Below are 56,009 nucleotides of genomic sequence, written 5' to 3'. Positions count from 1 at the left end.
TGCTCAAGGAGCTGGCCGGCGTTTCAATCGCCTGACCCACCCTCAGCCTCCCGTCGACGTCAACCGTCGTCGGGGGCGAGCGGGACTGCCGGGGTGTTGTAGAATGCTGTCCTGCTTCCTTCACCGATGGCCCACTTCATGTTTCTCCCCCGTCGCCGACAGTTCATCACCGCAATCCTCAGTGCTGCCGTTCTCTCCGCCTGCGGCGGTGGTGGCAGCTCCGCTCCGGCCCCGACGATCAAGTCGGTCACTGCCGGTGACACACAAATCGTCATCGACTGGGTCCAGGAACCCGGCGTCGAGTACTGGCTGTGGTTCAAAGCGGGCGATACCGTCAGCGCGGGCGAGAAGACCGCCAGCTACCGGCTCGCCATCACGGCCCCCTACATCCTGACCGGACTGACCAACGACACCAAGTACGCCATCACGATCAATGGCCGGACCAACGGCGGCCCCGGCGGCCCCGGATCGGTGGTTCAAACTGCCACGCCCCGTGCAGCCGGTTCGGTCTGGCTGGCCGGCGGTGCGCTCGGCAGCGGCAACGCACTCCGTGGTGTGGCCCAGGGCTTGAGCTCCAGCAGCGCCACCACGTACTCCTATGTTGCCGTCGGCGACAACGGCGTGATCTACAACAGCCCGGCCTATGTATCGACCGCTGCGCTGAGCTGGACCCAGGTACGTGCCGCGACCGGCACCGCGCTGAACGCCGTCCTGTACGCGCTGGCCAAGTACATCGCGGTTGGCGATGCCGGCGGCGTGCTCACCAGCACCGACACCACGACCTGGACAGCCGCCACCTCGGGCACCACCGCCAAGCTCAATGCGCTGGCCACCAATTCTTCGATCGTCGTCGCGGTGGGCGCCAACGGCACCATCCTGCATTCCGGTGACGGCACGACCTGGACCGCTGCCACCACCGTCCCAACCACCAGCGACCTCTATGGCGTGACCTACTCGGCCCTGGGCCTGTGGGTGGCGGTAGGCGCCAACGGCACGCTACTGACCAGTTCCGACGCGGTCACCTGGACTGCTGTCAGCTCTGGTACGACGGCCACGCTGAAGGCCGCCGCCAGCATGACCACCGTGAACTCGACCACTAGCGTCACCACATATGGCATCGTGGCAGTAGGTGCCGGCGGCGTGATCCTCAGCAGCAGCACCGGCACCGCCTGGAGCGTCCAGACGCAGGGCAACGCCGATCTCAATGCGGTCGCCTCCTCGTCCCGCTTCGTCGCCCTCGGCGACAACGGCAGCATCTACTCGAGCACGGACGGCACGACCTGGACTGCTGCCACCAGCCCCAGCAGCAACGCGATGTATGGCGTCATCCATGCCAACAACATCTTCACCGCCGTCGGTGCGGCCGGAAGCAGCATTTACTCGTACTGAGCCGTATCAAGGGTCCGCGCCTGCGACAGGTGGCGGACCCGGCCAAACAAGTGGAGCCGTCACTCGATGACCGCTCCACTTTGCACTTCTGAAGCAACAGTAGAGAGAAACCACAACAACCATGTCGTCCAGCGCCTCCAACGCCAGCCTGTTGTCCCGTTCCCTGTGCGCCGTCTGGCACCCCTGTACCCAGATGAAACACCACGAGCAACTGCCGCTGGTGCCCATCAAGCGCGGCGAGGGCGCCTGGCTGTACGACATGGACGGCAAGCGCTACCTGGACGGCATCAGCTCCTGGTGGGTCAATCTGTTCGGTCATGCGAATCCTCGCATTGGCGCCGCCCTCAAGGCCCAGCTCGACACCCTCGAGCACGTGCTGCTGGCCGGCTTCACCCATGAGCCGGTGGTTGAGCTGTCCGAACGCCTGGCTGCCCTCACAGGCAATCAACTCGGGCATGCCTTCTACGCGTCAGACGGCGCCTCGGCGACCGAGATTGCCCTCAAGATGAGCGTGCATTACTGGCGCAACACCGGTCGCCCCGGCAAGAACCGTTTCGTCAGCCTAGCCGGCAGCTACCACGGCGAGACCGTCGGCGCGCTGGCCGTCACCGACGTGGCGATTTTCCGCGATGCCTACGCCCCGCTGGTGCGTGGCGGCACCTGCGTGCCGACGCCCGATGCCCGCCTCGCCGAAACCGGCGAAACGGCCGCCGACGTGGCCCGTCGCGCCGCCGCCGCGCTGGAAGCCCACCTGGCCGCCCACGCCGACGAAACCGCCGCGCTGATCGTCGAGCCGCTGGTTCAGGGCGCCTCCGGCATGGTCATGTACGACCCGGAATACCTACGCTTGGCCCGCGCCCTGTGCGACCGCTACCAGGTGCATCTGGTGGCCGACGAGATCGCCGTCGGCTGTGGCCGCAGCGGCAGCTTCTTCGCGTGCGAGCAGGCCGGCATCTGGCCGGATTTCCTGCTGCTGTCGAAGGGCATCTCCGGCGGCTACCTGCCCCTGTCCATCGTCCTCACCACCGACACCGTCTTCGACGCCTTCTACGACGACGATACCGCCCGCGGCTTCCTGCACTCGCACTCCTACACCGGCAACCCGCTGGCCTGCCGGGCTGCGCTGGCAACCCTCGACATCTTCACGCAGGACAACGTGATCGCCGCCAACCGCGCCAAGGCCCAGCGCATCGGCGAGGCATTCCGCAAAGCCGTCGGTAGCCATCCGGCGGTCCGTCATCTGCGCCAACAGGGCATGATCCTGGCGTTCGACGTGGCCGACGCCCCGGCAGGCTTCTCCCGCCGCTTCTTCACCGAAGCCCTGCAGCGGGAACTTCTGCTGCGCCCAATCGGTAATACCGTTTACACCATGCCCCCCTACATCCTCGGCGACGACGAGATCGACCTCCTCGCCAGCCGCTGCGCTGCCGCGCTGGAGGCCAGCCTTGCCTGAGTATCCCGATCCACTCCAAGAACTGGACGCCGGCCTCGCCGAACTCGACGCCGCGGGCCTGCGCCGCCGCCGGCGTATCGTCACCACGCCGTGCCGGCCGGACACCCGCCTGGCCGACCGCGAGGACGCGGTCACCGCGTTCTGCTCCAACGACTACCTGGGCCTAGCCGCCGAGCCTGCACTGGCCGCAGCAGCACACAGCGGCATTGACCGCTGGGGCATCGGATCCGGTGCATCCCATCTGGTCAGCGGCCACTATGCCGCCCACGAAGCCCTGGAAGCCCGCCTCGCCGCCTTCGTCGGCATGGAGGACGCGCTGTATTTTTCCACCGGCTACATGGCTAACATCGGAGTCATGCCGGCACTGGTCGGCCGCGGCGATGCGATCTTCGCCGACAAGGTGAACCACGCTTCGCTGGTGGATGGCGCATTGCTGTCCCGCGCCGAGCTGATCCGCTATCCCCATTGCGATGTTCAGACCCTGGCGGCCCGCCTGCAGGCCTCCACCGCACCACGCAAGCTGATCGTGACCGATGGCGTGTTCAGCATGGACGGTGATATCGCCCCGCTGCGCGAACTGCTCGCGCTGGCGGAGACCCACAAGGCCTGGCTGCTGGTGGACGACGCACACGGCTTCGGCGTACTGGGCCCCCAGGGGCGCGGCTGCCTCGCGCACTTCGATCTGAGCTCACCGCGCCTGATTTACATGGGCACCCTCGGCAAGGCGGCCGGCGTGTCCGGTGCCTTCGTCGCCGGGCAACGGAACATCATCGACTGGCTGCTCAACAAGACGCGCAGCTACATCTTCACGACCGGCGCCCCGCCACTGCTCGCCGACGCGCTGCTGACCGCCGTCGACCTGATCGAACACGGCGACGCCCGCCGCGCCCACTTGCAAGCCCTGATCGCCCGCTTCAAGGCGTGTCTGGCGCTGAAGCGCTGGCAACTGCTGCCGTCGGACACCCCGATCCAGCCAGTCGTGATTGGCGACAACCACGAAACGCTGGCCGTTTCCCGCGCCCTCGATGCCGAAGGCCTGTGGGTGCCGGCAATCCGCCCGCCGACGGTGCCAAAAGGCGCCGCGCGCCTGCGCATCGTGCTGTCGGCCGCGCACAGCGAAGAACAAGTAGATCGTCTCGTTACCACCCTCCTCCGCCTGGAAGGAGTCCTCGCATGAGCCGCGACCTCGTCCTGCTGCACGGCTGGGGACTTTCATCATCGGTCTGGAAGCCGCTGGCCGCAGCGCTCTCCGGCACCTTCACGCTACACACCCCCAATCTGCCCGGCCACGGCACCGCGGCCCCAGCCAGGCCCAGCCTGAACGAATGGGCGGACGCCCTGCTCTCGCGCATACCAGAAGACGCAGTTCTCGTCGGCTGGTCCCTTGGCGCCCAGCTCGCGCTTCATCTCGCCCGGCAGAACCCGGAACGTGTGGCCAGGCTGGTACTGATCGGTGCCTCGCCGCGCTTCGTCCAGGCCGACGACTGGCCGGCCGCGCTGCCGGGCGCAACGCTGAGTGCCTTCCGCCAGGATTTCGACACCACGCCGGACGCAACGCAGCGCCGTTTCGTGGCGCTGCAGAGCTTCGGCGACAGTGCTCGCAAGGCAGTTGCCGCAACGCTAACTGACAGCCTCACGAGCGCCGACGAGCACCACAAGGCCGCCCTCGCCGACGGCCTGCGCCTGCTCGCCGAAGCCGACCTGCGCGCGCTCATCCCTGATGTCCGCCAGCCCGTGCGCCTGCTGCACGGTAGCGAAGACAAGCTGATGCCGGTAGCCGCCGCGGAATGGCTGGCCGATACGCTACCCGATGCGCGCCTGACGGTGTTCGGACAATGCGGCCACGCGCCATTCCTGTCGCGCCCCGAGGAGTGTGCGACGCTGATCGAGGGTTTCGTCCTTGACTGACGCCCCTGCCCCCAAGCGCGCAGTCCGCGCCGCCTTCGACAAGGCCGCCGACGCCTACGACGCCGTTGCCGCGGTGCAGCGCAGTGCGTGCGACCGCCTGTTCGCCTTGGCCTCCGCTCAGCCTCTGCAGCCCGGCCGCATCGTCGATGCGGGCTGTGGCACCGGCTATGCGCTTCCCGGCCTCAAGCAGCGTTTCCCGGCGGCCCAGCTGATTGCGCTCGATTTCGCCACCTCGATGTTGCGCCGTCATCCCGCCGGCCTGGCTGATCGGCTGTGTGCGGACATGGAGCGCCTCCCGCTGGCCGACGCCAGCGTGGACCTCCTGTGGTCCAGCTACGCGCTGCAGTGGTGCCATCCACGCAAGGTCTTCCCGGAGCTGGCGCGCAGCCTGCGCCCCGGCGGTCAGCTGTGGATTGCCACCCTCGGCCCCGGCACCCTCGGCGAACTGCGCGACGCCTTCCGTCACGTGGATCAGCACGAGCACGTGCTGCGCTTCCAGCCGCCGGAAGTCATCGACGACGCGGTGGAGGACGCGGGCATGCGGATCGTCGACAGCGAGCGCGACACCCTCTACGCATGGGCCCCGGACCTGCGCCGCCTGCTGCGCGACATCAAGACCCTCGGCGCCCACCAGACCGGCGCACCACGCCGCCAGGCGCCCCTTGGCAAAGCCGCCTGGGGTCGCCTCAGCGCCGCCTACGAGGCCTACCGGACCCCCGCCGGCCTGCCGGCGTCCTACGATACCTACTGGTTGATAGCGGAAAAGAAATGAGCGCCTATTTCATTGCCGGCACCGATACCGAAATCGGCAAGACCTTCTCCACCTGCGCCCTGCTCCACGCAGCCCGTGCCCGCGGCCTGCGTGCCGTCGGCATGAAGCCGATCGCCGCGGGTGCCGAAATGGTCAATGGTGAATTCCTCAACGAGGATGCCGCCCGCCTGCGCGCTGCGGGCAGTTTCGATCCGGGGCTGGCGCTGCTCAACCCCTACTGTCTGGCCAGCCCGATTGCACCGCACATCGCAGCGGCCGAGGAAGGCGTGAGCATCGACCCAGCCAAAATCGACACGGCTTTCCAGGAACTCCGTGCCCAGGCCGAGCTGGTGCTGGTGGAAGGCGTCGGCGGTTTTCGCGTGCCGCTGGGCGATGACTTCGACACCGCCGACTGGGCCCAGCATCTGGGCCTGCCAGTGATTTTGGTAGTGGGCATGAAACTCGGCTGCATCAGCCACGCCCTGCTCACCGCTGAGGCCATCCAGGCCCGCGGCCTGCGACTGGCCGGCTGGATCGCCAACCAGGTGGATCCCGCCATGCTGCGTTTCGAACAGAACCTGGAAGCCCTGACCCGCCGCCTGCCAGCGCCCCTGCTGGGCGTACTGCCCTTCCGCGCCGACCACGACGCAGCGGCCGCGGCCAGCGCCGCCGGTCTCAAGCTACCCGACTGAGTCTCTGACTGAACGCCGCTGGCGGAGCTGCTCGAACAGGCACACGCCGGCCGCCACCCCCACGTTGAGGGACTCCATGCCGCCGGGCATCGGGATCAGCACACGGCGGGTGGCCAGCGCAGCAACTTCGGCGGACAGCCCCTGCCCCTCCGAACCGAACAGCCACGCCACTTGACCGCGCAGGTCCAGATCGTAGAGCTCGGTGGCATCCCGCAGATCCGCCGCCAGGATTGCACCGGGAAAAGCCTCCAAGGCCGCAGCCGCATCGACACCTTCACGGATCTTCAATCCAAAGTGCGCCCCCATCGCCGCACGCAGCACGCGGGGCGACCAGGCTTGGGCGCAGCCAGGCGTGAGGAGCACGTCCTGCACCGCAACCGCCGCCGCGGTGCGCAGGATGGTGCCAAGATTGCCGGGGTCCTGAACCCCGTCGAGCAGCACGCAGCTATCGACGATCGGGCGCTCTTCGTCCGCAGCCGGAACAGCGACCACCGCGATCACACCGCTGGGCGTATCCACTGGGCTGATGTGGGCGAAAAGGCGATCCGGCACCTCGATCTGCCGCTCGGACGGGCAGCGCTCCAACAGCGCTTCGATCTCCGCCTGCCGGCGCCCGCTCTCGCTGACGACGATCTGCAGCACGTCGACACCCTTATCCAGCGCAACCCCGAGCAGATGCGCGCCATCGAGCAGCGTCCGCCCTTCCTTGCGCCGATCCCGCGCCGACGTCGCCAGCGCATGCAAGTGCTTGATGGTCGGGTTGTCCCGCGAGCTGATCTGCTTCACGGCTCAGAAGGCCAGGCCGACCGTGGCGAGGACGACGGTCAGCGCACCCAGCACGAGGTTGACGGTAACCCGCTGACGGATCGCATTGAGCGCCTGCGCCCCCTGGGCCCAGCTTTCCACCGCCACAGCGGCCTTCAGCGCCTGCCAGGGGCCGAACCAGATGCTGACGAAGATTGCCATCATCACCAGTCCAAAGCCGGCCATCAGATGCCACGAACGTGGCGCCTGGGCGAAGCCCACCTCCACCAGGATCGCGAAGCCGGACAGGCCGATGGCCGCCAGCGCAGCCCAGACGATCGGGAAAAAGCGTCCGAACACGCCATGCCACAGGGTCAGACGCTGGGCCGGCGGCAACTGCAGCGCCGACGGACGCAGGCAGAAATGGGCGAAGGCCATGCCCCCTACCCAAACAATCACGCCGACCAGATGCACGAGCAGCAGGAAGTGATGGTGTTTCATCGCAGGTCATCCTCGGTCCAAAGGGGCGGATTGGAGATCACGTCACGCACCGGCGCAAAGCTCTTCCGGTAGATCTCGCAGGCGCCATGGGCACGCAGCGCCGCCAGGTGGGCCGCCGTTGGATAGCCCTTGTGGCCGGCCAGTCCGTATTGGGGATACTGCTTGTCCAGCTTCAACAGAAGTTCGTCGCGCACAGTCTTGGCAAGAATGGACGCCGCGGAAATCTCGGCTACCAGCGCATCGCCCTTGACGATGGCTTCGCAGGGCAGATCCAGCTGCGGGCAGCGGTTGCCATCGACAAGTACCTTGTCCGGCCGCTGCGACAAACCTGCCACGGCACGCTGCATCGCCAGCATGCTGGCGTGCAGGATGTTGATCCGGTCGATCTCGGCGACGCTGGCTTCAGCCACGCACCAGGCCAGCGCCTTCTCGCGGATCTCGATGGCCAGCCGCTGACGACGCTTCTCGCTGAGTTTCTTGGAGTCGGCCAAGCCCTCGATGGGCTTCGCTGGATCAAGGATCACCGCGGCTGCCACCACTGGCCCGCACAAGGGGCCGCGCCCGGCCTCGTCGACGCCGCACAGGATCATCTTCAACGTCCTTTCAGGTAGGGCAGGATGGCCGCCGCGGCCTTGTCCGCCGTGTCCTGACGCAACTGCAAATGCATGTCCGTAAAGGTCCGCTCGAGCTCGGCCACGCGCGCCTTGTCCGACAACCAGGCGTCGAGGGCGTCGGCGAGCGCCTGAGGCGTGGCGGCGTCCTGCAGCACTTCCGGCACCACTTCGCGTCCGGCCAACACGTTGGGCAACCCGACCCACGGCAGATAGGCCATCCGCTTCATGAGGCGGAAAGACCATTTGCCGATCTTGTAGGTGATCACCATCGGGCGCTTGAGCAGCGCCGCCTCCAGCGTCGCCGTACCACTCGCCACCAGCACGACGTCGGCCGCGATCATTGCCTCGACCGAATGGCCGAACAGGATGCGGATCGGCAGATCCATATGGGCATGGCGCCGCAAGGCGTCTTCAAACAGCACGCGAGTCTCGCGGGTTGCCAGCGGCACCAGGAAACGGGCGTCCGGATGGCGGCTGTGAAGCAGCGCCGCGGTGGCGATATAGGTATCCGCGAGGTTGCGCACTTCCGACTGGCGACTGCCCGGCAGAAACGCGAAGACCGGCCCACCGGGCGCGATCTGCAGCATCTCCCGGGTACCCTCACGATCGGGCACCAGCGGGAAGACGTCGGCCAGCGGGTGGCCGACGTAAGTCACCGGCACCCCGGCGGTCCGGTAGATCTCGGGTTCGAAAGGGAACAGGCACAGCATATGGCTGACCGCCCGCGCGATGCCCTTCAGTCGCCCACGCCGCCAGGCCCAGATGGACGGACTGACAAAATGAATCGCCGGGATGCCCTTATCTTTAAGGCGCTGCTCAAGCCACAGGCTGAAGTCGGGCGCATCCACACCGATGAAGGCCGCCGGCGGATTCTTCACCAGCATGTCCCGCAGCTGGCGGCGGATGCCCGACAGTTCTCGGTAATTCTTGAGGGCGTCCACATAGCCGTGGACCGACAGCTTCTCGGCGGGCCACAAGGCCTGAAAACCCACCGCCTGCATTTTTGGACCGCCGATGCCGAAGAACTCGGCATCGGGAAGATGGCGCTTGAGCGCCTTGATCAGGTGACTGGCCAGGAGGTCGCTGGAGGCCTCGCCCGCCACCATGGCAATCCGCACAGCCATGGATCAGCGAACGATGCCACGCCCGGACTCGGCGATGAAGTCGGAAAACTCCTGCAATTCAGGCGCCAGCGCGGCAGCCTCGGCGATCTGCCGACGTGCTTCGTCAAGGGTCAGGCCGTTGCGATAAAGGGTCTTGTAAGCCCGCTTGATCGCCATGATGCCTTCGCTAGAGTAGCCCCGGCGCTTGAGGCCTTCACTGTTGATGCCGTGCGGTGCCGCCGGATTGCCGGAAACCGTAACGAAGGGTGGCAGGTCTTGCAGCAGCACGGTACCGACACCGCAGAAGCTGTGGGCACCGACGCGCACGAACTGGTGCACGCCTGTGAAGCCACCCAGAATGGCCCAATCGCCGACGGTCACATGACCAGCCAGCGTCGCGTTGTTGGCAAAGATCGTGTTGTTGCCGACCATGCAGTCGTGGGCCACATGCACGTAGGCCATGATCCAGTTGTCGTTGCCAACGCGGGTCAGGCCGCCGTCCTGCACAGTGCCAGTACTGAAGCTGCAGAACTCACGGATCGTGTTGCGATCGCCGATCTCCAGTCGGGTCGGCTCGTTGGCGTACTTCTTGTCCTGCGGCTCGGAGCCGATCGAACAGAACTGGAAGATCCGGTTGTCGCGACCGATCCGGGTGTGCCCCTCAATCACCACGTGGGGGCCAATACTGGTCCCCTCGCCGATCTCGACGTGCTCGCCGATGATCGAGTACGGTCCGACTTGCACACCTTCGGCGAGGCGCGCGCCCGGATGAACGATGGCTGTCGGATGGATCGTCATCGCTTGATCGCGCACATGAATTCGGCTTCGGTGGCCAGCTCGCCGGCCACCTTGGCAGTACCCTTGAACTTCCAGATGTTGCGCATCACGCGCACGATCTCGGCTTCCAGCACCAGCTGGTCGCCCGGCACCACCGGACGCTTGAAGCGCACATTGTCCACCGATGCGAAATACACCATCGCGTTCTCATCCGGTACCGTGCCGTCGGTCTTGAAGGCCAGCACCGCTGCGGCCTGCGCCAGCGCTTCGATGATCAGCACGCCCGGCATCACCGGGCTGTGCGGAAAATGCCCCGGAAAGAAAGGCTCGTTGACGGTCACGTTCTTCAGGCCGACAACACGCTTGCCCACTTCCAGCTCAGTGATGCGATCCACCAGCAGGAAGGGATAGCGGTGCGGGATGTAACGCTTGATTTCGTTGATGTCGATGATTTCGCTCATGATTTCTTTTCCATTTCGGCGAGCTTCTTTTCCAGCTCGCGCACCCGCTCCGCCATCGCATCGAGGCGACGCAGGTGGGCAAAATTCCGAACCCAGTCCGCATGCGGCTGCAGCGGGATCATGGCCGTGTAGACGCCGGCCTTGTCGAGGGTCTTGGTTACGTTGGTGTCGGCGGAGATAACAACATCGTCAGCTACTTCCAGGTGTCCGGAGAAACCCGCCTTGCCACCGACCATCACCCGCTTGCCGACTCGCGTACTGCCCGCCAGGCCTGCCATTGCGGCCATGATGGTGTCGTCCCCCACATGGCAGTTATGGGCCACGTGGATAAGGTTGTCCAGCTTCACACCATTGCCAACGACTGTATCGTCCAGCGCGCCACGATCGATCGTGGTGTTCGCACCAATCTCCACGTCGTCACCCAGCACAACCCGGCCGATCTGCGGAATCTTGACCCAGTGCTTGTCGGCGTCCCGCGCAAAGCCGAGGCCGTCAGCACCGATCACCGCACCGGAATGCAGGATGGCCCGCGCTCCAATCACGCAGTTGTCGTAGATCTTGACGCCAGGATGCAGCAGGGAACCCGCGCCGATGTGCACGCCGTCGGCAAGCAAGCAGCCCGCGCCGATCACACAGTCTTCGCCGATCACACAGTTCTCGCCGATCACCGCATTGGGACCAACGGATACCGAGGCCGGGAGTGCAGACGCAACAACCGCGCTGGAATGCACGCCGGCAGGAGCCTGCTTGGGCTGATTGAACAGCTGCGCGACGCGTGCGAAGTACAGATACGGGTCGCCGGTCAGGATGCGCGGGCGCTCTGTCAGCCCGGCCGCCTTCGGCGAAAGGATGAAGGCTGACGCTTTGCTTGTTGCCAGCGATGCGCCCAGCTTGGGATTGGACAGGAAGGCCAGCTCGCCTTCCTGAGCCGCTTCGATCGAAGCGATCTGACGAACGACGACGGCCGGATCGCCGACGAGTTCGCCACCGAGCCGGCCGACCAGCTCGCCAAGGGAGAATTCCATTGGCGGCCTGCTTACTTGGCTTCGCTCAGCGCCTTGATCACCTTGTCGGTGATGTCGATGCGCGGGCTGGCGTATACCGCCTCCTGGAAGATGATGTCGTACTTTTCGGCTTCGGCGATCTGCTTGATCGTCTTGTTCGCCCGATCCAGCACACCCGCCAGCTCTTCGTTACGGCGCTGGTTCAGGTCTTCGCGGAACTCGCGCTGCTTGCGCTGGAAGTCCCGGTTGAGCTCGTTGAATTCGCGCTCCTTGTTGCGACGATCACCTTCAGCCATCGTCACGCCATTCTTCTCAAGGCCTTCCTGCATACCCTGAAGCTGCTTGGCCATGCGCTGCAGATCCTGATCCCGCTTCTCGAATTCTTTTTCCAGCTTCTGCTGAGCCTTCTTGGCCGGCGTCGCTTCCTTCATGACGCGATCGGAATTGACGAAACCGACCCTCACTTCGGCCGCAGCCGTCTGCGCGAAAGCAGCGAGCAAGACTGCCGCCAGTGCGGACAAACCAATACCTTTCACTCAAACCTCCATGTGCTTGCCACGCGGCGACAATCAGAACACCGTACCCAGCTGGAACTGGAATTTCTGCGTCTTGTCGCCTTCTTTTTTCTTTAGCGCGTTACCCAGACTGAACTTCAGCGGCCCCACCGGAGAACTCCAGGAGAACGCCAGACCTGCACTGTAACGCAAATCCGAAGCCTGCACCTTTTCGTCGGCGCCCCACACATTACCCACGTCGGCGAACAAGGACAGGCGCATCGACTTGTCCTTTCCGGAGCCCGGCATCGGGAAGTAATACTCGGCATTGCCGATCACGCGGCGATTACCACCCAGCGCACGGACGTAACCCGACGAGTCGGTATAGTGCGGGCCCAGTGTGCTCTGCTGATAGCCGCGCACAGACCCGATACCGCCGGCGTAGAAGTTCTTGTAGAACGGCAGTTCCTTGCCATCATAGCCATGGGCGTAGCCGACATCGCCGTTGAGCATCAAGGCATACCCGCCACCGAACGGAATCCAGTACTGGTGCTGGTAGTTGGCTCGGATGTAACGCATGTCGAAGGCCGGCGTCGCGATCTCCACCGAGGCCCGCTGATAAACGCCAGAGGTCGGATACACGAAGCTATCACGCCGGTCGCGGGACCAGCCAATCGTTGCCAGCAGGCTCTTCGCCGTATCGCCAAAGGTGTTCACGAAGCCCACGTACGGCGATGGGCTGGAGTCGTAGACCTTGATCGAGGTCTGATCGACGGCCAGACCGAAGTTAATCCGGTCATCTTCGGCGATCGGATAACCGAAGCGGACACCGGCACCGATGGACGAGCTCTTGTAGGTTGCCACCGACAGGGAGGTCGGATCCACATTGCGCTGATAGAGATCCCAGCCGATGCTGACACCGTCGATCGTCCAGTAGGGATTGGTGAAGGACAGCGCGATGGTCTTGTTGATACGGCCGGTATTCACCTGCAGCGTCATCGCGTTACCCGTACCAAACAGGTTCTGCTGGGAGATGGACGCGGATAGGATGACCTTTTCCGAACTGGAGAAGCCTGCACCAAGCATCAGGTTACCGGTAGCGCGCTCCTTGACCGTGAAATTCGCATCCACCTGGTCAGTCGAGCCCGGTACAGCCGGCGTTTCGATGGTCACTTCATCGAAATAACCGAGACGATCCAGGCGCACCTTGGAGCGATTGAGGGCTTCGCCGTCGTACCACGCACCTTCCATCTGGCGCATCTCACGGCGGATCACCTCGTCACGGGTGCGGGCATTTCCGGCAAAATTGATCTTGCGCACATAAACGCGCCGCCCCGGATCAACGAAAACGGTGAATGCGACCGTGCGCTTGGCCTTATCCACCTCAGGCGCCGCATTCACGTTGGCAAAGGCATAGCCGGCATTACCGAGCCGGTCGGTAATCGCCTTGGTCGTCGCCGTTACGTTGTCGCGTACAAAGGTGTCACCGGCCTTGAGCTTGACGAGCTTCTGCAGCTCCTCTTCCGGCACCACCATGTTGCCCGCCAGCTTGACGTCGGAAACGGTGTACTTCTCCCCTTCGGTAATACTCAGGGTGATGTAGATGTCCTTCTTGTCCGGCGTGATCGACACCTGGGTCGAATCGACGGTGAAGTCCAGGTAGCCGCGGTTCAGATAGTAGGAACGCAGCGTCTCGATGTCGGCGGACAGCTTCTGCTTGGAGTACTGATCGCTCTTCGAATACCAGGTCATCCAGCCCGGCGTCGTCAGGGAGAACAGCTCCAACAGCTCCTTCTCCTTGAACACCTGGTTGCCGATGACGCTGATCTGACGAATCTTGGCGGCATCGCCCTCGACTACGTTGAAATTCACGCCGACGCGGTTGCGTTCAAGCGGGGTGACGGTAGTCGTGATCTGTACGCCGTACAAACCCTTCGAAAGATATTGACGCTTGAGCTCCTGCTCAGCGCGCTCGAGCACGGCACGATCGAAAATACGCGATTCGGCGAGGCCGACTTCCTTGAGGCCCTTCTTCAGCGCGTCCTTGTCGAACTCCTTGATGCCGACGAAATCGACCTGAGCGATAGCCGGACGTTCGTCGAGCACGACAACGATCACATCTTTGTCGACCTCGATGCGGACATCCTTGAAGAAGCCCGTGGCGAACAACGCCTTGATGGCCTGGGAGGCCTTTTCGTCGGAGAAGCGCTCCCCGACCTTGACGGGCAGGTAACTGAACACAGTCCCCGCCTCGGTCCGTTGGATCCCTTCAACACGAATATCTTTGACAACGAATGGCTCGAAGGCCAAGGCGGGCGACGCCACGAAAAGTGCGGCGATCAGCCCGGGAAGAAGCTTGGAATTCATCCGATTTCAGCTAGCAACAAGGCGGTTGATGTCGTTGTAGAAGGCAAAAGCCATTAGCGCCGCCAGCAGAGCCATTCCAATCTGCTGACCGATTTCCATAACCCGCTCGGAAACCGGGCCGCCCTTGATGATCTCGATCACATAATACAACAAGTGCCCACCATCGAGCACCGGGACGGGCAGCAGGTTCAAGACACCAAGGCTGATGCTGATCAGGGCAAGGAACTTGACATACTGAGCCCATCCCATCTTCGCCGACTGGCCCGCAAAATCAGCAATCGTTACTGGCCCACTGAGGTTCTTGACGGAAACTTCGCCAACGATCATGCGCCCCAGCACCGACAGACTCAGCGCCGCGGTATCCCAGGTCTGCTCCACGCCCTTGACCAACGCATCGACGAAATCGTATTGCACGGTGGTGAACATCATATCCCGACGGATCTCCGCATCCGCCACCGCAACACCGATCCTCCCGATCGTTCGCCCCCGCTCCTTGACAGGCGTCGGCACGACCCGGAACACCGCTGGAACATCGTTCCGCAGGACCTCGACCTCAAGTTCAACGCCGGGTGCATCCCGCACGATCTCGACGAGATCCGCCCAGCCCGTGATCTGCTTTTCCCCGATGCGCAGCACCCGGTCGCCGCTTTTCAGACCAGCCCGCTCGGCGGCACCACCAGCATTCAACGCCCCAAGCACCGCTGGCACATTGGGACGATACAGACGAAGACCAAGTTGGGCGCTGATATCCTGCTCGCCCTGATCCACGTGGACACCCGCCAGATCAAGGGAACGGAACGCAATCTCGTCGCGGGCGTTGATCGTCTCCACCGTGACGATGCGCCGCTCGAAGGCGTGCTGCAGCAACTGCCAGCGAAATTCCTGCCAGGTCGCCACAGGATGTCCGTCCACCGACCGCACCAGCTCGCCATCGATGAAACCTGAACGCTCCGCGGCACTGGCGGCGACGGGCACGCCGAGGCGCGCCCGCAACTCCTCGACGCCACCGGAATACAGCCCCCAGTACAAGGCAATCGCCAGCACGAAATTGGCCAGCGGGCCGGCCGCAACGATGGCGATGCGACGCCAGACCGTCTGCCGGTTGAAGGCCCGGTGAAGCTCGTCGCCAGGGACGGGCGCCTCGCGCTCGTCCAGCATCTTCACATAACCACCAAGCGGAAAGGCCGACAACGCCCACTCGGTACCATCCCCTCCGCTGCGCCAGACCAGCAGCGGTTTGCCGAAACCAAGGGAGAAACGCAGCACCTTGACACCACACAGGCGGGCAACGATGTAGTGCCCGAACTCATGTACAACGATCAGGATGCCCAGCGCCAGCGCGAAAGGGATGAGGTAATCCAGCAGACTCATGGCGGATCAGCGCGACGCCCGCTCCACAAATCCCGAGGCGCATTCTCGGGCACGACGGTCCGCATCCAGAACGACGTCCAGGGAGTCCGCCTCCCTGCGCTCGATTGCATCGAGAGTCGCAGAAATGATGTCGGAAATACGATCGAAGCCAAGCCGGCCATCCAAGAAACTCGCCACCGCTACCTCGTTGGCGGCGTTCAGCACAGCCGGGGCGATGCCTCCCTCGCGGAGAACACGATAGGCATGCCCCAAACAGGGAAATCGCTCGAAATCCGGCCGCTGGAAATCCAGGCGCCCGATCTCGAACAGATCCAGCGGCTTGACGCCCGAGTCGATCCGCTCCGGATATGCCATCGCATGAGCAATCGGGGTGCGCATGTCCGGATTGCCCAGCTGGGCCAACACCGAGCCATCGGCATAGGCGACCAGCGAGTGGATCACGCTCTGAGGGTGGATCACGACCTCGATCTGCTCAGCCGGAGCGCCGAACAGCCAGTAGGCCTCTATGACCTCCAGCCCTTTGTTCATCATCGTCGCGGAATCGACGGAGATCTTCCGTCCCATGACCCAGTTCGGATGGGCGCAGGCCATCTCCGGGGTTACCGCAGCCAGCTCGTCTATGGGTTTGTTAAGGAAGGGGCCACCGGAAGCGGTTAGCAGAATGCGGGTCACACCGCTGCCACCCAAGCCGCGCTCAAACCCTGCCGGCAAGCCCTGGAAGATTGCGTTGTGCTCGCTGTCGATGGGCAGCAGGCTTGCCCCCCCTGCGACGACCTCTTGCATGAAGAGTGCCCCGGACATCACCAGGGCCTCCTTGTTGGCCAACAGAATCCGTTTCCCACTGCGCGCAGCTGCAAGCGCCGGCGGCAAGCCGGCCGCACCGACAATGGCCGCCATGACCATGTCGACCTCTGGCGCAGATGCGACATCCACAAGCGCCTGACTGCCCGACAAGACTTCAGTGCAGCACCCTGCCCGCTCCAGCATTGCCTGCAGCCGTGCAGCATCGTCTGCGCTCGCCACCACCGCATAGGCCGGGTGATGAGCGAGACACTGGGTGAACAGCTTGTCGACCTGGCGATGAGCCGTCAGCGCAAAGACCGCATAACGATCGGGATGCCGTGCGACCACGTCCAGCGTGCTGACGCCAATGGAGCCCGTCGCCCCCAACACCGTAATGAGCTTTTTCCCTTGAATCATGATTATCGTGCCATCCACAGGGCAATCAGCGCCACAACCGGCAGAGTGGACGTGAGGCTGTCGATCCGGTCGAGAACACCGCCGTGACCAGGCAGCAAGGTCCCACTGTCCTTCACGCCAGCCTGGCGCTTGACCAGGGATTCGAACAGGTCACCAATGATGCTGAGCCCAGTAAAACCTAGCAACAGCAGGGCCACGGGCAACAGAGCAAACCCCTTGAGTGACCCCCAATAGGAAATGCAGGCGAGTCCATACAGCGTGACTGCGAGCATCGCGCCACAAGCCCCCTCCCAGCTTTTTGCCGGACTGATCGACGGCGCCAGCTTGCGACGGCCGAAAGCACGCCCAACAAAGTAAGCGGCAATATCGGCGAGCCACACCGCCCCCATGACACCTAGGAGCAGCCACGGACTCAGCAAACGGAGATGCGCAATGGCCAGACTGGGCGGAAGAAGCAGCACCAAGCCAATCAACGGCGCCGCAGCACTCTCCGGCAAACGCCATTTGGCCCGCAGCCAGAACGGCACGCACAACAACCAAAAGATGGCACTAACTGCATAGACCGGCCCCACGGCAAATGGAGCGATCATCGCGTCTTTGTGAAGACCGGCCACCAGCCCCATTGCAAGGCACAACCCACCCAGCAGCAGCGCGTACAAACGCCGCATTACAGCCGAGAAACCCAGCATAGAAGCCCACTCGGTCGCAGCGAGCGCACAGATCAGGGAGGAAAAAACAAGCCAGCCGACGGCTGGCAGCAGAAAGAGAGCCGACAGCAAGCCTGCAAGCAGGACCAGCGCGGTGATGACCCGCGCTTTAAGCATGGCCAGAGGCGGAAGAGTCCGGCTCACCGGACACAAGCTGCTCGCTGGTACGCCCAAAACGGCGCTCTCGCTGCTGGTAGGACAGGATTGCCTCGTCAAGCGCGGCCTCTCCGAATTCGGGCCAGAGCTTGTCGGTGAAATAGAGCTCGGAGTACGCCAACTGCCAAAGCATGAAGTTGCTGATGCGCTGCTCGCCTCCGGTGCGGATGAACAGATCCGGCTCCGGACAGAAGCTCAGCGCCAAATGCGGCGCTAGGTCTTCCTCGGCGAACCCGCCCGTCACACCGGGTGAAGCGGCCAGCATCTTTTCGACAGCCTGCATGACATCCCAGCGCCCACCGTAGTTTGCGCAGATGGTCAAGTGCATGCCGGTATTGCCTGCCGTCAGCGCCTCAGACTCACGGATCAAGTCGATCAGGGCTTGATCGAAACGCGCCAAGTCACCTACGACATGCAGACGCATGTTGTTCCGGTGAATACGCTCGATCTCCAGCCTGAGCGACTTCACGAACAACTGCATCAAAAAGGAAACCTCGTCCTTCGGACGACGCCAGTTCTCGGAACTGAACGCAAAAACAGTGAGGTATTCGACGCCACGATCCAGGCAGGTGCGGATCACCTCCCTGAGGGCATCGACGCCCTTGGCGTGGCCGGCCACCCGCGGCATCAGGCGCTTGCGCGCCCAACGCCCGTTACCGTCCATGATGATGGCGATATGCCGCGGAATCTTCGCAGCCTCGGGTACGCCCCGCGTGGAGCTGAGAAAGGGCAATCGCACCATGATCTGTCCGTCTGAAGGAGAGCGGAAAAATCCGACCTCAAGGGTCAGATCTGCATCAGTTCTTGTTCTTTCTGGGCAAGCAACTTGTCGATCTCGACAATCGCCTTATCGGTCAGCTTCTGAACATCGTCCTGAGCACGACGCTCGTCGTCCTCGGAAATGGTCTTTGCCTTGACCGCATCCTTCAGCGAAGCGTTGGCATCACGACGCAGGTTGCGCACCGCAACCTTGGCACCTTCGCCCTCGTGCTTGATGACCTTGATCAGTTCCTTGCGGCGCTCTTCGGTCAGCGGCGGCATCGGCACGCGGATGATCTCACCCTGGGACGCCGGATTGAGACCGAGGTCGGAGTCACGAATTGCCTTCTCCACCTTGGCAACCATCGGCTTCTCCCACGGCTGCACACCGATCGTGCGGGCATCAATCAGCGTGACATTGGCAACCTGATTGACAGGCACGGGGTTGCCATAATATTCAACCATCACATGATCCAGAATACCCACGTGAGCCCGGCCGGTCCGCACCTTGGCGAGATCCTGCTTGAGCGCATCGATGGACTTCTGCATCTTGAGCTCGGTAGTTTTCTTCAGCTCCGGAACCATCACATCTTCCTCAGCAATAAACCAGCGTACCTTCGTCTTCACCAAGCACAACGCGCTTCAGCGCACCGCTCTTAAAAAGACTGAAGACATTGATCGGCAAGCGCTGGTCACGGCACAGCGCGAACGCCGTTGCATCCATCACCGCGAGATTACGCGTAATCGCTTCATCGAACGAAATCTTGTGGAAGCGGGTCGCGGAAGGATCCTTCTTGGGATCTGCCGTGTAGATTCCATCAACCTTGGTGGCCTTGAGGACGATATCCGCACCGATCTCGGAGCCACGCAATGCGGCAGCCGTGTCGGTGGTAAAGAACGGATTGCCCGTGCCAGCACCAAAGATGACCACCCGCCCCTCTTCGAGGTAGCGGATTGCCTTTCCGCGGATATACGGCTCGACCACCTGGTCGATACGCAGCGCGGATTGAACCCGGGCATTGACCCCGGCGGCGCGGAAAGCGTCACCGAGGGCCATTGCGTTCATGACGGTAGCCAGCATCCCCATGTAGTCGGCGGTCGCGCGATCCATGCCGGTCGCGGCGCCCGCCATTCCACGGAAGATGTTCCCGCCGCCAATCACAATTCCGACCTCCACACCGATGCGCGTAACCTCTACGACATCGCTGACTATCCGGGTCACCACCTCCTGGTTGATGCCATAAGCATCATCACCCATCAGGGCTTCACCGGAAAGCTTGAGGAGAATGCGCTTGTAAGCGGGCTGGCTCATCGTCTAGTCACCTTTCTTACTTCTGGGCAGCAGCGGCAGCCTGGGCAGCCACTTCAGCAGCGAAGTCGGTAACCTTCTTCTCGATGCCTTCACCAACGATGTACAGGGTGAAGCCGGCGACAGAAGCGCCCTTCGCCTTCAGCAGCTGAGCGATGGTCTGCTTGCCGTCCTCAGCCTTCACGAAGACCTGATCCAGCAGCGTGACGTCCTTCAGGAACTTCTGGACGGTGCCTTCGGCAATCTTCTCGAGCATTGCTTCCGGCTTGCCAGCTTCACGGGCCTTCTCGATGGCGATGCGACGCTCGACGTCCAGCAGCTCGGCGGGCACGCCGGATGCGTCCAGGGACTTCGGCTTGGAAGCAGCGATGTGCATGGCGATATCCTTCGCCAGGGCCTCATCACCACCAACCAGATCGATCAGCACGCCGATCTTCGAACCACCGTGGATGTAGCTGGCCACAGCGCCCTTGGCGTCGATGCGGGAGAAACGACGAATCGTCATGTTCTCGCCGATCTTACCGACCAATGCCTTGCGAGTTTCCTCGACGCTCAGACCATTGATCTCGAGCGCGGAGAGAGCTTCCACATCGGCCGGATTCTTGGTGGCAACCAGTTCGGCGAGGTTCTTGGTCAGAGCCAGGAAATCGTCATTCTTGGCGACGAAGTCGGTCTCACAGTTAACTTCGACGATGGCACCCAGCTTGGCGTCGCCAGAGATGTACACACCGACGATGCCCTCAGCGGTCACGCGGGCGGCAGCCTTGGAGGCCTTATTACCCAGCTTGACGCGCAGGATCTCTTCGGCCTTGTCCATGTCGCCAGCAGCTTCGGCGAGGGCCTTCTTGCACTCCATCATCGGCGCGTCGGTCTTCTCGCGCAGTTCCTTGACCATGCTTGCGGTGATTTCCGCCATGCTTGCTCCTAATAACTATTTGATCGGATTCGACGAAAATCAGGCCTGCTCTTCAGCGCCGTCTTCCACTTCAACGAAGTCGTCGGAGCCGGCAGCCACGATTTCCTGAATGACCTGGTTCTTGCCTTCGAGGACCGCATCGGCAACGCCACGGGCGTACAGACGGATCGCACGGGAGGAGTCGTCGTTACCCGGGATCACGAAATCAACGCCTTCGGGCGTGTGGTTGGTATCAACCACGGCCACAACCGGAATGCCCAGCTTGTTGGCTTCGGTGATGGCGATCTTGTGGTAGCCGACGTCGATGACGAACAGCGCGTCCGGCAGGCCGCCCAGATCCTTGATGCCGCCCAGGCTCTTCTGGAGCTTCTCGAGCTCGCGGGAGGCCAGCAGGGCTTCCTTCTTGGACAGACGCTCGACGGAGCCGTCTTCAACCATCGCTTCCATGTCCTTCAGGCGCTTGATGGAAACCTTGACCGTCTTGAAGTTGGTCAGCATGCCACCAAGCCAACGCTCATCCACGTAAGGCATGCCGGCGCGACGAGCCTCTTCGGCAACGATTTCACGAGCCTGACGCTTGGTGCCGACAAACAGGATGTTGCCGCGGTTGGCAGCCAGCTTGCGCACGAAATCCATCGCCTCGTTGTACTTGACGAGGGTCTTCTCGAGGTTGACGATGTGGATCTTGTTGCGCTGACCGAAGATGAACGGGGCCATCTTCGGGTTCCAGAAACGGGTTTGGTGACCAAAGTGGACGCCCGCTTCGAGCATTTGACGCATAGTGACAGACATTTCTTACTCCAATACTGAGGTTTAACCGCCGCCCGACCTGCCGTGCAGCCTCTCTGCAAAACGGCTCCGCTTCGAATCCAATGCAGGACTCACAAACCCCAAAGGGTCAGGCGTGTGAATTTTGCCTGACGTCCAGCCAGACAAGCCTCCGAGTATATCAGCATTTAGGGACCCCTCTCAAGGCGGAGCGTTCGCCTTCCCCGCGTTGCCCGCGGGGTCGCCTTGAGCTAGCCTAGTAGGCCTGAATCCCAACAAACCTTGCCTCCATGAGCGTCTCCATAAAAACGCCTGAAGAAATCGAAAAGATGCGCATCGCGGGCCGCCTGGGCTCGGAAGTCCTTGATTACATCACCCCCTTCGTCAAGCCGGGCATCACCACCGCCGAACTCGACAAGCTGTGCCATGACTACATGGTAGATGTCCAAGGTTGCATTCCTGCGCCGCTCAATTACTGCCCGCCCGGTTACAAGCCCTACCCCAAGTCGATCTGCACCTCAATCAACCACCAGGTCTGCCACGGGGTGCCAAGTGACAAGGCCCTAAAGAAGGGGGACATCGTCAATCTGGACATCACCGTCATCAAGGACGGTTACCACGGCGACACCAGCCGCATGTTCATCGTCGGCGACGCAGGCATCCTGGCCCGCCGGCTCTGCAATATTACATATGAATGCCTATGGCTGGGCATTGCACAAGTAAAACCTGGCGCCCATCTTGGGGATATTGGTCACGCTATCCAGACCCACGCGGAAAAGAACGGCTTCTCCGTCGTGCGAGAGTTCTGCGGACATGGCATCGGCCTCAACTTTCACGAAGACCCGCAGGTTTTGCATTACGGCAAGCCCAGCACCGGACTGGAACTGAAACCCGGCATGATCTTCACCATCGAGCCGATGATCAATGCGGGCAAAGCCGCAATCTCCGAACTCCCCGACGGCTGGACCATCGTCACCCGCGACCGCAGCCTGTCGGCCCAGTGGGAACACATGGTGCTTGTCACCGAGACCGGGGTCGAGGTTCTGACCCTGTCCGCAGGCTCCCCACCCAAGCCGGACGTCGTAGCCCACCTCCTGCCCTGAGCCATCGAGAACATGTCCGAGACCGCGCCCATCATTCCCCACGAAGTCGCTCGGGAACTCATCAGCCGCTACAAGGGCCGCCTCAAAACCGGCGGAGAAGCCCTGCGAGCCGCCTACGAGGCCAGGCCGCTGACCGACCCGATCCTCAAAGGCCGCTCCCATCTGGTGGATGGCGTGCTGCTGGATCTCTGGAAGGACTTCGGCCTGCCGCCCACAGCGAGCCTGGTCGCAGTTGGTGGTTATGGGCGCGGGGAACTCTTCCCCTGCTCGGACGTGGACCTTCTATTCCTGCTCGAAGATCAGCCCGACGAAGATCTGCAAAACCGCTTGACCCAGATGATCGGCCTGCTGTGGGACGTGGGCCTGGACATCGGCCACAGCGTACGAACCGTGGAGGAATGCCTGGAAGAGGCTGCGCTCGACGTGACGGTCATGACCAATCTGCTGGAAGCGCGCCTGCTGTGCGGCAACCCGTCCCTTTTCCGGAGCTTCGAGCAGCGCCTGCGGGAACACCTCAACCCCGGCCAGTTCTTCAAGGCCAAGCGGCTGGAGCAGGAGCAACGCTACACCCGCCACAACGAAACCCCCTACTCTCTGGAACCCAACTGCAAGGAGAGCCCCGGCGGCCTGCGCGACCTCCAGCTGATCGGCTGGGTGAGCCGTGCGGCGGGTTTTGGAACCCACTGGCGCGATCTCGCCAAACACGGCCTGATCACCGACGAAGAAGCCACTGAGCTGCGCGAGGTTGAGCGCTTCCTGCAGCACACGCGGATCCGCCTGCATCACATCACCGGGCGCCGGGAAGACCGTCTGCTGTTCGACCACCAGGACAAGCTCGCCCGCCAGTTCGGCTACGAATCCAATGACGTGCGCCGGGCCTCGGAAGTATTCATGCAGGAGTATTACCGGACAGCCAAGAAGATCACCCAGCTCAACACCATCCTGCTGCTGAACTTCGGCGTCGAGTTCTTCCCCAACCGCTACCCGGCGGCAATCAACATCAACGAGCGATTCCAGTGCGTTCGTGAACTCCTGGACGTGCGCGACGAAGGGGTCTTCGACCGCCACCCTAGCGCACTGCTCGAGTGCTTCCTGCTGCTCGAACAGCGCTCGGAACTGAAGGGCATGACCGCCCGCACTCTGCGCGCCCTGTGGCGCGGACGCAAGCTGATCAACGCCGAATTCCGCCAGAATCCGGCCAACAAGGCGCTGTTCCTGCGCCTGCTGCAACAGAAACGCGGCGTCGTGCACGAACTGCGGCGGATGAACCAGTACGGCATCCTGAGCTTCTACCTGCCAGCCTGGCGGCGCATTGTCGGCCAGATGCAGCATGACCTCTTCCACGTCTACACCGTGGATCAACACATCCTGCAGGTGCTACGCAACGTGCGCCGCTTCGTGGTCGCCGAACACGCCCACGAATACCCATTACTGACGCGCCTATGCACCAGCTTCGAAAAGCCGTGGCTGATCTACATTGCAGCGCTGTTCCATGACATCGCGAAGGGGCGTGGCGGCGACCACTCCAAGCTGGGCATGAAGGACGCCCGCGATTTCTGCGAATCCCACGGCCTGGAAGCGGCAGACACCGACCTGGTGGAATGGCTGGTCGAGCATCACCTGTCCATGTCCAACGTCGCACAGAAGCAGGACCTGTCCGACCTGGACGTCATTCGCCGCTTCGCCGCGCTGGTCAAGAACGAACGCAATCTCACCGCGCTATACATCCTGACCCACGCTGACATCCGTGGCACCAGCCCCAAGGTCTGGAACGGCTGGAAGGGCAAACTGCTGGAAGACCTGTTCTTCACAACCCAGCGCCTGCTGCGCGGCGCAACACCGCAACAAGCACTCGGTACGCCGATCCGCCAGGAGGACGCCCGCAACCTGCTACGCTACTACGGCCTGCGTCCGGGCACAGAGGACGCACTGTGGGATCAACTCGACACGGTCTACTTCCTGCGCCACGACCCGGAAGAAATCGCCTGGCACGCCCGCATGCTGTACTACCGGGTGGAAGCCGGCGAGCCGGTCGTCAAGGCCCGCCTCAGCCATGTGGGTGAAGGCCTTCAGGTGATGGTGTACATGCAGGACCAGCGCGATCTCTTCGTACGCCTGTGCGGCTTCTTCGCCCGCCTCGGCTTCACCATCGCCGACGCCAAGATCCACACCACCCGCCACGGCTACGCGCTGGACAGCTTCGTCCTACTCGATCCAGGTCAGGATGACGTGCACTACCGCGACCTGATCAATTTGCTGGAGCATGACCTCACCGAACGCCTGCACACCAATGCTCCGGTGGACCAGCCCGCCAACGGCCGCCTTTCACGAGAGGTCAAGCACTTCCCGATCACCCCGGAGGTAAGCATCCGGCCGGATGAACGCGGCCAGCACTTCATCATGTCCGTAACCGCGGCCGACCGCCCCGGCCTACTATTCGGCGTCGCCGAAACACTGGCCCAATACGGCATCAACCTGCACACGGCCAAGATCGCCACGCTGGGCGAACGTGTCGAAGACACATTCCTGATCAGCGGCCCCGGCCTGACCCAGGACGCCCAGGTGCTGAAGATAGAGTCGGATCTGCTGGAAAAGCTGGCCGTCTAACAGATCGACCGGCAAACCAAGCGCGGCCGGCGCTCAGTCGTCGGCCGCAACCGAACCGTCCGGAAACAGCACGTCGGTAAAGCCGAAGCGGGAAAAGTCGCGCACCCGCATCGGGTACAGGACGCCATCCAGATGGTCGCATTCGTGTTGCACGACGCGGGCATGAAAACCGCTCGCCAGTCGGTCGATCGGCATCCCGTGCTCGTCGAACCCGGTATAACGCAGCTGCGTCCAGCGCGGCACCCAACCCCGCAGGCCGGGAACGGACAAGCAACCTTCCCAGCCACCCTCCTCGTCCTCACCCAGCGGGGTCAAGACCGGGTTGATCAGCACCGTATCCGGCACGGCCGATGCGTCCGGATAACGGGGACTCGGCCCGCCGCCGAAAATCACCACCCGCAGGTCGACACCGATCTGCGGCGCGGCGATTCCCGCGCCACTCAAGTGACGCATCGTGTCGCGCATGTCGGCGATCAGGACCTCCAATTCCGGAGCTCCAAAAGCCTCGACTGGCCTGGAGACCCTCAGCAGGCGCGGATCGCCCATGCGGAGAACCTCCCGGATCATGCTTCGCAGATGTGGTCGAGAACCCGCCGCACGCGCCCCATCGCCTCCCGCAGCACCACATCGATGCTGTCAAAGCAGATGCCGTTAGCGCTGCTGGCACGGCCGGCAGCAAAATTAGCCACCACGTTGATCGCCGCATAGGGGATACCCAGCTCGCGGGCCAGGGCAGCCTCGGGCATACCGGTCATCCCGACCAGATCGGCGCCATCACGCTCCAGACGGTTGATCTCGGCCGCAGTCTCGAGGCGCGGCCCCTGGGTTGCCGCATAGACAGCACCATCGACGAGGGTTTCCCCCGCCGCGGCCCCCGCAGCAAGAATGCGCCGGCGCAGCGCGGCATCGTACGGTTCGGTGAAATCAATATGCACCACGGGCTCCTCGGAGCTGTCGTGGAAAGTACTCTTGCGTCCCCAGGTGTAGTCGATGATCTGGTCAGGGACGATCAGCGTGCCAGGGCACAGATCCGCCCGGATGCCGCCCACCGAGGCCACCGAAATGATCGCATCCACCTTGGCTTGATGCAGTGCCCACAGGTTGGCCTGGTAGTTCACCCGATGGGGCGGAATGGTGTGGCCGTAGCCATGGCGAGCCAGGAACACCACCGGACGATTGCACAGACGCCCGAAGGTCAGCGCCCCGGAAGGCTCGCCGTAAGGGGTGCGAACCACCTCCCTGCGGATCAGGTCCAGGCTCGCCAGTTGGGTCAATCCGCTACCACCAATAATCGCCAGCATGCCGGCTGCTCCTCAAAAAACCGTGTTGACCGCGCATCTTAGCACGCGCCCGGACCGGGCCTATCGATGCTGCGTCGCGCAAGACATGCTAAAATACCGGTTTATTCAAGCACTTCCGGTGTCCAACCCCATGTCCCGTTCCATCCGCAACATCGCAATCATTGCCCACGTTGACCACGGCAAGACCACCCTCGTCGACCAACTCCTGCGCCAGTCCGGCACGTTCCGTGACAACCAGCAAGTCAACGAACGAGTGATGGACAGCAACGACATCGAAAAGGAACGGGGCATCACCATCCTGTCGAAGAACTGTGCGATCCAATACGGCGACACGCACATCAACATCGTCGACACCCCGGGACACGCCGACTTCGGCGGAGAAGTGGAACGCGTACTGTCCATGGTCGACAGCGTGCTGCTGCTGGTCGACTCTGTCGAAGGCCCGATGCCTCAGACCCGCTTCGTGACCCGCAAGGCACTGGCCCTGGGCCTCAAGCCGATCGTCGTGATCAACAAGATCGACCGCCCGGGCGCCCGCCCCGACTGGGTCATCAACCACACCTTCGACCTATTCGACAAGCTCGGAGCCACCGACGAGCAGCTCGACTTCCCGATCATCTACGCCTCTGGCCTCAACGGCTTCGCGATGGAAAACCTCGAAGACGAGCGCAAGGACATGCGCCCGCTGTTCGAAGCCATCCTCAAGCACGTGCCCGCCCCCGAAGTGGATGCTGATGGTCCGCTGCAGATGCAGATCTGCTCCCTCGACTACTCCACCTACATGGGCCAGATCGGCATCGGCCGCATCAAGCGTGGCCGCATCAAGCCCAACCAGGAACTCGTCGTGATGTACGGCGATGAAAACCGCGGCAAGGGCAAGGTTTCCCAGATCCTGACTTTCAAGGGCCTGGAGCGCTCCCCCGCCGAGGTGGCCGAAGCCGGCGACATCGTGCTGGTGGCGGGCATCCAGCAGGTCAACATCGGCGTGACCCTGTGCGACCCGGACTGTCTGGAAGGCATGACCCCGATCGCCGTGGACGAGCCCACCCTAACCATGAACTTCATGGTCAACAGCTCCCCGCTGGCTGGCCGTGAAGGCAAGTTCGTCACCAGCCGCCAGATCCGCGAGCGCCTCGAGAAGGAACTCCTCAAGAACGTCGCGCTGCGCGTGAACTTCACCAACGACTCCGACACCTTTGAAGTGTCCGGCCGCGGCGAACTGCACCTCACCATCCTCCTCGAAAACATGCGCCGTGAAGGCTACGAAATGGCCGTCGGCCGTCCGCGCGTGGTGTTCAAGGAGATCGACGGCGTCAAGTGCGAGCCGTACGAAATGCTCACCGTCGACGTGGAAGAAGAACACCAGGGCGGCGTGATGGAAGAACTCGGCCGCCGCCGCGGCGAGCTGCAGGACATGGCGCCGGACGGCAAGGGTCGCGTGCGTCTCGAGTACCGTATTCCGGCCCGCGGCCTGATCGGCTTCCAGGGCGAATTCCTGACCATGACCCGTGGTACCGGTCTGGCCAGCCACGTGTTCGACGACTACAGCCCGATGGCCGGCGCCATGGCCGAGCGGCGCAACGGCGTGCTGATTTCCCAGAACGACGGTGAAGCCGTAGCCTACGCCCTGTGGAACCTGCAGGATCGCGGCCGCATGTTCGTGAGCCCGGGCGACGCCCTGTACGAAGGCATGATCATCGGCATCCATACCCGCGACAACGACTTGGTGGTGAACCCGATCAAGGGCAAGCAGCTCACCAACGTCCGTGCTTCCGGCACCGACGAAGCGGTCCGTCTGATCAACCCGATCCAGCTGACCCTCGAATCCGCCATCGAATTCATCGCCGATGACGAGATCGTGGAAATCACACCGAAGTCCATCCGCCTGCGCAAGCGCTTCCTGAAGGAACACGAGCGCAAGCGCGCTGCTCGCGACGACGCGTAAGCACCGCTCCGTACCGCCGGCCTTCACCGCCGGCGGCACAATAAAAAACGCGGCTCATCGAGCCGCGTTTTTTATTGTGAACTGAAAACCGATCAGAGGTTTTCGAGGCGCAGACGGGTCACTTGACCGGCCACGGAGTCGAGGCTCTCGATCTTGGCAATCGCGGTGTCCACGTTCTTCTCGATGGTCAGGTGGGTCAGGATGATGATGTCGGTCTGGGACTCACCCTCTTCCGGCTCACGCTGCAACATGGCGTCGATAGAGATGCCTTGGTCGGCCAGGATGCGGGTGATGTCGGCCAGCACGCCCGGCTTGTCGAGGACACGCAGGCGCAGATAGTAGCTGGTCTCGACTTCGTCGATCGGCAGCACCGGCACGTCGGTGATCTGGTCCGGCTGGAAAGCCAGGTGCGGCACGCGGTGCTCCGGATCGGCGGTGTGCAGGCGGGTCACGTCGACGAGGTCGGCGATCACTGCGCTGGCGGTCGGTTCCGCACCGGCCCCCTTGCCGTAGTACAGCGTGGCGCCGACGGCGTCGCCCTGCACCAGCACAGCGTTCATCGCGCCTTCCACGTTGGCGATCAGGCGCTTCTCGGGGATCAGCGTCGGGTGCACGCGCAGTTCGATGCCTTGCGGACGGCGGCGGGCGATGCCCAGCAGCTTGATGCGGTAGCCGAGTTGCTCGGCGTACTTGATGTCGGCAGCCTCGAGCTTGGTGATGCCTTCCACGTAGGCCTTGTCAAACTGGACCGGCACACCGAAGGCGATGGAGGCCATCAGGGTCGCCTTGTGGGCAGCGTCCACGCCTTCGATGTCGAAGGTGGGGTCGGCTTCGGCGTAGCCGAGGCGCTGGGCTTCCTTGAGCACGTCGGCGAAGGGCAGGCCCTTGTCGCGCATCTCGGACAGGATGAAATTGGTGGTGCCGTTGATGATACCGGCCAGCCACTGGATGCGGTTGGCAGAGAGGCCTTCACGCAGTGCCTTGATGATGGGGATACCGCCGGCAACAGCGGCTTCAAACGCAACCATCACACCCTTCTTTTGGGCGGCTGCGAAGATTTCGTTGCCATGCACGGCCAGCAGCGCCTTGTTGGCGGTGACCACGTGCTTGCCATTCTCGATGGCCTTCAGCACCAGCTCCTTGGCGACGCCGTAACCGCCGATCAGCTCGACAACGATATCGATCTCGGGGTCGGTGACCACCGAGAAGGCATCGTCGGTGATGCGCACGTCGGCGCCCGCCACGCTCTTCGCCAGTTCCAGGTTCTTGTCGGCCACCGCGGTAATGCGGATCGGCCGGCCGGCACGGCGGGTAATTTCTTCTTCGTTGCGCTTGAGAACGGTAAAGGTGCCACCGCCTACGGTGCCGATGCCCAGGAGGCCAACATTGATGGGTTTCATGTGTCTGGTGAAGGTAAGGGTCTAGGGTTGAGAGTCTGGAAAAAGGAAAGGTTGGGAGCGCATGTTTGGCAGCTCCCCCCTTCCCTCCCCCGGCATCAGGTGCCGTGCCGCTTGCGGTAGCTTTCGAGGAAGCGTGCGATGCGGGCAATGGCGAGTTTGAGGTCTTCCTCGTGGGGCAGGAAGACCAGACGGAAGTGATCCGGGCTCGGCCAGTTGAAGCCGGTGCCCTGGACCAGCAGCACACGCTCGGCCTCGAGCAGTTCGGCGATGAACTGCTGATCGTCCTCGATCGGGTAGATCTTGGGGTCAAGGCGCGGGAACATGTACAGCGTGGCCTTCGGCTTGACGCAGCTGACGCCCGGGATGGCGGTGATCAGTTCGTGGGCCAGGTCGCGCTGACGACGCATGCGGCCACCAGGGGAAACCAGGTCTTCAATGCTCTGATAGCCGCCGAGGGCGGTCTGGATGGCATGCTGGCCGGGCACGTTGGCGCACAGGCGCATCGAGGCCAACATGTTGAGACCTTCGATGTAGTCGGCCGCCGGACGCTTGTCACCAGAGACCACCAGCCAGCCGGCGCGGTAGCCACAAGAACGGTAGTTCTTGGACAGGCCATTGAAAGTGACAGTCAGCACATCTTCCGACAGGGATGCGATGGAGGTGTGCTCGACACCGTCGTACAGCACCTTGTCGTAGACCTCGTCGGCATAGATGATCAGGCCGTGCTCACGGGCGATCTGGACGATGGCCTTGAGGGTTTCGTCCGGGTAGACGGCGCCGGTCGGGTTGTTCGGGTTGATCAGGACGATGGCGCGGGTGTGCGGGGTGATCTTGGCGCGGATGTCGGCCAGATCGGGCAGCCACTCGTTAGCCTCGTCGCAGATGTAGTGCACCGGCGTACCGCCGGAGAGGCTCACCGCGGCGGTCCACAGCGGGTAGTCAGGGGCCGGGACGAGCACTTCGTCGCCGCTGTTGAGCAGCGCGTTCATGGCCATCACGATCAGTTCGGAAACGCCGTTGCCGACGTAGATATCTTCCAGCGTCACACCCTTGATGCGCTTCTGCTGGGTGTAATGCATGATCGCCTTGCGGGCCGAGAAGATCCCCTTGGAATCCGAGTAGCCTGCTGCGTTGGGCAGGTTACGGATCATGTCCAGCTGGATTTCTTCAGGGGAGTCGAAGCCGAACGCGGCCAGGTTGCCGATGTTCAGCTTGATGATCTTGTGGCCCTCGTCCTCCATCTGCTTCGCCTTTTGCAGCACGGGGCCGCGGATGTCGTAACAGACGTTGGCGAGCTTGTCGGACTTGCGGATAGGTTGCACGGCGGTTTCCGTTTCCTTACTGGTGAATGCGGGCTGCTCGGTGGCGACTCGCAATTTGGCTTGGCGGCTCATGGTCATGGCCCCGTCAGGGACGATCGGTGATGAAACCCGGTCGGGTGCCCGGCGACGCAAAGCTATAATGTTACCCAAGCCACCCGGACCGGGCAAATCCGCGTCCAATCAATCAGTAAGAGTGCCCACCGCAGAGAAGCCGCCCATGAAACTCCACCTCGACAAGAGCGAGCAGTACAACACCATCGCCCGCTACGACGCCCGCCACGTGATGGTTTCCGATACACGCTACGAATCCAGCGTGATCGTGATGCCCGAGCGCATCGAAGCCGACTGGCACGCCGGCGGTTTCGACACCCTCGACGAAGCCGCCTTCCAGCGCCTGGCAGCGCTGGGTTGCGAGATCCTGATCCTCGGCACGGGCATGAAGCAGCGCTTCCCCCAGCCGCGCCTGCTGCGCGCCCTGATCGAGGCCCGCATCGGTCTGGAAGTGATGGATCTGGGTTCGGCGTGCCGCACCTACAACATTCTGGTAGCGGAACATCGTAACGTGGCCGCGGCACTTCTGTTCGATCCGGAGTGAATACCCTTCATATGCCTGGATGCATTGCCAGGCCTGCATCTTGGGATTAGGCTGACGCCGGAATAGTCAATTTTCCGGAGAAACCATGCTAGACCAGGCCGCACCCGATTTCAGCCTGCCGGCCACCGGCGGGCAGACGCTAACCCTCTCCGCCCTCAAGGGCAGCAAGGTGGTGCTGTACTTCTACCCCAAGGACAGCACACCCGGTTGCACCACTGAGAGCCAACAGTTCCGCGACCTGCATCCCGAGTTCCTGGCCACCGGCGCCATCGTGCTGGGAATATCGCGGGACGGTCTCAAGTCCCACGACAACTTCCGCACCAAGCAGGCCCTGCCCTTCGACCTGATCTCCGATCCGGACGAAACCGCCTGTACGCTATTTGGCGTCATGAAGCTGAAAAACATGTATGGGAAACAGGTACGCGGGATCGAACGCAGCACTTTTGTCATTGATGCCGAAGGCGTACTGCGCCGCGAGTGGCGCGGTGTCAAGGTTCCCGGCCACGCGCAGGAGGTGCTCGACTACGTGAAGACCTTGTAAGTCAGGATTGCTCCATCCCCTTCCACGACCGACGAGAAGACCGACATCATGGCTACCCGACGCCCTGCGAAGTCCAAGACCCCAGCGACCAAACTTTTCGTCCTCGACACCAACGTGCTGATGCACGACCCGACGAGCCTGTATCGCTTCGAGGAACACGACATCTTCGTGCCGATGATGACCCTCGAGGAGCTCGACTCCAACAAGAAGGGCATGTCGGAAGTAGCCCGCAATGCCCGCCAGGCCAGCCGCACACTCGACGAGATCGTGCAGAGCAGCCCCGAGGGCATCGAAGCCGGTATCAACCTGCTCGGCCCCTCCAGCGAACTGGCCAGCGGCCGACTGTTCCTGCAGACCGAGGCGATCAACAGCCAGTTGCCGGCGGCGCTGCCCACCGCCAAGGGCGACAACCAGATCCTCGCGGTGGTGATGTACCTGTTCGAGAAGTTCGACAAGAAGCGCTCGGTGATCCTCGTCTCGAAGGACATCAACATGCGCATCAAGGCCCGCGCGTTGGGGCTGGAGGCGCAGGACTACTTCAACGACAAGGTCCTCGAAGACACCGACCTGCTTTACACCGGCACCAAGGAGATCGACGCCGCCTTCTGGGACGCCAACGGCAAGGACATGGAGTCGTGGAAGCAGGAAGGCCGGACCTACTACAAGATCAAGGGCCCGGACGCACCGGACATGCTGGTCAATGAGTTCGTCTACCAGGAGGGACAGCAACCACTGCAGGCGTGGGTCAAGGAGAAAGCCGGCAAGACGGTCACCCTCGAGACCCTCATCGACTATTCCCACCAAAAGAACAACGTCTGGGGCATCACCGCCCGTAACCGGGAGCAGAACTTCGCCCTCAACCTGCTGATGAATCCGGAGGTGGACTTTGTCACCCTGCTCGGTCAGGCTGGCACCGGCAAAACGCTGTTGACCCTGGCCGCCAGCCTAACCCAGGTGCTGGAGACCAAGCGCTACTCAGAGATCATCATGACTCGCGTCACGGTGCCGGTCGGCGAGGATATCGGCTTCCTGCCGGGCACCGAGGAAGAGAAGATGGCGCCGTGGATGGGGGCGCTAGAGGACAACTTGGACGTGCTCAACGGCACCACCGGCGAAGGCGGCGAATGGGGCCGCGCGGCCACCCGCGATCTGATCCGCAGCCGCATCAAGATCAAGTCGCTGAACTTCATGCGCGGGCGCACCTTCATCAACAAGTTCCTGATCATCGACGAGGCGCAGAACCTGACGCCGAAGCAAATGAAAACCCTGATCACCCGTGCCGGTCCCGGCACCAAGGTCGTCTGCCTAGGCAACATCGCTCAGATCGATACGCCCTACCTCACCGAGGGCTCGTCGGGCCTGACTTACGTGGTGGACCGCTTCAAGGGCTGGCCGCACTCCGGCCACATCACGCTGCAGCGGGGCGAGCGCTCGCGGCTTGCAGACCACGCGGCGGAAGTCTTATAAGTAGGCTTCACGCGGAATGGACTGCTTGCTCCAGCCCATTCCGCGACGCCCCACCGGGGCTTTCACAACAATAACGCGGACCCGGCCACCGGGAGAAAAATCCGATGAACGAGACAAGCCAAGACATTTCGCCGACGCCCCGCCTGACGGGTATCTCGGTTCTCGCCGCTGACGACGACGAAATCAACCAGATCGTGCTGGACGACGTCCTGCGCTACGAAGGTGCGCGCGTGGAGATCGTCGATAACGGCCGCGCGGCCGTCGAACGCATCACCACCGCCGGCCCAACCGCCTTTCAACTGGTGCTGATGGATATCCAGATGCCGGAGATGAACGGCTACGAAGCCGCACGTCTCATCCATGCTCAAGCGCCGGATCTGCCCATCATCGGCCAGACGGCCAATTCGGGCGCAGATGAGCAGGCCCGTTGCCGTGCCTCCGGCATGGCGGCCCAGATCAGCAAACCCATCGACCCGGAAGCCCTGGTCGAGTTGATCCGCAAATACACCCTGGCGCGCCAGGGCGGAACCATAGACTGGAAAGCACTGGATGCACGCTTCCCCGGAAAGGCCGACTTCATCCGTCGCCTGCTCGGCGTGTTCATCCAGAGTCAGACTCCGACCGTCGCCGCCCTGCGGGCAGCGGCGAACGCGGGAAACATCGACGCCATCGCCCCTATCGCGCATCCGCTCAAGAGCTCGTCCGGCAACATTATGGCCAATGGGCTGATGGCCCTGGCCCTTCGTACCGAGCAGGCGTCCCGCCAATCCCAGCCCGAGGCCCTGCCCCTCGCCGAAGAACTGGCGACCGCCCTGGAAGCGACGCTGGCTGAAGTTGCCCGCCGCCTGGAGTCCTGACGCGATCGCCCCTACGGGTTGGACTTCTCCTGCAGTTTCCCGGCAACCTCCTCCAAGGTCACTGCATCCAGCGCCTCGACGAACAGAGTACGGGCCTGATCCGCGCGCCGATACAGCCCCGCTCCACCACGTCGATAGGCTGGGTCGTAGTGCTCGACCACCAGCCTATCGGCCAGATTCCGCCAATCGCAGGCATCCACCATGGCATGCCACTCGGCCACCTTTTGGTGTCCGTGCTGGGCCGCCAAGCGGGACAGCTTGGCGTTGAAATCCAGGGGGTCGGCAATCAGCCCGGCATAACGCTCGAGCAGGTGATCCACCCGCGCCGCCAGCGAAGTCTCCACGCGCACGCAATCGCCATCGCGCAGACGCTCGAACAGCTCCCCTGGAACATGCAGGCGGCCAACCCGCCTGCTTTCCGATTCGGCCCACACCGGCCGCGCCGGATCGAAGGTCCGCAGCTTCTCCCACAGGGCCGTCTCAAAGGCCTTCTGGCCCGGCTGCTCGCTATTCGGCTCGCTGCCGAGCACCGAGCCCTTGTGGTTGGCCAAGGCCTCCAGATCGAGAACCTGCTCCCCCTTCGCCGCCAGCGCCTCCAGCAATGCCGTCTTGCCGCTGCCGGTCGGACCGCACAGGATGCGGAAACCCAACCGCCCGGGGAGACTCTCCAGATCTTCCAGTACACGCAAACGGAAGCTCTTGTAGCCACCCTCGAGGCGCCGAGCGGCCCAGCCGACCTGCCCCAGCACCAACGTCATGGCACCACTGCGCTGGCCACCGCGCCAACAGTAAATCAGAGGTTTCCAGCCCTTCGGCTTATTGAGAAAATGCGTCTCGATGTGCCGCGCTATATTGCGCGACACCAGTGCCGCCCCCACCTTCCGCGCCTCGAAGGGCGAAACCTGCTTGTAGAGCGTGCCGACACGGGCCCGCTCCTCGTCATCCAAAACCGGGCAATTGATCGCCCCGGGAATATGGTCTTCGGCGTACTCGGCCGGCGAGCGGACGTCGATGATCTCGTCGAACTCTTCGAGCCGATCGAGGCTGGCGGAAAATGGGGCTGGATGGGACACGTTGGAAACACTGGAAAAGACAGGAAACAGAGATGACCGAAGCCCCCCTGCGACTCACCGAATTGTCTCACGGCGGCGGATGCGGCTGCAAAATCGCCCCCGCCGTGCTGACCGAGATGCTCGCCCACATGCCGGCAGCCCAGCCCTTTGCCAACCTGCTGGTCGGCACCGAAACGGCTGACGACGCCGCGGTATGGCGCCTCAACGACGAGCAGGCGCTCATCGCCACCACCGACTTCTTCATGCCAATCGTGGACGATCCGTACGACTTCGGACGTATCGCCGCCACCAACGCGCTGTCCGACGTCTACGCGATGGGTGGCACGCCGATCATGGCTTTGGCCATCGTCGGCATGCCGGTGAACAAACTGCCGCTGGCCGCCATCGGCCGCATCCTCGAAGGCGGCGCGGCGGTCTGCGCGGATGCCGGCATTCCGGTTGCGGGTGGCCACAGCATCGACTCGCCAGAACCGATCTACGGCCTTGTCGCCCTGGGCATCGCGCATCCGGACGTAATCAAGCGCAACCGGGACGCGCGCGAGGGCGACGTACTGGTCCTGGGCAAGCCCCTCGGCGTCGGCATCCTCGGTTCGGCGATGAAGAAGGGCGTGCTTGACGCCGACGGCTACGCTCAGATGGTCGCCACTACCACTCGCCTCAACAAGGTCGGCCCGGCACTGGCCAAGCAGCCCGGCGTGCACGCACTGACCGACGTCACCGGATTCGGCTTGCTCGGCCACCTGCTGGAGGTGTGCCGCGGAGCCTGCCTTGGCGCGACGGTGGAAGCCAATGCCCTACCGGTGATGCCCGCGGCGATCCCATTCGCCAAACAGGGCATCGGCCCTGGCGCCATTGCCCGCAACCTGGCGAGCTGTGGCGACGACGTGCTGTTTGCTGACGGCGTGGAGGAATGGCAACGCAGCGTGCTAGCCGACGCACAGACCAGCGGCGGCCTGCTGGTGGCCTGCTCGCCGGATACCGTCGATACGGTGCTCGCGACTTTCCGTGACGGCGGCTTTACCGAGGCAGCGGTCATCGGAAAAATGCATGCCGGCCCCGCAAAGGTTCATGTAGAGAAGTAGAAACGCAAAAAACCAACACCGCATTCCGCGGGGAGAGGGACGCGGAATGCGGGCTGGCCTTGGGGGAGATGCAGGCGGTACTACCTGGACTTCGGATCGAAGGGCATTATCGACTGCCGAAGGAGCCGGGAGCGCGGCCTGCGCGCGCTCCGGTTTGGGATAAACGATTAAGCGAAAGCCGGCTCCGGCTGCTTGTCGAGCATCGAACCGCTCTGCTCGTAGCGCAGGTGCCAGGCGAAGGCCTCCTGCAACAGGTGCGGCGTGTGGCCGCCGCGCTTGGTGGCGCGCAGGAAGTAGTCGCGCAGCGCGTCGCGGTACAGAGGGTCGGTGCAATTATCGATGATCTGGCGGGCCCGCTCGCGGGGTGCCAGACCACGCAGGTCGGCCAGGCCGTGCTCGGTGACGATGATGTCGGTGTCGTGCTCTGTGTGATCCACGTGGGACACCATCGGGACGACGCTGGAGATCTTGCCGTCCTTGGCAATCGACTTGGTAACGAACACCGACAGGTGCGCGTTGCGGGCAAAGTCGCCGGAGCCGCCGATGCCGTTCATCATGTGCGTGCCGCCCACGTGGGTGGAGTTCACGTTGCCGTAGATGTCGCACTCCAGCGCCGTGTTGATGGTGATCAGGCCCAGGCGGCGGATGACTTCCGGATGGTTGCTGATCTCCTGCGGACGCAGCACCAGGCGCCGCTTGTAGCGCTCGATGTCGCCCAGCACGCGCTCGTAGGCGCTCTTCGACAGGGTGATGCTGGAGGCCGAGGCAAAGGTCAAGCGGCCATCGTCGAGGAGCTCGACGGTGCTGTCCTGCAGCACTTCGGAATACATCTTGAGGTCGCGGAACGGGGAATCCAGCATGCCGTGCAGCACCGCATTGGCGATGGTGCCGATACCGGCCTGCAGCGGCTGCAGGGACGGCGACAGGCGGCCGGCCTTCACCTCGTGGTACAGGAACTCGTTCAGGTGGCCGGCAATGGCGTTGGTCTCGTTATCCGGCGGCAGCACGTTGGACGGGCTGTCGGCCTTCTCGGTTAGCACGATGGCAACGATCTTCTCGGGATCGACCGGGATGTAGGGCAGGCCGATGCGCTGCTCCGGGGAGATCAGTGGGATCGGCAGGCGGTGCGGGCGGTAGGTCGGGATGTAGATGTCGTGCAGGCCTTCGAGGCCTTCCGGCATCTTCACGTTGATCTCGACGATGATCTTCTTGGCCAGCACCGCGAAGCTGGCAGAGTTGCCCACCGAGGTGGTCGGCACAATACCGCCGTTCTCGGTGATGGCGGTCGCCTCGACGACGGCGATATCCACTGGCGCGATCTGACCGGAGCGCAGTTGCTCGACGGTCTCGGACAGGTGCTGATCGATGAAGGCGACCTCGCCGGCGTTGATCTTGCGGCGCAGGGTCGGATCGGACTGGAACGGAATGCGACGAGCGATGACGTTGGTTTCCGTCAGGATCTTGTCGATATCGTTGCCCAGGGACGCGCCGGTCATCAGGGTGATTTTCAGCGGCTCGCGGGTGGCACGCTCGGCCAGCGCAAAGGGCACCGCCTTGCAGTCGCCGGCGCGGGTGAAGCCACTCATGCCGACAGTCATGCCGTCCTTGAACAACAGGGCGGCCTCTTCCGGCGACATGATGCGCTCTCGCAGGCGCTGCAGGCGAATACGGTCCATCGACATACTTATTTCTCCGATCCTTCTAATCTTGTTGGGCTCGCCTCGACGGGCAAGTTCGCGTGGAAGTATAGAAGTCGGAAATAAGTCATTGGATGACTTAAACTACTTGATGAAAGTCGTTTTTTTCATGGCCCATGGACCTGCGCGCGCTCCGCTATTTCATCGAAACCGTTCGCCAGAACAGCTTCACGCTGGCCGCCGAGAAGCTCCACGTCACCCAATCGACGGTCAGCAAGATGATCCGCCAGCTGGAAGACGAGATCGGACAGCCGCTGCTCAGCCGCGAGGGGCGTCAGCTGCGTCTTACCGACGTGGGGCGCATCCTGTTTGCGCGCGGTCAGGAAGCCCTCGGCGTGATGCAGGAACTGTCCCGCGAAGTCGCCGACCTGACCGCTCTCACCCGCGGCGAGCTGACCGTGGGCATGCCGCCGATGATCAACCTGCTGTTCTCGCCGGTGGTGAAGGCCTTCTGCGAGCGCTATCCCGGACTACGCCTGACCCTGCAGGAAAACGGCGGCCAGGTGATCGAACAGCAGGTGGCGAGCGGCGAGTTGGAGGTCGGCGTCACCATCCTTCCGGCTGACCCGGCTCTGGAACTGGCCAGCCGTCATTACGGGCGCTATCCGATCCTGGTCGTCGGGCCACGCCACGCCCCTTGGGCGCAGAGCCCCGAAGTCGCCATCTCAGCGCTGCAAGACGAGCCGCTGGTACTGCTGCCCGACGATTTCTCCCTGACCCGTCGCCTGCGCGCCGCCTTCGACGAGGCCCGCCTGACCCCGCGCGTCGCGGCACAGAGCGGGCAGTGGGATTTCCTTGTGGCGATGGCCGCAGCCGGCCTCGGCACGACCTTCCTGCCGGCACCGCTGCTGGCCCGCCTCAATGTAGGTGACGAACTGGCGGTGCGACCGCTCGCCGCCCCCGGCATCGACTGGGACGTGGCACTGATCTGGAAGCCTCGCCGCTATCTGTCCCACGCTGCACGAGCGTGGCTGGCGGTCTGCGAAGAAGTGCTGGTGCCATCGACACCGTGAGGCAAGATCACGACGACCCGGCGCTCTGCCAGGGGGGGGTAGCCGTCAGCCGCGCAACACCACAGCAAACCAGTTCTCGATATCCCTGACCTCCTCGAGGCACAGGCTGTGCTCCATGCCGTAGCCATGCCACTGGAGGGGGTAGCCCTCGGCGGTGAGCAAGTCTCCGGACCTTTTGCCAAAAGCGTAGGGAATCACCGGGTCGTGTTGACCGTGGGCCATGAAGATCGGCACATCCCGATTAGCCTCAGCGGCCTCTGCCGCCAGCGTATCAGCCAGCGGCACATACGTAGATAGCGCCAGGACGCCGGCCAGGCGCCGCGGATGGCGCAGGCCCGTGTGCAGCGCAATCGCCCCGCCCTGGGAGAAACCGGCCAGCACGATGCGTTCGTCGGGAATGCCACGGGCGTTCTCGTGGGCGATCAGCGCCTCCACCTGGGCTGCCGACTCGAGCACGCCGGCTGGGTCTTCCCGCCGCTCGGAAAAGTCCATCGACACGATGTCGTACCATGCCCGCATGATGTAGCCAGCATTGATCGTCACCGCGCGCTCCGGCGCATGGGGAAAGACGAAGCGGGTCGGAGGCAGGCGGTCGATGTCGAACTCATTCACCACCGGCTCGAAGTCGTGGCCATCGGCACCAAGCCCATGCAGCCAGATCACCGCGTGGGTCGGATGGGAGGCCGTCGTGATCTCGACGGCGGGCAAAAGCGGAACAGTCATGATGTCTCCTGAGGATCGGGCTCGATTGTAGCCGGACCGACTCCCAGCCCTCCCACAACGGCCAGACGCCGCCGAGTGTGCAAAAGTAACTATTTATTGCGCAAGATCATGACTGAGGGCCTGGGGCGAGGTAGATTCATAGGCTTGATCCGTGCCTTGCGCCCTGCTTATGGTCACTACCGCTCCCGATACCCTGATCCGCACCAATCTCGACTTCCTGCGGCGCCATCCGCCTTTCGACCGGATGGAGCCAGAAGCATTGCATTTCCTTGGAGAACGCCTGGCCACGGCTTTCTACCCGGCGGACTCGGAAATCCTGATGCCGGAGGACGGTCCGCCGAGCTTCTTCTACATCGTGTATCGGGGCAAGGTGCAGGCCCGTCAGGTCGGGGGGGTTGCGGTCACCGAATATGCCACGCTGACACTGGGTCCCGGCGAAGGCTTTCCGATTGGTGCAATCTCGGCAGGACGGCCGTCCACCAACGGCTACATCGCGGTGGAAGACAGCTACTGCTTCCAGTTGCCGGCCGCCGACTTCCTGCACCTGCAGGAGATCAGCCCGAGCTTCCAACTGTTCTGCACGCGCTACATTGCCAGCCTGCTCAACCAATCGCGGGAACAGTTGCAGATCCAGTTCTCCCAGCGGGCCGCCGAGCAGCAGACGATGACCACGCCACTCTCCAGCCTGGTCAAGAAGGCACCGGTCTTCGTTGCACCAGAGCTCAGCACCCGCACCGCCCTTGAGAAGATGGTGGAAGCCGGTGTCGGCTGCCTGGCCGTTGCTGGCGAAGACGACAAACCTGTCGGCGTGTTGACCCAAAGCGACATCCTGAAGCGCATCGTGCTGCCCGGCTTTGACCTGACCCGGCCGATCGCCGACGTGATGACTGCTCCGCCCCACACCCTGGGCAGCAACGCGAGTGCCTACGATGCTGCTCTAGAGATGGCTACCCACGGCGTACGCCACATCCTGGTGGTGGACACCGAAGGCACACTGAAAGGCGTGATCTCCGAACGCGACCTGTTCGCACTGCAACGCATCGGCCTGCGCCAGATCCGTTCCAGCATCGAGAGCGCGGCAAACGTACAGACGCTTCAACAGGCCAGCCAGGACATCCGCCAGTTGGCCCTCAATCTGCTTGCTCAAGGCATCGGCGCCGAGCAGCTGACCCAGTTCATCTCAGCCCTCAACGACGCCCTGACGCGCCGCATCATCGAACTCAACCTGGACCGTCACGACCTCTACGGCGTCGAATACGCCTGGCTGGCCTTCGGCTCCGAGGGACGCCACGAGCAGACCCTGTCCACCGACCAGGACAACGGGATCATCTACGTGCTGCCCGAGTGGGCTGACAAGGAGCCCCTCAAGCTGCGCCTGCTGGAGTTCGCCCGCGACGTCAATAATGACCTGGCGAGCTGCGGCTTTCCGCTGTGCACCGGCAACATCATGGCCAGCAACCCGGACCTCTGCCTGACCATCGACGAATGGCGGGAGCGCTTCGGCACCTGGATTCGCGAACCCCACCCGGAAGCCTTGCTCAACGCCACCATTTTCTTCGACTTCCGCGTGCTGCTCGGCGATGAGAAACTGGCCTACAAGCTGCGCCACTGGCTGCTGTCGATGACCGGCGGAAATCCGGCCTTCCTGAAGGCCATGGCCACCAATGCACTGGACGTCTCGCCGCCGCTGGGCAAGATCCGCGACTTCGTCACCGACGACGACCCCAAGTATCCGGGCACCATCGACCTGAAGAAATTCGGCGCCCGCCTGTTCGTCGACGCCGCCCGCGTGCTGGCCCTGCGCACCGGCGTCGAGGCCACGAGCACCGTACAGCGCCTGCGCCAGGGTGGCGGCCGGATTGGCATGCCGGCGGAAGAGCTCTCCGCGATGGCCGACGGCTTCCACTTCATCCAGTTGCTGCGCCTGCGCCACCAGCACCTCGACACCGACCATGGAGCACCAGGCGACAACCGGGTCAAGCCTGACGACCTCAACGAACTGGACCGGCGCATCCTCAAGGAAGCCTTCCGCCAGGCCCGCAAGATCCAACTACGCCTCAAGCTGGACTACCAAATATGAGCTGGCTTTCCCGACTCCTGCCCGGCAGCGGACCGGACCTCAGTCCCGAACAACAGGCCAGCCTTGCCGCGATCACGACCCGCCCTGCCCCAGACCTGGGGCGCAGCCACTTCGAGACGCGCTACGTCGTCATCAATGCCGAAAGCCGCCCGATGGACGGCGGCGGCCAGCGCCTGGTCGGAGTGGGCGCCGTAGCAATCAACCGGGGGCTTCTGCATCCGGCCGAAAGCTTCCGGGCGGAACTGGGCACAGCACCCGCCGATGCACTGCTGGGACTGCTGCACTTCGTCGCGCGCGCGCCGCTGGTGGTATACAACGCACCGTTCAACCAGGGCATTCTGGAACGGGGTTTCGAGCAGAACCTGGGCAATGTGCCGACGCTGGAGTGGCTGGACCTGATGGTGATCATGCCAAGCCTGTACCCCGAGCGGATCGCTGGCCAGGCCCGCATGGATGCCTGGCTGGGCGCCTTCGGCATCGAGCGGCTGGACCGCCAGGACGCGGTACTGGAAGCCCTCGCCGTGGCCCAACTCCACCAGGTGGCGCTGGCCCGCGCCAAGGCCCAGGGGCTCAATACGCCACAGGACCTGCTTGAAAGCCAGACCAGCCGCAAGTGGCTGCGCGGTAGCTGAACGACTATTCCGACGCGACCAGGGCCTGCCGCCAGCGCTCCTCGCACAAGACCGCAAAGCGTCGGGCCAGCGGTGACGGGGCCAGCGGCAGCAGGATCGCTGCGTCGGCGGTCGCGTCGCTGTCATCAAGCAGCCGCACCTGAGCGCCGGCGGGAACCAGCGTGGCCATACACTCCGGGATCACCGCGACGCCGAAGCCAGCCCCCACCAGGCTCAGCATCGAGGTTTTGCGGGAGATGACATTACCCATCCGCGGCACGAAGCCCCGCTGCAGGCAGAGGTCCGTCATCCGCCGGGCCAGCCCGCCGCGCTCCCGATGCACCGCCGAAACAAAGGGCACCTCGGCCAGATCCGCGAGCCGGAGGCTTTGCCGATCGGCAAGAGGATGAGCGGCGGGGATCGCAACGACCAACCGCTCCCTCGCCAGTGGAATGAACTGCACGGCTGGATCCCTGCGCAACACCGGCATCCGCGCCACACCTATGTCGGCACGGCCGGCGGCGATCTCGGCCACCTGCACCTCCGACGAAACCCGATCCAGATCCACCCGTGCCGCGGGTGCCACCTTCGCAAACGCCTGCAAGCTGTCCAGCAGCGGACCGCCGATGGGGATCGAGCTCGAATGCAACAACCGCAACACGCCCGACTCCCCGCGGGCCAGGCAGCGCGCATCCTCCGCAGCTTCATCGATGGCCTGGGCAACGTCTCCGATACGTTCGCGGAACAGCGTGCCAGCCGGCGTGAGACTCACGCCCCGCGCCTCGCGGACGAACAGCGGGAAACCCAGCTCCTCCTCCATCAGTGCGATCTGCCGGCTGAGCGCCGGTTGCGCCACGAAGAGCCCGGCGGCGGCCTGGGAGAGATTGCCGGTTTCGGCAACGGCGAGAAAGTAGCGTATCTGACGCAGGCTAAGCATTCCAAAAAATCATAGCTTGAGAAAAAAACTGATATTGGCGTTATACCTCGGCCGATTCCAGAATTCCATGCACATCGACTCCGCACACACCGATCATGGAAAACTGGATGCCCGCCCTGCTCTTCAGCACCACCGATATTTCCGCCCTGGCTGCGGCCTTCGCGATTCTGGTCGTCGCCTACGCCATCTTTTCGCTGCTCGGCTTCGGCTCCGCACTCATTGCGAGCACGCCGATGGCCTGGGTGATGCCAGTCAGCCGCGTCGTGCCCCTGCTGGCCCTGCTCGACGCGGTCGGGTCGCTGCAAAGGGGCTACCAGGCCCGTCGCCTCATCGACCGGAGCAGCCTGGGACGCCTGGTGCCCGGCATGCTGGCCGGCCAGTTGGTCGGCGTGAGCCTGCTGGCCCATCTGCCGCTGGACATCCTGGCGATGCTGCTCGGCCTCTTTGTGGCCGGCTACGGCCTGCGCGAACTGCGCGGACGTCGCGGATCTGCGACGCCTGGACAAGGTGCTGCCTGGCTGTACGGAGCATTCGGGGGAGTATTGGGCGGGCTTTTCGGCAGCGGCGGCTTCGTCTATGCCACTTACCTGCAGGCCCACCTGCCCGGACGGGAAGCCTATCGGGCCACCCAGGCGGTCATGATCGCCCTGTCCACAGGCTGGCGGATCGCCCTGTGCGTAGCCGCTGGCCTCATCGAAGAACGCCTGCTGCTCACCGCGCTGGCGCTGCTGCCGGCCGCTTACCTGGGCATGGCGCTGGGCCGGCATGTGGACCAACGCCTGAGCGGAGCGGGCTTTACCAGACTGCTGAACCTGTTCCTGGTCGCCTCCGGCCTGGCCTTGATCGGCAGAGGCGTGCGGCAGGTTCTGTAAGTGAAGACTCCCTCGGCACCACTTCGGGAGTTCAATCAACCATAGACCTTGCACATCAGCGGCGAGGCCACTCGCGGAGTGACATAGCCAAGCGCAAAGAAGAACGCGCACAGCAGCAACAACCCGAGCACGCGCCGCCGGTTGCGGCGCCACCAGTCGGCGAGGGCTCGGGTCAGAGCACTCATACCTTCAGGAAGTTGTCCCGGTAGTAGCGCAGCTCGGCAATCGACTCGTGAATGTCGGCCAGGGCCTGGTGGGCGCCCTTCTTCTCGAGCCCCTTGTAGACATCCGGACGCCAGCGCCGGGCCAGCTCCTTGAGCGTGGATACGTCCAGGTTGCGGTAGTGGAACCAGTCCTCCAACTTAGGCATGTAGCGCGCCATGAAGCGGCGGTCCTGCCCGATGGAGTTGCCGCACATCGGCGAGGTGCGCGACGGGATGTACTGCCTCATGAACTCCAGGTAGATCGCCTCGGCTTCCGCTTCCCCAATGGTGGAGGCCTTCACCCGGTCGATCAGCCCGGAACGGCCGTGGGTGTTCTTGTTCCACTCGTCCATGCCATCAAGCACGGCGTCCGGCTGATGCACCGCGATGACCGGACCTTCCGCCACTACGTCGAGATTGCCGTTGGTGACGACCATCGCCATTTCGATGATGCGATCGCTGTCGGGATTCAGGCCGGTCATTTCCATGTCCAGCCAGATGAGGTGATTCTGGTCCTGTGCCATAATCGGCTCGCTTTTCGGTAAAGGCGCGATTTTACGCGCTTGCCGATTCCCGTCACGCCTTCCAGCGCCTTCCCCGGTGTCTTTTCCCGACCGATGACCTCCAGCAGCTTCACCGCCCTGTTCCTCTTTGCCCTTGGCGCCGGCCTGCTCACCCGTCTGTGGCTGGCCCAGCGGCAAATCCGCCACGTGGCCGGCCACCGGGCAGCCGTGCCGGCCGCCTTCGCGGCGAGCATCGCCCTCGACGCCCATCAAAAGGCGGCGGATTACACGGTCGCCCGGGTCAGGCTCGGCATCGTCGACCTGCTGATCTCCGCCGCCCTGCTGCTGGGGCTGACCATAGGCGGCGGCCTGCAGGCCTTGTTCGCGCTGAGCGCCGCGGTATTCACGCCGGCTACGCTACCACACGGCATGGCCTTCATCGCGGCGGTGGCATCCGTCTCCTGGCTGGTGGATCTACCCCTCACCGCATATCGCAGCTTCGTGCTCGAAGCCCGCTTCGGCTTCAACCGGCTGACTCCGGCGCTGTTCATCGCCGACGCGCTGAAAGGCATCGTGCTGTCTGCCGTCATCGGCCTGCCGCTGATCGCTTTCGTGCTGTGGCTGATGGCGGCCATGGGCCAGTTGTGGTGGGCGTACGTGTGGGCCTTCTGGCTGGGCTTCAATCTGCTCGTGCTGCTGGTCTACCCGACCTTCATCGCTCCGCTCTTCAACAAGTTCCAGCCCCTCGAAGACGGCCCGCTCAAGACCCGCATCGAAGGCCTGATGGAACGCTGCGGCTTCCGCCTGTCCGGGCTGTTCGTGATGGACGGCTCAAAGCGCTCGGCTCATGGCAATGCCTACTTCACGGGTTTCGGCGCCGCCAAACGGATCGTCTTCTTCGACACACTGCTGGAAAAGCTCGCCCCCACCGAAGTGGAAGCGGTGCTGGCCCACGAGCTCGGCCACTATCACCATCATCATCTGTGGAAGCGCCTCGCCGTCATCGGCGCCGGCAGCCTGATCTTCTTTGCGCTGCTTGGTCATCTCGCCGGCCAGGACTGGTTCTTCAATGGTCTGGGCATGCAAGAAAGCGGCACCGCCCCCACGCTGGTGCTGTTTGCGCTGGTGTTGCCGATCTTCACCTTCCCGCTGACCCCGCTGATGAGCATGTGGTCGCGGCGACACGAATTCCAGGCCGACGCCTATGCGGCCAGCCAGGCACCGGCCACCGAACTGATCAGCGCCTTGGTCAAGCTGTACCGGGACAACGCCTCGACCCTCACACCGGACCCGCTCTATTCCAGCGTCTACGACTCCCACCCGCCAGCGGCAATCCGCATCGCCCGCCTGCAGGGAGCCACGCGATGAAGGGCGTCGGCACGCTGATGGCGGCCTTCGGGCGGCAGTACGAAGTCCGTTCCGAAACGGGTGAGATCCTCCTGTGCGTACCGCGGGGCAAGAAGAGCCTGTTCGCCTGCGGCGACCGAGTGCAGTACGCAGCGACGGGTCCAGGCCAAGGCGTGATCGAAAAACTGATCGAGCGCAGCAGCCTGCTCTACCGTTCGGATGCCTGGCGCCAGAAGCTGATTGCCGCCAATGCGACCCAAGTCGTGCTGGTGGTGGCGACGGAACCCAGCTTTTCGGATGAATTCCTGTCCCGCTGCATCTGTGCCGCAGAAAGCCAGCATCTGAAGGTGCTGATCGTGCTGAACAAGACCGACCTGAGCGCCAACCTGGAGGCAGCCCGCACCCAGCTGGCACCCTTCGTCGCCCTGGGCTACCCGATGCTGGAATTGTCGGCGCTGAGTGACGTGGAGCTGCTGCGCGCTCGCCTGGTCGGTGAAACCAGCCTGCTGGTGGGGCAATCCGGCATGGGCAAGTCCACGCTGACCAATGCCCTGATCCCCGAAGCGCGGGCCGAAACCCGCGAGATCTCCGAAGTGCTGGATACCGGCAAGCACACCACCACCTTCGCCCGCCTCTACCCCCTGCCGGAGGGCGGTGGCATCATCGACAGCCCTGGCATGCAGACCTTCGGGCTGGTGCATCTCAGCGCCGAAGAGCTCGAAGAGAGTTTCCGGGAGTTTCGCCCCTACCGCGGCGAATGCCGTTTCCGTGATTGCCGCCACGATGCAGAGCCAGGCTGCGCGCTGCGCGAGGCCGCCGATGGCGGCAAGATCGATCCCCGGCGCCTGCGCCAGTTCCTGCAGTTCCGCAACGAATGCGAACAGGGCCGACGCATGGCCCAGGGGTGGTGAAGGCGGCTTAAGCGTCGCCCTTCGGGGCCGCTTCGCTGCCGAGCCAATCGGGGTTGGGGAGTTCGTCGAAGGCGTGGCCGAGGGCTTCGCTCCAACGGTTGCGGATCATCGCGAAATATTCGTTCTTCGCGTCGATGCTGACGTGGGACGAAATTTGCAACTCGTCAGTCTTGAGGATGGCGAGGTCGAGCGGCACGCCCACCGAGAGGTTCGAGCGAATCGTCGAATCCATCGAGATCAGCGCCAGCTTGGCCGCCTCGTCGAGGCTGGTCTGGCTCTTCACGACGCGATCGATGATCGGCTTGCCATACTTGGATTCACCGATCTGGAAATACGGCGTATCCGGCGTGGCCTCGATGAAGTTGCCGGCCGCGTAGATGTGGAACAGACGCGGCGCTTCCTTGCCGATCTGCCCGCCGAGAATCAACGCCGCAGTGAAATCGATGCCGAAGCTCTGGAGCGCTTCCGCATCGCGCCGGTGCACCTCGCGCAACGTGTCGCCCACGTGGCGCGCAGCCTCAAACATGTTCGGCACTGACCACAGGTTCTCCCGCCCGTCCTGGGCCGCCATCGCTTCGCGCAACATCGACACCAGTTGCTGAGTGATCGCCAGATTGCCCGAACTCATCAGGACCATCACCCGCTCGCCGGGACGCTGGAAGATGGACATCTTGCGGAAGGTGTTGATATGGTCGACGCCCGCGTTGGTACGGGAATCCGACAGGAAAACCATACCTGCATCGAGCAGCATGCTGACACAATAAGTCATGGGGAAAGTCCCAAGAAAAAGGCGGTCCTGACGGACCGCCGGGAGAGTTTATGCTGGTTTGGAGAGCAGTCGCTCAGCGACGCAATTCGTCGAGAATCGACTGAATCTCGGCGCGGATGCTGCCCAGTTGGCCGCGCAGGCCGGCAGCGGCTTCCACATCCTCCTGCTTGCGCGCGCCCGCCTCATCAAGCTTGTTGCGCGCGCCGGAAATGGTGAAGCCGTCCCGGTACAACAATTCGCGAATCCGACGAATCAGCAGCACTTCGTGATGCTGATAGTAGCGCCGGTTGCCGCCCCGCTTGACCGGCCGCAACTGGGTGAACTCCTGCTCCCAATATCGCAGCACATGGGGTTTGACCCCGCACAGGTCACTGACTTCACCGATGGTGAAGTAGCGCTTGGCGGGAATCGGCGGCAATTCGGCTATCGCCGGAACTTCACTTTGCGACATCGCTCAGTTGCTCCACATTGGCCTTGAGCTTCTGGCTGGCGTGGAAGGTCACCACGCGCCGGGCGGTGATGGGGATTTCTTCGCCAGTCTTGGGGTTGCGACCGGGACGCTGCGGCTTCTCGCGGAGCTGGAAGTTGCCGAAGCCAGAGAGCTTGACGCAATCCCCGCGCTCCAGCGCCAGGCGGATTTCCTCGAAGAAGCACTCGACCATGTCCTTGGCCTCGCGCTTGTTGAGCCCCACCTGTTCAAACAGCATGTCGGCGAGTTCCGCCTTGGTTAGTGTCATACCCATGATGACTCAAGCCCTCAGCTTCGCACCGAGGTTGTCCTCGGCGTGGCGGGTCAGGGCAGTCATCGCGGCATCCACTTCAGCGTCCTCCAGAGTCCGCTGAGTTTCTTGCATAACTACGCGGAAAGCAAGGCTTTTCCGGTTTGGCTCGATACCCTTGCCCTGGTACTGATCGAACAGTTCGATGCGCTGCACAATGACCGGCGCAACCTGCTGAAGGCCCTTCAACAGGCTTGCCGCCGTCACATTCTGTTCAACCACCAGAGCAAGGTCACGGGTCACCGCCGGGAAGCGGGACAATTCCTTGTAGGCTGGCGTCACCGTGCCGAGCAGCGCCTCGAGCTCGATCTCGAAAATCACCGGCGCCGTGCCCAGTTCATAGCGCTGCACCCAGATCGGATGTAGTTCACCGATGAAACCGATTTCCCGGCCATCCAGCAGCACACGTGCAGAACGTCCCGGATGCAGGGCCGGATGGGTGGCCCGCTCGAACTCGGCAACGCGCGGGAACAGCAGGGCTTCCAGGTCAGCCTTGACGTCGTAAAAATCGACATTGCGGTTGGACTCGCCCCATTGCTCGGCCTTGGCCAGGCCAGCGGCCAGCGCCGCAACACGCAGCGGCTGGTAGTAGCCCTCAACAGGCTTTCCGGCAGCGTCCTTCGCAAAGCAGCGGCCGATTTCGAAGACACGAACGCGGTTAGTCTGGCGCTTGCGGTTGGTTACCACATTGGACACAAGGCCGCCAATCAGGCTGGAGCGCATCACGCTCATCTGGCTGGCGATCGGGTTGGCCAGACGGACCGGATCAGCGTTGCCACTGAAGTCCTTTTCCCAAGCCTCTTCGACGAAGGCGAAGTTGATGACCTCCTGGTACTCACGGCCGGCGATCAGCCGGCGGACAGTCATCGTATCGCGTCGGGACTCCGGGCGCGGCAGCATGCTGATCGGGCCCTTCGGGGCGACGGTCGGGATGTTGTCGTAACCGTGCAGGCGCGCGATCTCCTCGATGAGGTCTTCCTCGATCTCCAGGTCAAAGCGGTAGGACGGCGGCGTGACGACAAAGTCTTCGCCTTCACGGGCAACCTGGAGATTCAGGCGGGTGAACATCTCGGCGACGTGGTCGGCGGTCAGCTGGATACCCAGCACCCGGCGCACACGGGCCGCGCGCAGGCGGATCGGTGCACGGGCAGGCAACTTGGCCACATCGACGACTTCGTTTACCGGACCGGCGGAACCACCGCAGATATCCAGAATCAGGCGGGTCGCCCGCTCGATGGCCTGACCCGCCAATGCGAAGTCGACGCCGCGCTCGAAGCGGTAGGACGCATCCGACGAGAAACCGTAGGCGCGTGCACGGCCGGCGATCGCATCCGGCGCGAAGAATGCGCTCTCCAGGAACAGATCGGTGGTTTCCAGCGTGATGCCGCTTTCCTCGCCGCCCATGATGCCGGCCAGCGCCAGTGCGCGGGACTCGTCGGCGATCAGCAGGGTGTCGGCCGCCGGCGTGATGGTCTGGCCGTTGAGCAGCAGCACCTGCTCGCCCGCCGTCGGGAAACGCACGTGGATGGCACCGTTCAGCTTGGCCTCGTCGAAGGCGTGCAGCGGCTGGCCCAACTCGAGCATCACGTAGTTGGTGACGTCAACCAGCGCGCTGATCGAGCGGATGCCGCTGCGGGCCAGGCGCTGCTTCATCCAGTCGGGCGTAGCGGCCTTGGCATCGACGCCGCGGATGATCCGGCCGGCGTAACGCGGGCAGGCTTCCGGCGCGTCGAGCACGATGGCGCGCACGGCGTCGTGGGCCGGCGCCACCGGCTCGCTTGCCGGCAGGCTGAGCGGCTTGCCGGTCAGCGCAGCCACTTCGCGGGCGATGCCGGTGAGGCTCAGGCAGTCGGCACGGTTCGGCGTCAGCTTGATGGTGAACAGGGTGTCGTTGAGGTCGAGGTATTCGCGCAGGTCGACTCCGACGGGCGCGTCTTCCGGCAGCACCAGCAACCCGTTGCTCTCCTCGGAGATGCCCAGTTCTTTGGCAGAACACAGCATGCCGAAGGATTCGACGCCGCGCAGCTTGGCCGCCTTGATGCCGAAACCGGCCAGGTCGGCGCCCACCAGCGCGCACGGGATCTTGATGCCAGCGGCCGCGTTGGGCGCGCCGCAGACGATCTGCAGCAACTCACCCTGCCCCGCGTCCACCTTGCAGACACGCAGCTTGTCAGCGTTGGGGTGTTTTTCGGCCTCGACGATCTGCGCGACCACCACCTTGGAAAACTGGGCGGCCACGCCGTCCTGCTCTTCCACTTCCAGCCCCGCCATCGTGAGCAAATGCCCAAGCGCATCCGAATCGAGGTCCGGACTGACGAAGCTGCGCAACCAGAGTTCTGAGAATTGCATGGCTTACCTGAATTGACCGAGGAAACGAAGATCGCCTTCGAAGAACAGGCGAAGGTCATTGACGCCATACCGCAGCATGGTCAGCCGGTCGGGCCCCATGCCGAAAGCAAAGCCGGTGTAACGCTCGGGGTCGATGCCACCGAAGCGCAAGACGTTGGGATGAACCATGCCGCAGCCCGCGATCTCCAGCCAGCGCCCCTTCAGCGCACCGCTCATGAAAGCCACGTCGATCTCGGCGGACGGCTCGGTGAACGGGAAGAAGGACGGACGGAAACGCACCTGCAGGTCGTCGCTCTCGAAGAAGCTGCGCAGGAAGTCGGCAACCACACCCTTCAGGTCGGCGAAGCTAACGTTTTCGCCAACCCAAAGGCCCTCGACCTGATGGAACATCGGGGAATGGGTGGCGTCGGAGTCGACGCGATACACACGGCCCGGCGCGATCACTCGCAGCTCGGGCATCGTGTCACGATCCTTGTAGGCCTCGACATGGGCCTGCATCGCGCGGATCTGGACCGGGCTGGTATGGGTGCGCAACAGCACTCCCTCACCATTTTCCAGGTAGAAGGTGTCGTGCATCGAACGGGCCGGATGATTAGCCGGGGTGTTTAATGCAGTGAAGTTGTAGAAGTCGGTCTCGATCTCCGGCCCTTCGGCCACATCGAAGCCGATGGAACGGAACAGTTGTTCGACACGCTCCAGCGTACGGACCACCGGATGGAGACCCCCGATGCCGGCGCCACGGCCAGGCAGGGTCACATCCAGCGCTTCGGCAGCCAATTGGGCTTCGAGTGCGGCCTGTTGCAGCGCATCGCGGCGTGCGTTGAGCTGCGCTTCAATGGCGGACTTGGCCTTGTTGATCTCGGCACCAGCCGTCTTGCGGGCTTCCGGATCGAGTTTGCCGAGGCCCTTCAGCAGTTCGGTAAGGGAACCGCCCTTGCCCAGGTAGCGCGCCTTGGCGGCCTCCAGGGCTGCTCCGTCCGCGGCGGCGGCGAAATCCACGCCCGCTTGCGCGACGAGTTGATCGAGTTGATCCATTTTTCCTGTCTTATCCCGGGTTCAGGACAAAAAAAAGGAGGCTAGGCCTCCTTTTTTCGTGCTGCGCAAGATTACGCAGCGAGCTTGGCCTTGGCTTGTTCGGCGAGCGCCGCAAAAGCGGGCTTGTCGAACACGGCCAGGTCGGCCAGAACCTTGCGGTCCACTTCGATGGAGGCCTTCTTCAGGCCGTTCATGAAGCGGCTGTAGGTCAGACCAACTTCACGGGCAGCCGCGTTGATACGGGCGATCCACAGGGCACGGAACTGACGCTTGCGCTGACGACGGTCACGGTAAGCGTACTGACCGGCCTTCATCACCGCCTGCTTGGCGATCCGATATACGTTCTTGCGACGGCCGCGATAGCCCTTGGCTTGATCGAGGACCTTCTTGTGACGTGCGCGAGCGGTTACACCGCGTTTAACTCGGGGCATTGCGTTCTCCTAAATCAAGCGTAAGGCATCATTGCGCGGATGGACTTTTCGTCCGAAGCATGCACGGCGGTCATGCCACGCAGCTGGCGCTTGCTCTTGGTGGTCTTCTTGGTCAGGATGTGGCGCTTGAACGCCTGCGAACGCTTGATGCTACCGGAAGCGCGGACTTTGAACCGCTTGGCGGCGCCGCTCTTGGTCTTCATCTTGGGCATGAAGTACTCCACTTATATCATGGTGCCAGGTGGCTTCCGACTTTCGGAAACGCTTCAACAACCCGTCACCACTTGTTCCGGCGGACTATGCTGCCCGCCGTACTTCGGAGCCCGAAGGCCCCGAAAATCCTTAGTGCTTCTTCTTCGGCGCAATGACCATGATCATCTGGCGCCCTTCCATCTTCGGCATTTGCTCGACCTGAGCGATTTCGTCTAGGTCGGCCTTGATGCGCTCAAGCTGGCGCATGCCGAACTCTTGGTGAGCCATTTCACGACCACGGAAACGGAGCGTCACCTTGGCCTTGTCACCATCGTTCAGGAACTTGATCAGGTTGCGCAGCTTGATCTGGTAGTCGTTCTCATCCGTACCCGGACGCAGCTTGACTTCCTTCACCTGAATCTGCTTCTGCTTCTGCTTGGCTTCGTGGGCACGCTTGGCTTCTTCGTACTTGTACTTACCGAAGTCCATCAAGCGGCACACGGGCGGCTTGGCCATCGGCGCGATCTCTACCAGATCGACACCCGCCTCTTCAGCCGCTTCGAGTGCAGCACGCAGAGAAACGATGCCAATTTGCTCACCGTCCTCACCCGTCAAGCGCACTTCCGGCACGCTAATTTCGCCGTTGATGCGCAGCTTCTTTTCCTGAGCGATGGTTCAAGTCTCCTATGAAAACAAAAAATCAGGCCGTGCCAGCAAACGAGGAAACCTCGTGCTGCCAACGCTCAACAACCGAATCTAGGGTCAGTTGACCGAGGTCTTGATTACCCCGGGCGCGCACGGCCACTACATTAGCTGCCTTTTCTTTGTCGCCCACGACAATGATGTACGGCAACTTACGCACGCTATGTTCGCGTATTTTATAAGTAATCTTCTCGTTGCGCAAATCGGCCTCTACACGGAAACCCCTTGCTCTCAGGCTTTTCACCACATCTGACACATAGTCCGCTTGCGCTTCCGAGATATTCAGAACAACAGCCTGCACTGGAGACAGCCACAGCGGCAAGGCACCAGCATGGTTCTCGATCAAAATACCAATGAAGCGCTCGAGCGACCCCAGGATCGCACGGTGCAGCATCACAGGGCGACGACGGGAATTGTCTTCCGCCACATATTCGGCATCCAGGCGCTCCGGCAGCACGAAATCAAGCTGCATCGTGCCGCACTGCCAGGACCGCCCCAGCGCATCCTTAACGTGGTACTCGATCTTCGGACCATAGAAGGCGCCCTCACCGGGCAGCTCCTCCCACTTGTGCCCGGACGCAGCAAGCGCCTCGCGCAAACCGCCTTCAGCCTTATCCCAAATCTCATCGCTACCCGCTCGCTTTTCAGGGCGCAGGGACAGCTTCACAGCCACATCGGTAAAGCCAAAATCCTTGTAAACACGAGACAGCAGCTCGTTGAAGGCGGTTACCTCAGCAACGATCTGATCTTCCGTACAGAAGATATGGGCATCGTCCTGCACAAAGCCACGCACCCGCATCAAGCCATGCAGCGCGCCGGAAGGTTCGTTGCGGTGGCAGGAGCCGAACTCGGCGAGACGGAGCGGCAGGTCGCGATAGGAATGCAGGCCGTGATTGTAGATCTGCACATGCCCCGGACAGTTCATCGGCTTGATTGCGTAGTCACGCTTCTCCGACTCGGTCGTGAACATGTTATCGCGGTAATTATCCCAATGCCCGGAGCGCTCCCACAGTTGGCGATCCATGACCAGCGGCGTCTTGACCTCCTGATAACCCGCTTCGGTCAGCACGCGACGCATGTACTGCTCGATCTGCTGCCACAGTGTCCAGCCGTTCGGGTGCCAGAACACCATACCCGGCGCCTCATCCTGCAGATGAAACAGATCAAGCTGCTTGCCAAGGCGACGATGATCCCGCTTCTCGGCCTCTTCCAGCATGTGCAGATAGGCCTCCTGGTCCTCCTTCTTGGCCCAGGCAGTGCCGTAGATGCGCTGCAGCATCTCGTTCTTCGAGTCGCCACGCCAGTAGGCACCCGCCACCTTCATCAGCTTGAATACCTTCAGCTTACCGGTAGACGGCACGTGCGGTCCGCGGCAAAGATCGGTGAAATCCCCTTCACGATAGAGAGAGACATCCTGATCCTCAGGGATCGACGCAATGATCTCAGCCTTGTAATGCTCGCCGATGGACTTGAAGTAAGCCACCGCTTCGTCGCGCGGCAACACACTGCGCTCGACAGGAATATCACGCTTAGCGAGCTCAACCATGCGCACCTCGATCGCCGCAAGATCTTCCGGCGTAAAGGGGCGCTTGTAGGAGAAGTCGTAATAAAAGCCGTTGTCGATCACCGGCCCGATGGTGACCTGAGCCTCAGGGAACAGCTCCTTGACCGCATAAGCTAGCAGATGGGCGGTCGAGTGACGAATGATCTCAAGGCCGTCAGCATCCTTATCGGTAACGATGGACAGCGAAACATCGGTCTCGATGAGGAATGAGGTATCGACCAATTTGCCTTCGATCTTGCCAGCAAGAGCTGCCTTGGCAAGGCCGGTACCGATCGACGCAGCAACCTGGGCTATGGTTACAGGCTGTTCGAAGCTGCGAACAGAACCGTCGGGCAAGGTGATGTTGGGCATGATGGCTCGCTCAAAGGAAAAATCTGGGCAAAAAAAAAGTGCGGCCGAGCCGCACTTTTTTCTCTACCGAAAAACGCCTTGCAGGCTGACTCGACATTACTTAGTCAAGAGCACTGCAAGTTCGAAACATTGCGTTTTCCTCTTAGGTGTTTGGTAGGCGCGATTGGACTCGAACCAACGACCCCCACCATGTCAAGGTGGTG

General features: G+C 63.0%; 57 protein-coding genes (1 of these 57 running past the window's edge). 21 read left to right on the top strand and 36 right to left on the bottom strand.

Annotated elements, in window-relative coordinates; genetic code table 11:
* The 7 genes from ppk1 to bioD all read left to right on the top strand — a co-directional run.
* A protein-coding gene (gene ppk1, locus ACE3RX_RS10045; protein ID WP_374482928.1) for a polyphosphate kinase 1 crosses the window boundary here: on the top strand, positions 1–35 show its 3' end. The gene continues 2,053 nt to the left of window position 1, outside the view; the window shows 35 of its 2,088 coding nt (coding positions 2,054–2,088); its start codon lies off the left edge, out of view; its stop codon occupies positions 33–35.
* 103 nt (positions 36–138) lie between these two features.
* Positions 139–1,389: a WD40/YVTN/BNR-like repeat-containing protein gene (locus ACE3RX_RS10040; protein ID WP_374482926.1), complete on the top strand. Its 1,251-nt coding sequence runs from the start codon at positions 139–141 to the stop codon at positions 1,387–1,389.
* Between the two features lie 121 nt (positions 1,390–1,510).
* Positions 1,511–2,842 carry an adenosylmethionine--8-amino-7-oxononanoate transaminase gene (gene bioA / locus ACE3RX_RS10035; RefSeq protein ID WP_374482924.1) on the top strand — a complete coding sequence of 444 codons (1,332 nt, stop codon included), beginning with the start codon at positions 1,511–1,513 and terminating at the stop codon, positions 2,840–2,842.
* Complete coding sequence (gene bioF, locus ACE3RX_RS10030; protein ID WP_374482922.1) at positions 2,835–4,019, top strand: 8-amino-7-oxononanoate synthase; 1,185 nt, start codon at positions 2,835–2,837, stop codon at positions 4,017–4,019. Before bioA ends, bioF begins: the two co-directional genes overlap by 8 nt.
* A complete protein-coding gene (locus ACE3RX_RS10025; protein WP_374482920.1) occupies positions 4,016–4,750 on the top strand; it encodes an alpha/beta fold hydrolase in 735 nt (244 codons plus the stop codon). The genes bioF and ACE3RX_RS10025 overlap by 4 nt, the downstream gene beginning before the upstream one ends.
* Positions 4,743–5,522 (top strand): malonyl-ACP O-methyltransferase BioC, encoded by a 780-nt coding sequence (bioC, locus tag ACE3RX_RS10020; protein WP_374482918.1) that lies wholly within the window; start codon positions 4,743–4,745, stop codon positions 5,520–5,522. The genes ACE3RX_RS10025 and bioC overlap by 8 nt, the downstream gene beginning before the upstream one ends.
* Entirely contained in the window at positions 5,519–6,193 is a 675-nt protein-coding gene (bioD, locus tag ACE3RX_RS10015; RefSeq protein ID WP_374482916.1) for a dethiobiotin synthase, read from the top strand. The genes bioC and bioD overlap by 4 nt, the downstream gene beginning before the upstream one ends.
* Here the strand turns inward: bioD and ACE3RX_RS10010 are convergent.
* From ACE3RX_RS10010 to rpsB, 17 genes are read right to left on the bottom strand one after another with little or no spacing between them, the layout of a single operon-like run.
* Positions 6,182–6,979, bottom strand: coding sequence for a TrmH family RNA methyltransferase (locus ACE3RX_RS10010; RefSeq protein WP_374482914.1), 798 nt, complete (start codon positions 6,977–6,979; stop codon positions 6,182–6,184). The two genes, bioD and ACE3RX_RS10010, sit on opposite strands and share 12 nt — an antisense overlap.
* Before the next feature lie 3 nt (positions 6,980–6,982).
* Complete coding sequence (locus ACE3RX_RS10005) at positions 6,983–7,438, bottom strand: CopD family protein (RefSeq protein ID WP_374482912.1); 456 nt, start codon at positions 7,436–7,438, stop codon at positions 6,983–6,985.
* The gene (gene rnhB / locus ACE3RX_RS10000) at positions 7,435–8,028 is read right to left on the bottom strand and encodes a ribonuclease HII (protein ID WP_374483035.1); all 594 of its coding nucleotides are present in this window, start codon (positions 8,026–8,028) and stop codon (positions 7,435–7,437) included. Before rnhB ends, ACE3RX_RS10005 begins: the two co-directional genes overlap by 4 nt.
* A gap of 2 nt (positions 8,029–8,030) precedes the next feature.
* Entirely contained in the window at positions 8,031–9,176 is a 1,146-nt protein-coding gene (gene lpxB / locus ACE3RX_RS09995) for a lipid-A-disaccharide synthase (protein WP_374482910.1), read from the bottom strand.
* A 3-nt stretch (positions 9,177–9,179) separates the two neighbouring features.
* Positions 9,180–9,953 carry an acyl-ACP--UDP-N-acetylglucosamine O-acyltransferase gene (lpxA, locus tag ACE3RX_RS09990; protein ID WP_374482908.1) on the bottom strand — a complete coding sequence of 258 codons (774 nt, stop codon included), beginning with the start codon at positions 9,951–9,953 and terminating at the stop codon, positions 9,180–9,182.
* Positions 9,950–10,384 (bottom strand): 3-hydroxyacyl-ACP dehydratase FabZ, encoded by a 435-nt coding sequence (gene fabZ / locus ACE3RX_RS09985; RefSeq protein WP_374483033.1) that lies wholly within the window; start codon positions 10,382–10,384, stop codon positions 9,950–9,952. The genes lpxA and fabZ overlap by 4 nt, the downstream gene beginning before the upstream one ends.
* 5 nt (positions 10,385–10,389) lie before the next feature.
* Positions 10,390–11,418, bottom strand: a complete 1,029-nt coding sequence (gene lpxD, locus ACE3RX_RS09980; protein WP_374482906.1) for a UDP-3-O-(3-hydroxymyristoyl)glucosamine N-acyltransferase — start codon at positions 11,416–11,418, stop codon at positions 10,390–10,392.
* Positions 11,419–11,429: 11 nt separating this feature from the next.
* On the bottom strand, positions 11,430–11,933 hold the full coding sequence (locus ACE3RX_RS09975) for an OmpH family outer membrane protein (protein ID WP_374482904.1): 504 nt from the start codon (positions 11,931–11,933) through the stop codon (positions 11,430–11,432).
* A gap of 33 nt (positions 11,934–11,966) precedes the next feature.
* The gene (gene bamA / locus ACE3RX_RS09970; protein ID WP_374482902.1) at positions 11,967–14,258 is read right to left on the bottom strand and encodes an outer membrane protein assembly factor BamA; all 2,292 of its coding nucleotides are present in this window, start codon (positions 14,256–14,258) and stop codon (positions 11,967–11,969) included.
* Between the two features lie 6 nt (positions 14,259–14,264).
* Positions 14,265–15,629, bottom strand: a complete 1,365-nt coding sequence (gene rseP / locus ACE3RX_RS09965; RefSeq protein WP_374482899.1) for an RIP metalloprotease RseP — start codon at positions 15,627–15,629, stop codon at positions 14,265–14,267.
* Between the two features lie 6 nt (positions 15,630–15,635).
* Positions 15,636–16,829: a 1-deoxy-D-xylulose-5-phosphate reductoisomerase gene (ispC, locus tag ACE3RX_RS09960; RefSeq protein WP_374482897.1), complete on the bottom strand. Its 1,194-nt coding sequence runs from the start codon at positions 16,827–16,829 to the stop codon at positions 15,636–15,638.
* A 2-nt stretch (positions 16,830–16,831) separates the two neighbouring features.
* Positions 16,832–17,653: a phosphatidate cytidylyltransferase gene (locus tag ACE3RX_RS09955; RefSeq protein WP_374482895.1), complete on the bottom strand. Its 822-nt coding sequence runs from the start codon at positions 17,651–17,653 to the stop codon at positions 16,832–16,834.
* A complete protein-coding gene (gene uppS, locus ACE3RX_RS09950; protein ID WP_374482893.1) occupies positions 17,646–18,434 on the bottom strand; it encodes a polyprenyl diphosphate synthase in 789 nt (262 codons plus the stop codon). The genes ACE3RX_RS09955 and uppS overlap by 8 nt, the downstream gene beginning before the upstream one ends.
* A gap of 44 nt (positions 18,435–18,478) precedes the next feature.
* Positions 18,479–19,036, bottom strand: a complete 558-nt coding sequence (gene frr / locus ACE3RX_RS09945; RefSeq protein ID WP_374482891.1) for a ribosome recycling factor — start codon at positions 19,034–19,036, stop codon at positions 18,479–18,481.
* Positions 19,037–19,046: 10 nt separating this feature from the next.
* The gene (pyrH, locus tag ACE3RX_RS09940) at positions 19,047–19,763 is read right to left on the bottom strand and encodes a UMP kinase (RefSeq protein WP_374482889.1); all 717 of its coding nucleotides are present in this window, start codon (positions 19,761–19,763) and stop codon (positions 19,047–19,049) included.
* Positions 19,764–19,779: 16 nt separating this feature from the next.
* On the bottom strand, positions 19,780–20,676 hold the full coding sequence (tsf, locus tag ACE3RX_RS09935; RefSeq protein ID WP_374482887.1) for a translation elongation factor Ts: 897 nt from the start codon (positions 20,674–20,676) through the stop codon (positions 19,780–19,782).
* A gap of 39 nt (positions 20,677–20,715) precedes the next feature.
* Positions 20,716–21,468 (bottom strand): 30S ribosomal protein S2, encoded by a 753-nt coding sequence (gene rpsB, locus ACE3RX_RS09930; RefSeq protein ID WP_374482885.1) that lies wholly within the window; start codon positions 21,466–21,468, stop codon positions 20,716–20,718.
* Positions 21,469–21,734: 266 nt separating this feature from the next.
* Here rpsB and map point away from each other — a divergent pair, with 266 nt between their 5' ends.
* The gene (gene map / locus ACE3RX_RS09925) at positions 21,735–22,547 is read left to right on the top strand and encodes a type I methionyl aminopeptidase (protein WP_374482883.1); all 813 of its coding nucleotides are present in this window, start codon (positions 21,735–21,737) and stop codon (positions 22,545–22,547) included.
* Positions 22,548–22,559: 12 nt separating this feature from the next.
* A complete protein-coding gene (locus ACE3RX_RS09920; protein ID WP_374482881.1) occupies positions 22,560–25,154 on the top strand; it encodes a [protein-PII] uridylyltransferase in 2,595 nt (864 codons plus the stop codon).
* A gap of 33 nt (positions 25,155–25,187) precedes the next feature.
* On the opposite strand, the gene def is transcribed toward ACE3RX_RS09920, so the two are convergent.
* Together def and ACE3RX_RS09910 are read right to left on the bottom strand one after the other, a co-directional pair.
* The gene (gene def, locus ACE3RX_RS09915) at positions 25,188–25,721 is read right to left on the bottom strand and encodes a peptide deformylase (protein ID WP_374482879.1); all 534 of its coding nucleotides are present in this window, start codon (positions 25,719–25,721) and stop codon (positions 25,188–25,190) included.
* On the bottom strand, positions 25,718–26,455 hold the full coding sequence (locus tag ACE3RX_RS09910) for an S-methyl-5'-thioinosine phosphorylase (RefSeq protein ID WP_374482877.1): 738 nt from the start codon (positions 26,453–26,455) through the stop codon (positions 25,718–25,720). Before ACE3RX_RS09910 ends, def begins: the two co-directional genes overlap by 4 nt.
* Positions 26,456–26,585: 130 nt before the next feature.
* On the opposite strand from ACE3RX_RS09910, the gene typA reads away from it, so the two are divergent.
* Positions 26,586–28,400, top strand: a complete 1,815-nt coding sequence (typA, locus tag ACE3RX_RS09905; RefSeq protein ID WP_374482875.1) for a translational GTPase TypA — start codon at positions 26,586–26,588, stop codon at positions 28,398–28,400.
* Between the two features lie 92 nt (positions 28,401–28,492).
* Here the strand turns inward: typA and ACE3RX_RS09900 are convergent, their stop codons facing one another.
* Both ACE3RX_RS09900 and ACE3RX_RS09895 read right to left on the bottom strand, forming a co-directional pair.
* Positions 28,493–29,800: a homoserine dehydrogenase gene (locus tag ACE3RX_RS09900; protein ID WP_374482873.1), complete on the bottom strand. Its 1,308-nt coding sequence runs from the start codon at positions 29,798–29,800 to the stop codon at positions 28,493–28,495.
* Between the two features lie 95 nt (positions 29,801–29,895).
* Positions 29,896–31,194 (bottom strand): pyridoxal phosphate-dependent aminotransferase, encoded by a 1,299-nt coding sequence (locus ACE3RX_RS09895; RefSeq protein WP_374482871.1) that lies wholly within the window; start codon positions 31,192–31,194, stop codon positions 29,896–29,898.
* A gap of 145 nt (positions 31,195–31,339) precedes the next feature.
* Here ACE3RX_RS09895 and ACE3RX_RS09890 point away from each other — a divergent pair, with 145 nt between their 5' ends.
* From ACE3RX_RS09890 to ACE3RX_RS09875, 4 genes are all read left to right on the top strand, one after another.
* Complete coding sequence (locus ACE3RX_RS09890; RefSeq protein ID WP_374482869.1) at positions 31,340–31,717, top strand: Mth938-like domain-containing protein; 378 nt, start codon at positions 31,340–31,342, stop codon at positions 31,715–31,717.
* A gap of 85 nt (positions 31,718–31,802) precedes the next feature.
* Entirely contained in the window at positions 31,803–32,258 is a 456-nt protein-coding gene (locus tag ACE3RX_RS09885; RefSeq protein ID WP_374482867.1) for a peroxiredoxin, read from the top strand.
* Positions 32,259–32,306: 48 nt separating this feature from the next.
* Positions 32,307–33,725 carry a PhoH family protein gene (locus tag ACE3RX_RS09880; RefSeq protein WP_374482865.1) on the top strand — a complete coding sequence of 473 codons (1,419 nt, stop codon included), beginning with the start codon at positions 32,307–32,309 and terminating at the stop codon, positions 33,723–33,725.
* A gap of 104 nt (positions 33,726–33,829) precedes the next feature.
* The gene (locus ACE3RX_RS09875; protein WP_374482863.1) at positions 33,830–34,582 is read left to right on the top strand and encodes a response regulator; all 753 of its coding nucleotides are present in this window, start codon (positions 33,830–33,832) and stop codon (positions 34,580–34,582) included.
* 11 nt (positions 34,583–34,593) lie between these two features.
* On the opposite strand, the gene mnmH is transcribed toward ACE3RX_RS09875, so the two are convergent.
* Positions 34,594–35,655 (bottom strand): tRNA 2-selenouridine(34) synthase MnmH, encoded by a 1,062-nt coding sequence (gene mnmH, locus ACE3RX_RS09870; protein ID WP_374482861.1) that lies wholly within the window; start codon positions 35,653–35,655, stop codon positions 34,594–34,596.
* Between the two features lie 32 nt (positions 35,656–35,687).
* Here mnmH and selD point away from each other — a divergent pair, with 32 nt between their 5' ends.
* The gene (selD, locus tag ACE3RX_RS09865) at positions 35,688–36,737 is read left to right on the top strand and encodes a selenide, water dikinase SelD (protein ID WP_374482859.1); all 1,050 of its coding nucleotides are present in this window, start codon (positions 35,688–35,690) and stop codon (positions 36,735–36,737) included.
* A 167-nt stretch (positions 36,738–36,904) separates the two neighbouring features.
* Here the strand turns inward: selD and ACE3RX_RS09860 are convergent, their stop codons facing one another.
* Positions 36,905–38,419, bottom strand: coding sequence for an acetyl-CoA hydrolase/transferase family protein (locus ACE3RX_RS09860; RefSeq protein WP_374482856.1), 1,515 nt, complete (start codon positions 38,417–38,419; stop codon positions 36,905–36,907).
* A 131-nt stretch (positions 38,420–38,550) separates the two neighbouring features.
* Here ACE3RX_RS09860 and ACE3RX_RS09855 point away from each other — a divergent pair, with 131 nt between their 5' ends.
* Positions 38,551–39,447 carry a LysR substrate-binding domain-containing protein gene (locus tag ACE3RX_RS09855; RefSeq protein WP_374482854.1) on the top strand — a complete coding sequence of 299 codons (897 nt, stop codon included), beginning with the start codon at positions 38,551–38,553 and terminating at the stop codon, positions 39,445–39,447.
* Positions 39,448–39,492: 45 nt separating this feature from the next.
* On the opposite strand, the gene ACE3RX_RS09850 is transcribed toward ACE3RX_RS09855, so the two are convergent.
* The gene (locus tag ACE3RX_RS09850; protein ID WP_374482852.1) at positions 39,493–40,170 is read right to left on the bottom strand and encodes an alpha/beta hydrolase; all 678 of its coding nucleotides are present in this window, start codon (positions 40,168–40,170) and stop codon (positions 39,493–39,495) included.
* Positions 40,171–40,339: 169 nt separating this feature from the next.
* Between ACE3RX_RS09850 and ACE3RX_RS09845 the strand changes: the two genes are divergently transcribed.
* Together ACE3RX_RS09845 and ACE3RX_RS09840 are read left to right on the top strand one after the other, a co-directional pair.
* Positions 40,340–42,250, top strand: a complete 1,911-nt coding sequence (locus ACE3RX_RS09845; RefSeq protein ID WP_374482850.1) for a DUF294 nucleotidyltransferase-like domain-containing protein — start codon at positions 40,340–40,342, stop codon at positions 42,248–42,250.
* Positions 42,247–42,882 carry a 3'-5' exonuclease gene (locus ACE3RX_RS09840; protein WP_374482847.1) on the top strand — a complete coding sequence of 212 codons (636 nt, stop codon included), beginning with the start codon at positions 42,247–42,249 and terminating at the stop codon, positions 42,880–42,882. Before ACE3RX_RS09845 ends, ACE3RX_RS09840 begins: the two co-directional genes overlap by 4 nt.
* A gap of 4 nt (positions 42,883–42,886) precedes the next feature.
* On the opposite strand, the gene ACE3RX_RS09835 is transcribed toward ACE3RX_RS09840, so the two are convergent.
* Entirely contained in the window at positions 42,887–43,798 is a 912-nt protein-coding gene (locus tag ACE3RX_RS09835; protein ID WP_374482845.1) for a LysR family transcriptional regulator, read from the bottom strand.
* Positions 43,799–43,905: 107 nt separating this feature from the next.
* Between ACE3RX_RS09835 and ACE3RX_RS09830 the strand changes: the two genes are divergently transcribed.
* Entirely contained in the window at positions 43,906–44,670 is a 765-nt protein-coding gene (locus tag ACE3RX_RS09830) for a sulfite exporter TauE/SafE family protein (protein ID WP_374482843.1), read from the top strand.
* Between the two features lie 35 nt (positions 44,671–44,705).
* Here the strand turns inward: ACE3RX_RS09830 and ACE3RX_RS09825 are convergent, their stop codons facing one another.
* A complete protein-coding gene (locus ACE3RX_RS09825) occupies positions 44,706–44,855 on the bottom strand; it encodes a hypothetical protein (protein ID WP_374482841.1) in 150 nt (49 codons plus the stop codon).
* Positions 44,852–45,397 carry an oligoribonuclease gene (gene orn / locus ACE3RX_RS09820; protein WP_374482839.1) on the bottom strand — a complete coding sequence of 182 codons (546 nt, stop codon included), beginning with the start codon at positions 45,395–45,397 and terminating at the stop codon, positions 44,852–44,854. Before orn ends, ACE3RX_RS09825 begins: the two co-directional genes overlap by 4 nt.
* 93 nt (positions 45,398–45,490) lie before the next feature.
* On the opposite strand from orn, the gene ACE3RX_RS09815 reads away from it, so the two are divergent.
* Both ACE3RX_RS09815 and rsgA read left to right on the top strand, forming a co-directional pair.
* Positions 45,491–46,744 (top strand): M48 family metallopeptidase, encoded by a 1,254-nt coding sequence (locus ACE3RX_RS09815; protein ID WP_374482837.1) that lies wholly within the window; start codon positions 45,491–45,493, stop codon positions 46,742–46,744.
* Positions 46,741–47,634: a ribosome small subunit-dependent GTPase A gene (gene rsgA / locus ACE3RX_RS09810; RefSeq protein ID WP_374482835.1), complete on the top strand. Its 894-nt coding sequence runs from the start codon at positions 46,741–46,743 to the stop codon at positions 47,632–47,634. The genes ACE3RX_RS09815 and rsgA overlap by 4 nt, the downstream gene beginning before the upstream one ends.
* A gap of 7 nt (positions 47,635–47,641) precedes the next feature.
* Here the strand turns inward: rsgA and ACE3RX_RS09805 are convergent, their stop codons facing one another.
* From ACE3RX_RS09805 to thrS, 9 genes are all read right to left on the bottom strand, one after another.
* A complete protein-coding gene (locus tag ACE3RX_RS09805; RefSeq protein ID WP_374482833.1) occupies positions 47,642–48,403 on the bottom strand; it encodes a peptidase in 762 nt (253 codons plus the stop codon).
* A 73-nt stretch (positions 48,404–48,476) separates the two neighbouring features.
* Positions 48,477–48,854, bottom strand: a complete 378-nt coding sequence (locus tag ACE3RX_RS09800; RefSeq protein WP_374482831.1) for a MerR family transcriptional regulator — start codon at positions 48,852–48,854, stop codon at positions 48,477–48,479.
* Positions 48,841–49,146 (bottom strand): integration host factor subunit alpha, encoded by a 306-nt coding sequence (locus ACE3RX_RS09795; protein ID WP_173862649.1) that lies wholly within the window; start codon positions 49,144–49,146, stop codon positions 48,841–48,843. Before ACE3RX_RS09795 ends, ACE3RX_RS09800 begins: the two co-directional genes overlap by 14 nt.
* A gap of 6 nt (positions 49,147–49,152) precedes the next feature.
* Complete coding sequence (gene pheT / locus ACE3RX_RS09790; protein WP_374482828.1) at positions 49,153–51,531, bottom strand: phenylalanine--tRNA ligase subunit beta; 2,379 nt, start codon at positions 51,529–51,531, stop codon at positions 49,153–49,155.
* A gap of 3 nt (positions 51,532–51,534) precedes the next feature.
* Entirely contained in the window at positions 51,535–52,566 is a 1,032-nt protein-coding gene (gene pheS, locus ACE3RX_RS09785) for a phenylalanine--tRNA ligase subunit alpha (protein ID WP_374482826.1), read from the bottom strand.
* 71 nt (positions 52,567–52,637) lie between these two features.
* The gene (gene rplT, locus ACE3RX_RS09780) at positions 52,638–52,997 is read right to left on the bottom strand and encodes a 50S ribosomal protein L20 (RefSeq protein ID WP_079434014.1); all 360 of its coding nucleotides are present in this window, start codon (positions 52,995–52,997) and stop codon (positions 52,638–52,640) included.
* 14 nt (positions 52,998–53,011) lie between these two features.
* A complete protein-coding gene (gene rpmI / locus ACE3RX_RS09775; protein ID WP_347248233.1) occupies positions 53,012–53,209 on the bottom strand; it encodes a 50S ribosomal protein L35 in 198 nt (65 codons plus the stop codon).
* A 130-nt stretch (positions 53,210–53,339) separates the two neighbouring features.
* A complete protein-coding gene (gene infC / locus ACE3RX_RS09770; protein WP_374483031.1) occupies positions 53,340–53,861 on the bottom strand; it encodes a translation initiation factor IF-3 in 522 nt (173 codons plus the stop codon).
* Positions 53,862–53,889: 28 nt separating this feature from the next.
* Positions 53,890–55,806, bottom strand: coding sequence for a threonine--tRNA ligase (thrS, locus tag ACE3RX_RS09765; protein ID WP_374482823.1), 1,917 nt, complete (start codon positions 55,804–55,806; stop codon positions 53,890–53,892).
* Between the last annotated feature and the right edge of the window lie 203 nt (positions 55,807–56,009).

This window comes from Zoogloea sp. (assembly GCF_041914405.1).
GTDB lineage: Bacteria > Pseudomonadota > Gammaproteobacteria > Burkholderiales > Rhodocyclaceae > Zoogloea.
This window is presented reverse-complemented; position numbering and strand designations above follow the sequence as displayed.

Excerpts from the sequence above, each read along its gene's own strand:
- ACE3RX_RS10040 (WP_374482926.1), top strand. The coding sequence starts at position 139 with ATGTTTCTCCCCCGTCGCCGACAGTTCATCACCGCAATCCTCAGTGCT.
- bioA (WP_374482924.1), top strand. The coding sequence starts at position 1,511 with ATGTCGTCCAGCGCCTCCAACGCCAGCCTGTTGTCCCGTTCCCTGTGC.
- ACE3RX_RS10025 (WP_374482920.1), top strand. The coding sequence starts at position 4,016 with ATGAGCCGCGACCTCGTCCTGCTGCACGGCTGGGGACTTTCATCATCG.
- bioD (WP_374482916.1), top strand. The coding sequence starts at position 5,519 with ATGAGCGCCTATTTCATTGCCGGCACCGATACCGAAATCGGCAAGACC.
- ACE3RX_RS10005 (WP_374482912.1), bottom strand. The coding sequence starts at position 7,438 with ATGAAACACCATCACTTCCTGCTGCTCGTGCATCTGGTCGGCGTGATT.
- rnhB (WP_374483035.1), bottom strand. The coding sequence starts at position 8,028 with ATGATCCTGTGCGGCGTCGACGAGGCCGGGCGCGGCCCCTTGTGCGGG.
- lpxB (WP_374482910.1), bottom strand. The coding sequence starts at position 9,176 with ATGGCTGTGCGGATTGCCATGGTGGCGGGCGAGGCCTCCAGCGACCTC.
- lpxA (WP_374482908.1), bottom strand. The coding sequence starts at position 9,953 with ATGACGATCCATCCGACAGCCATCGTTCATCCGGGCGCGCGCCTCGCC.
- lpxD (WP_374482906.1), bottom strand. The coding sequence starts at position 11,418 with ATGGAATTCTCCCTTGGCGAGCTGGTCGGCCGGCTCGGTGGCGAACTC.
- bamA (WP_374482902.1), bottom strand. The coding sequence starts at position 14,258 with ATGAATTCCAAGCTTCTTCCCGGGCTGATCGCCGCACTTTTCGTGGCG.
- rseP (WP_374482899.1), bottom strand. The coding sequence starts at position 15,629 with ATGAGTCTGCTGGATTACCTCATCCCTTTCGCGCTGGCGCTGGGCATC.
- ispC (WP_374482897.1), bottom strand. The coding sequence starts at position 16,829 with ATGATTCAAGGGAAAAAGCTCATTACGGTGTTGGGGGCGACGGGCTCC.
- ACE3RX_RS09955 (WP_374482895.1), bottom strand. The coding sequence starts at position 17,653 with ATGCTTAAAGCGCGGGTCATCACCGCGCTGGTCCTGCTTGCAGGCTTG.
- uppS (WP_374482893.1), bottom strand. The coding sequence starts at position 18,434 with ATGGTGCGATTGCCCTTTCTCAGCTCCACGCGGGGCGTACCCGAGGCT.
- frr (WP_374482891.1), bottom strand. The coding sequence starts at position 19,036 with ATGGTTCCGGAGCTGAAGAAAACTACCGAGCTCAAGATGCAGAAGTCC.
- pyrH (WP_374482889.1), bottom strand. The coding sequence starts at position 19,763 with ATGAGCCAGCCCGCTTACAAGCGCATTCTCCTCAAGCTTTCCGGTGAA.
- tsf (WP_374482887.1), bottom strand. The coding sequence starts at position 20,676 with ATGGCGGAAATCACCGCAAGCATGGTCAAGGAACTGCGCGAGAAGACC.
- rpsB (WP_374482885.1), bottom strand. The coding sequence starts at position 21,468 with ATGTCTGTCACTATGCGTCAAATGCTCGAAGCGGGCGTCCACTTTGGT.
- map (WP_374482883.1), top strand. The coding sequence starts at position 21,735 with ATGAGCGTCTCCATAAAAACGCCTGAAGAAATCGAAAAGATGCGCATC.
- ACE3RX_RS09920 (WP_374482881.1), top strand. The coding sequence starts at position 22,560 with ATGTCCGAGACCGCGCCCATCATTCCCCACGAAGTCGCTCGGGAACTC.
- def (WP_374482879.1), bottom strand. The coding sequence starts at position 25,721 with ATGATCCGGGAGGTTCTCCGCATGGGCGATCCGCGCCTGCTGAGGGTC.
- ACE3RX_RS09910 (WP_374482877.1), bottom strand. The coding sequence starts at position 26,455 with ATGCTGGCGATTATTGGTGGTAGCGGATTGACCCAACTGGCGAGCCTG.
- typA (WP_374482875.1), top strand. The coding sequence starts at position 26,586 with ATGTCCCGTTCCATCCGCAACATCGCAATCATTGCCCACGTTGACCAC.
- ACE3RX_RS09900 (WP_374482873.1), bottom strand. The coding sequence starts at position 29,800 with ATGAAACCCATCAATGTTGGCCTCCTGGGCATCGGCACCGTAGGCGGT.
- ACE3RX_RS09895 (WP_374482871.1), bottom strand. The coding sequence starts at position 31,194 with ATGAGCCGCCAAGCCAAATTGCGAGTCGCCACCGAGCAGCCCGCATTC.
- ACE3RX_RS09890 (WP_374482869.1), top strand. The coding sequence starts at position 31,340 with ATGAAACTCCACCTCGACAAGAGCGAGCAGTACAACACCATCGCCCGC.
- ACE3RX_RS09885 (WP_374482867.1), top strand. The coding sequence starts at position 31,803 with ATGCTAGACCAGGCCGCACCCGATTTCAGCCTGCCGGCCACCGGCGGG.
- ACE3RX_RS09880 (WP_374482865.1), top strand. The coding sequence starts at position 32,307 with ATGGCTACCCGACGCCCTGCGAAGTCCAAGACCCCAGCGACCAAACTT.
- ACE3RX_RS09875 (WP_374482863.1), top strand. The coding sequence starts at position 33,830 with ATGAACGAGACAAGCCAAGACATTTCGCCGACGCCCCGCCTGACGGGT.
- selD (WP_374482859.1), top strand. The coding sequence starts at position 35,688 with ATGACCGAAGCCCCCCTGCGACTCACCGAATTGTCTCACGGCGGCGGA.
- ACE3RX_RS09860 (WP_374482856.1), bottom strand. The coding sequence starts at position 38,419 with ATGTCGATGGACCGTATTCGCCTGCAGCGCCTGCGAGAGCGCATCATG.
- ACE3RX_RS09855 (WP_374482854.1), top strand. The coding sequence starts at position 38,551 with ATGGACCTGCGCGCGCTCCGCTATTTCATCGAAACCGTTCGCCAGAAC.
- ACE3RX_RS09850 (WP_374482852.1), bottom strand. The coding sequence starts at position 40,170 with ATGACTGTTCCGCTTTTGCCCGCCGTCGAGATCACGACGGCCTCCCAT.
- ACE3RX_RS09845 (WP_374482850.1), top strand. The coding sequence starts at position 40,340 with ATGGTCACTACCGCTCCCGATACCCTGATCCGCACCAATCTCGACTTC.
- ACE3RX_RS09840 (WP_374482847.1), top strand. The coding sequence starts at position 42,247 with ATGAGCTGGCTTTCCCGACTCCTGCCCGGCAGCGGACCGGACCTCAGT.
- ACE3RX_RS09835 (WP_374482845.1), bottom strand. The coding sequence starts at position 43,798 with ATGCTTAGCCTGCGTCAGATACGCTACTTTCTCGCCGTTGCCGAAACC.
- ACE3RX_RS09830 (WP_374482843.1), top strand. The coding sequence starts at position 43,906 with ATGCCCGCCCTGCTCTTCAGCACCACCGATATTTCCGCCCTGGCTGCG.
- ACE3RX_RS09825 (WP_374482841.1), bottom strand. The coding sequence starts at position 44,855 with ATGAGTGCTCTGACCCGAGCCCTCGCCGACTGGTGGCGCCGCAACCGG.
- orn (WP_374482839.1), bottom strand. The coding sequence starts at position 45,397 with ATGGCACAGGACCAGAATCACCTCATCTGGCTGGACATGGAAATGACC.
- ACE3RX_RS09815 (WP_374482837.1), top strand. The coding sequence starts at position 45,491 with ATGACCTCCAGCAGCTTCACCGCCCTGTTCCTCTTTGCCCTTGGCGCC.
- rsgA (WP_374482835.1), top strand. The coding sequence starts at position 46,741 with ATGAAGGGCGTCGGCACGCTGATGGCGGCCTTCGGGCGGCAGTACGAA.
- ACE3RX_RS09805 (WP_374482833.1), bottom strand. The coding sequence starts at position 48,403 with ATGACTTATTGTGTCAGCATGCTGCTCGATGCAGGTATGGTTTTCCTG.
- ACE3RX_RS09800 (WP_374482831.1), bottom strand. The coding sequence starts at position 48,854 with ATGTCGCAAAGTGAAGTTCCGGCGATAGCCGAATTGCCGCCGATTCCC.
- ACE3RX_RS09795 (WP_173862649.1), bottom strand. The coding sequence starts at position 49,146 with ATGGGTATGACACTAACCAAGGCGGAACTCGCCGACATGCTGTTTGAA.
- pheT (WP_374482828.1), bottom strand. The coding sequence starts at position 51,531 with ATGCAATTCTCAGAACTCTGGTTGCGCAGCTTCGTCAGTCCGGACCTC.
- pheS (WP_374482826.1), bottom strand. The coding sequence starts at position 52,566 with ATGGATCAACTCGATCAACTCGTCGCGCAAGCGGGCGTGGATTTCGCC.
- rplT (WP_079434014.1), bottom strand. The coding sequence starts at position 52,997 with ATGCCCCGAGTTAAACGCGGTGTAACCGCTCGCGCACGTCACAAGAAG.
- rpmI (WP_347248233.1), bottom strand. The coding sequence starts at position 53,209 with ATGCCCAAGATGAAGACCAAGAGCGGCGCCGCCAAGCGGTTCAAAGTC.
- thrS (WP_374482823.1), bottom strand. The coding sequence starts at position 55,806 with ATGCCCAACATCACCTTGCCCGACGGTTCTGTTCGCAGCTTCGAACAG.